Source organism: Mycobacteriales bacterium (assembly GCA_040902655.1).
Classification (GTDB): domain Bacteria; phylum Actinomycetota; class Actinomycetes; order Mycobacteriales; family SCTD01; genus SCTD01.
Genome location: JBBDWV010000014.1, coordinates 79,703 through 135,583, shown reverse-complemented (window position 1 = coordinate 135,583; position 55,881 = coordinate 79,703). Strand labels below are relative to the sequence as shown.

Annotated in this window: 57 protein-coding genes (2 of these 57 only partly in view); 34 read left to right on the top strand and 23 right to left on the bottom strand. The window is 72.3% G+C overall.

The features are described from left to right. Positions 1-694, bottom strand: the 5' portion of a protein-coding gene (locus WD794_03640) for a PIG-L deacetylase family protein (protein ID MEX2289403.1). The gene continues 32 nt to the left of window position 1, outside the view; the window shows 694 of its 726 coding nt (coding positions 1-694); the start codon lies at positions 692-694; its stop codon lies off the left edge, out of view. A gap of 338 nt (positions 695-1,032) precedes the next feature. Between WD794_03640 and pcrA the strand changes: the two genes are divergently transcribed. After that, positions 1,033-3,267, top strand: coding sequence for a DNA helicase PcrA (gene pcrA, locus WD794_03635; protein MEX2289402.1), 2,235 nt, complete (start codon positions 1,033-1,035; stop codon positions 3,265-3,267). Positions 3,268-3,317: 50 nt separating this feature from the next. Here the strand turns inward: pcrA and WD794_03630 are convergent, their stop codons facing one another. Further along, complete coding sequence (locus WD794_03630; GenBank protein MEX2289401.1) at positions 3,318-4,031, bottom strand: M23 family metallopeptidase; 714 nt, start codon at positions 4,029-4,031, stop codon at positions 3,318-3,320. A 289-nt stretch (positions 4,032-4,320) separates the two neighbouring features. Between WD794_03630 and WD794_03625 the strand changes: the two genes are divergently transcribed. Next, the gene (locus tag WD794_03625; GenBank protein ID MEX2289400.1) at positions 4,321-4,734 is read left to right on the top strand and encodes a cobalamin B12-binding domain-containing protein; all 414 of its coding nucleotides are present in this window, start codon (positions 4,321-4,323) and stop codon (positions 4,732-4,734) included. Between the two features lie 16 nt (positions 4,735-4,750). On the opposite strand, the gene WD794_03620 is transcribed toward WD794_03625, so the two are convergent. After that, on the bottom strand, positions 4,751-6,760 hold the full coding sequence (locus WD794_03620; protein MEX2289399.1) for a CocE/NonD family hydrolase: 2,010 nt from the start codon (positions 6,758-6,760) through the stop codon (positions 4,751-4,753). Positions 6,761-6,941: 181 nt separating this feature from the next. On the opposite strand from WD794_03620, the gene sucC reads away from it, so the two are divergent. From sucC to WD794_03605, 3 genes are all read left to right on the top strand, one after another. Further along, positions 6,942-8,114, top strand: a complete 1,173-nt coding sequence (gene sucC, locus WD794_03615; protein ID MEX2289398.1) for an ADP-forming succinate--CoA ligase subunit beta — start codon at positions 6,942-6,944, stop codon at positions 8,112-8,114. Next, the gene (sucD, locus tag WD794_03610) at positions 8,114-9,007 is read left to right on the top strand and encodes a succinate--CoA ligase subunit alpha (protein MEX2289397.1); all 894 of its coding nucleotides are present in this window, start codon (positions 8,114-8,116) and stop codon (positions 9,005-9,007) included. The genes sucC and sucD overlap by 1 nt, the downstream gene beginning before the upstream one ends. 70 nt (positions 9,008-9,077) lie before the next feature. After that, positions 9,078-10,271: a DUF6350 family protein gene (locus tag WD794_03605; GenBank protein ID MEX2289396.1), complete on the top strand. Its 1,194-nt coding sequence runs from the start codon at positions 9,078-9,080 to the stop codon at positions 10,269-10,271. Between the two features lie 26 nt (positions 10,272-10,297). On the opposite strand, the gene WD794_03600 is transcribed toward WD794_03605, so the two are convergent. After that, positions 10,298-10,735, bottom strand: coding sequence for a DUF4190 domain-containing protein (locus WD794_03600; protein MEX2289395.1), 438 nt, complete (start codon positions 10,733-10,735; stop codon positions 10,298-10,300). 151 nt (positions 10,736-10,886) lie between these two features. On the opposite strand from WD794_03600, the gene WD794_03595 reads away from it, so the two are divergent. The 3 genes from WD794_03595 (at position 10,887) to purH (ending at position 13,593) form a co-directional block, all read left to right on the top strand. Continuing rightward, positions 10,887-11,342, top strand: a complete 456-nt coding sequence (locus WD794_03595; GenBank protein MEX2289394.1) for a DUF4282 domain-containing protein — start codon at positions 10,887-10,889, stop codon at positions 11,340-11,342. Positions 11,343-11,455: 113 nt separating this feature from the next. Beyond that, entirely contained in the window at positions 11,456-12,043 is a 588-nt protein-coding gene (gene purN / locus WD794_03590; protein ID MEX2289393.1) for a phosphoribosylglycinamide formyltransferase, read from the top strand. Next, a complete protein-coding gene (gene purH, locus WD794_03585; GenBank protein ID MEX2289392.1) occupies positions 12,040-13,593 on the top strand; it encodes a bifunctional phosphoribosylaminoimidazolecarboxamide formyltransferase/IMP cyclohydrolase in 1,554 nt (517 codons plus the stop codon). Before purN ends, purH begins: the two co-directional genes overlap by 4 nt. On the opposite strand, the gene WD794_03580 is transcribed toward purH, so the two are convergent. After that, positions 13,565-14,002, bottom strand: a complete 438-nt coding sequence (locus WD794_03580; protein MEX2289391.1) for a PIN domain-containing protein — start codon at positions 14,000-14,002, stop codon at positions 13,565-13,567. The genes purH and WD794_03580 overlap by 29 nt on opposite strands. Then, a complete protein-coding gene (locus WD794_03575) occupies positions 13,999-14,205 on the bottom strand; it encodes a hypothetical protein (protein MEX2289390.1) in 207 nt (68 codons plus the stop codon). The genes WD794_03580 and WD794_03575 overlap by 4 nt, the downstream gene beginning before the upstream one ends. A gap of 166 nt (positions 14,206-14,371) precedes the next feature. Between WD794_03575 and WD794_03570 the strand changes: the two genes are divergently transcribed. Genes WD794_03570 through WD794_03560 form a run of 3 tightly spaced genes read left to right on the top strand, consistent with a single transcriptional unit; the run spans position 14,372 to position 16,657 of the window. Further along, complete coding sequence (locus WD794_03570) at positions 14,372-15,025, top strand: FMN-binding negative transcriptional regulator (GenBank protein ID MEX2289389.1); 654 nt, start codon at positions 14,372-14,374, stop codon at positions 15,023-15,025. Continuing rightward, on the top strand, positions 15,022-15,771 hold the full coding sequence (locus WD794_03565) for a GNAT family N-acetyltransferase (GenBank protein MEX2289388.1): 750 nt from the start codon (positions 15,022-15,024) through the stop codon (positions 15,769-15,771). The genes WD794_03570 and WD794_03565 overlap by 4 nt, the downstream gene beginning before the upstream one ends. A 25-nt stretch (positions 15,772-15,796) precedes the next feature. Next, positions 15,797-16,657 (top strand): tetrahydrofolate dehydrogenase/cyclohydrolase catalytic domain-containing protein, encoded by an 861-nt coding sequence (locus WD794_03560; protein ID MEX2289387.1) that lies wholly within the window; start codon positions 15,797-15,799, stop codon positions 16,655-16,657. On the opposite strand, the gene WD794_03555 is transcribed toward WD794_03560, so the two are convergent. Further along, a complete protein-coding gene (locus tag WD794_03555) occupies positions 16,654-17,265 on the bottom strand; it encodes an FHA domain-containing protein (protein ID MEX2289386.1) in 612 nt (203 codons plus the stop codon). The two genes, WD794_03560 and WD794_03555, sit on opposite strands and share 4 nt — an antisense overlap. 202 nt (positions 17,266-17,467) lie before the next feature. Between WD794_03555 and WD794_03550 the strand changes: the two genes are divergently transcribed. From WD794_03550 to WD794_03525, 6 genes are all read left to right on the top strand, one after another. Beyond that, positions 17,468-17,698 carry a DUF3017 domain-containing protein gene (locus WD794_03550; protein MEX2289385.1) on the top strand — a complete coding sequence of 77 codons (231 nt, stop codon included), beginning with the start codon at positions 17,468-17,470 and terminating at the stop codon, positions 17,696-17,698. Positions 17,699-17,855: 157 nt separating this feature from the next. Then, positions 17,856-18,842 carry a malate dehydrogenase gene (locus WD794_03545; protein ID MEX2289384.1) on the top strand — a complete coding sequence of 329 codons (987 nt, stop codon included), beginning with the start codon at positions 17,856-17,858 and terminating at the stop codon, positions 18,840-18,842. 87 nt (positions 18,843-18,929) lie between these two features. Next, a complete protein-coding gene (locus WD794_03540) occupies positions 18,930-21,143 on the top strand; it encodes an NADP-dependent isocitrate dehydrogenase (GenBank protein ID MEX2289383.1) in 2,214 nt (737 codons plus the stop codon). A 31-nt stretch (positions 21,144-21,174) separates the two neighbouring features. After that, positions 21,175-22,350 (top strand): MFS transporter, encoded by a 1,176-nt coding sequence (locus tag WD794_03535; protein ID MEX2289382.1) that lies wholly within the window; start codon positions 21,175-21,177, stop codon positions 22,348-22,350. 92 nt (positions 22,351-22,442) lie between these two features. Next, complete coding sequence (locus WD794_03530) at positions 22,443-23,750, top strand: hemolysin family protein (protein MEX2289381.1); 1,308 nt, start codon at positions 22,443-22,445, stop codon at positions 23,748-23,750. Continuing rightward, positions 23,747-24,241, top strand: coding sequence for a DUF2505 domain-containing protein (locus WD794_03525; GenBank protein MEX2289380.1), 495 nt, complete (start codon positions 23,747-23,749; stop codon positions 24,239-24,241). The genes WD794_03530 and WD794_03525 overlap by 4 nt, the downstream gene beginning before the upstream one ends. On the opposite strand, the gene WD794_03520 is transcribed toward WD794_03525, so the two are convergent. Then, positions 24,189-25,373, bottom strand: coding sequence for an NAD(P)/FAD-dependent oxidoreductase (locus WD794_03520; protein ID MEX2289379.1), 1,185 nt, complete (start codon positions 25,371-25,373; stop codon positions 24,189-24,191). The two genes, WD794_03525 and WD794_03520, sit on opposite strands and share 53 nt — an antisense overlap. A gap of 54 nt (positions 25,374-25,427) precedes the next feature. Here WD794_03520 and trpS point away from each other — a divergent pair, with 54 nt between their 5' ends. Genes trpS through WD794_03505 form a run of 3 tightly spaced genes read left to right on the top strand, consistent with a single transcriptional unit; the run spans position 25,428 to position 28,272 of the window. After that, positions 25,428-26,453, top strand: coding sequence for a tryptophan--tRNA ligase (trpS, locus tag WD794_03515; protein MEX2289378.1), 1,026 nt, complete (start codon positions 25,428-25,430; stop codon positions 26,451-26,453). Then, on the top strand, positions 26,453-27,004 hold the full coding sequence (locus WD794_03510; protein ID MEX2289377.1) for a 2'-5' RNA ligase family protein: 552 nt from the start codon (positions 26,453-26,455) through the stop codon (positions 27,002-27,004). The genes trpS and WD794_03510 overlap by 1 nt, the downstream gene beginning before the upstream one ends. A gap of 29 nt (positions 27,005-27,033) precedes the next feature. Beyond that, positions 27,034-28,272, top strand: coding sequence for a YihY/virulence factor BrkB family protein (locus WD794_03505; GenBank protein MEX2289376.1), 1,239 nt, complete (start codon positions 27,034-27,036; stop codon positions 28,270-28,272). 14 nt (positions 28,273-28,286) lie between these two features. On the opposite strand, the gene WD794_03500 is transcribed toward WD794_03505, so the two are convergent. Next, the gene (locus tag WD794_03500) at positions 28,287-29,378 is read right to left on the bottom strand and encodes a serine hydrolase (GenBank protein ID MEX2289375.1); all 1,092 of its coding nucleotides are present in this window, start codon (positions 29,376-29,378) and stop codon (positions 28,287-28,289) included. A gap of 54 nt (positions 29,379-29,432) precedes the next feature. Here WD794_03500 and WD794_03495 point away from each other — a divergent pair, with 54 nt between their 5' ends. Continuing rightward, positions 29,433-29,654 carry a hypothetical protein gene (locus WD794_03495; protein MEX2289374.1) on the top strand — a complete coding sequence of 74 codons (222 nt, stop codon included), beginning with the start codon at positions 29,433-29,435 and terminating at the stop codon, positions 29,652-29,654. A 143-nt stretch (positions 29,655-29,797) separates the two neighbouring features. Here the strand turns inward: WD794_03495 and WD794_03490 are convergent, their stop codons facing one another. The 5 genes from WD794_03490 to WD794_03470 form a co-directional block, all read right to left on the bottom strand. After that, a complete protein-coding gene (locus tag WD794_03490) occupies positions 29,798-30,556 on the bottom strand; it encodes a succinate dehydrogenase iron-sulfur subunit (protein ID MEX2289373.1) in 759 nt (252 codons plus the stop codon). Further along, on the bottom strand, positions 30,556-32,325 hold the full coding sequence (sdhA, locus tag WD794_03485) for a succinate dehydrogenase flavoprotein subunit (protein MEX2289372.1): 1,770 nt from the start codon (positions 32,323-32,325) through the stop codon (positions 30,556-30,558). Before sdhA ends, WD794_03490 begins: the two co-directional genes overlap by 1 nt. Before the next feature lie 10 nt (positions 32,326-32,335). Beyond that, entirely contained in the window at positions 32,336-32,746 is a 411-nt protein-coding gene (locus WD794_03480; protein ID MEX2289371.1) for a succinate dehydrogenase hydrophobic membrane anchor subunit, read from the bottom strand. A 65-nt stretch (positions 32,747-32,811) separates the two neighbouring features. Then, complete coding sequence (sdhC, locus tag WD794_03475) at positions 32,812-33,204, bottom strand: succinate dehydrogenase, cytochrome b556 subunit (GenBank protein ID MEX2289370.1); 393 nt, start codon at positions 33,202-33,204, stop codon at positions 32,812-32,814. A gap of 124 nt (positions 33,205-33,328) precedes the next feature. Further along, positions 33,329-35,092, bottom strand: a complete 1,764-nt coding sequence (locus WD794_03470; GenBank protein MEX2289369.1) for a serine/threonine-protein kinase — start codon at positions 35,090-35,092, stop codon at positions 33,329-33,331. Between the two features lie 119 nt (positions 35,093-35,211). Here WD794_03470 and WD794_03465 point away from each other — a divergent pair, with 119 nt between their 5' ends. After that, positions 35,212-36,789, top strand: a complete 1,578-nt coding sequence (locus WD794_03465; protein MEX2289368.1) for a methylmalonyl-CoA mutase family protein — start codon at positions 35,212-35,214, stop codon at positions 36,787-36,789. A gap of 471 nt (positions 36,790-37,260) precedes the next feature. Here WD794_03465 and WD794_03460 read toward each other — a convergent pair whose 3' ends face one another. Then, positions 37,261-37,437: a hypothetical protein gene (locus WD794_03460; GenBank protein MEX2289367.1), complete on the bottom strand. Its 177-nt coding sequence runs from the start codon at positions 37,435-37,437 to the stop codon at positions 37,261-37,263. 186 nt (positions 37,438-37,623) lie between these two features. Here WD794_03460 and WD794_03455 point away from each other — a divergent pair, with 186 nt between their 5' ends. Together WD794_03455 and WD794_03450 are read left to right on the top strand one after the other, a co-directional pair. Then, entirely contained in the window at positions 37,624-38,814 is a 1,191-nt protein-coding gene (locus tag WD794_03455; GenBank protein MEX2289366.1) for a glutamate--cysteine ligase, read from the top strand. Next, positions 38,811-39,995: an amidohydrolase gene (locus tag WD794_03450; protein MEX2289365.1), complete on the top strand. Its 1,185-nt coding sequence runs from the start codon at positions 38,811-38,813 to the stop codon at positions 39,993-39,995. The genes WD794_03455 and WD794_03450 overlap by 4 nt, the downstream gene beginning before the upstream one ends. 14 nt (positions 39,996-40,009) lie before the next feature. Here WD794_03450 and WD794_03445 read toward each other — a convergent pair whose 3' ends face one another. Together WD794_03445 and WD794_03440 are read right to left on the bottom strand one after the other, a co-directional pair. Beyond that, positions 40,010-40,462, bottom strand: a complete 453-nt coding sequence (locus tag WD794_03445) for a gamma-glutamylcyclotransferase family protein (protein ID MEX2289364.1) — start codon at positions 40,460-40,462, stop codon at positions 40,010-40,012. Between the two features lie 23 nt (positions 40,463-40,485). Beyond that, positions 40,486-41,085 carry a superoxide dismutase family protein gene (locus WD794_03440; GenBank protein ID MEX2289363.1) on the bottom strand — a complete coding sequence of 200 codons (600 nt, stop codon included), beginning with the start codon at positions 41,083-41,085 and terminating at the stop codon, positions 40,486-40,488. A 90-nt stretch (positions 41,086-41,175) separates the two neighbouring features. On the opposite strand from WD794_03440, the gene WD794_03435 reads away from it, so the two are divergent. Further along, entirely contained in the window at positions 41,176-42,549 is a 1,374-nt protein-coding gene (locus WD794_03435; GenBank protein ID MEX2289362.1) for an NAD(P)H-quinone dehydrogenase, read from the top strand. A 76-nt stretch (positions 42,550-42,625) separates the two neighbouring features. Next, positions 42,626-43,588, top strand: a complete 963-nt coding sequence (locus WD794_03430; protein ID MEX2289361.1) for an NADPH:quinone reductase — start codon at positions 42,626-42,628, stop codon at positions 43,586-43,588. A gap of 14 nt (positions 43,589-43,602) precedes the next feature. On the opposite strand, the gene WD794_03425 is transcribed toward WD794_03430, so the two are convergent. From WD794_03425 to WD794_03415, 3 genes are all read right to left on the bottom strand, one after another. Next, the gene (locus tag WD794_03425) at positions 43,603-45,345 is read right to left on the bottom strand and encodes a biotin carboxylase N-terminal domain-containing protein (protein MEX2289360.1); all 1,743 of its coding nucleotides are present in this window, start codon (positions 45,343-45,345) and stop codon (positions 43,603-43,605) included. A 12-nt stretch (positions 45,346-45,357) separates the two neighbouring features. After that, the gene (locus tag WD794_03420; protein ID MEX2289359.1) at positions 45,358-45,543 is read right to left on the bottom strand and encodes an acyl-CoA carboxylase subunit epsilon; all 186 of its coding nucleotides are present in this window, start codon (positions 45,541-45,543) and stop codon (positions 45,358-45,360) included. Positions 45,544-45,686: 143 nt separating this feature from the next. Continuing rightward, a complete protein-coding gene (locus WD794_03415; GenBank protein ID MEX2289358.1) occupies positions 45,687-47,300 on the bottom strand; it encodes an acyl-CoA carboxylase subunit beta in 1,614 nt (537 codons plus the stop codon). Between the two features lie 42 nt (positions 47,301-47,342). On the opposite strand from WD794_03415, the gene WD794_03410 reads away from it, so the two are divergent. Continuing rightward, the gene (locus tag WD794_03410; protein ID MEX2289357.1) at positions 47,343-48,146 is read left to right on the top strand and encodes a biotin--[acetyl-CoA-carboxylase] ligase; all 804 of its coding nucleotides are present in this window, start codon (positions 47,343-47,345) and stop codon (positions 48,144-48,146) included. Here WD794_03410 and WD794_03405 read toward each other — a convergent pair. Further along, positions 48,139-48,987 carry a Gmad2 immunoglobulin-like domain-containing protein gene (locus WD794_03405; GenBank protein MEX2289356.1) on the bottom strand — a complete coding sequence of 283 codons (849 nt, stop codon included), beginning with the start codon at positions 48,985-48,987 and terminating at the stop codon, positions 48,139-48,141. The genes WD794_03410 and WD794_03405 overlap by 8 nt on opposite strands. A gap of 152 nt (positions 48,988-49,139) precedes the next feature. On the opposite strand from WD794_03405, the gene WD794_03400 reads away from it, so the two are divergent. From WD794_03400 to WD794_03385, 4 genes are all read left to right on the top strand, one after another. Further along, positions 49,140-50,054 carry a hydroxymethylglutaryl-CoA lyase gene (locus WD794_03400; GenBank protein MEX2289355.1) on the top strand — a complete coding sequence of 305 codons (915 nt, stop codon included), beginning with the start codon at positions 49,140-49,142 and terminating at the stop codon, positions 50,052-50,054. Between the two features lie 38 nt (positions 50,055-50,092). Continuing rightward, positions 50,093-50,578, top strand: a complete 486-nt coding sequence (locus WD794_03395; protein MEX2289354.1) for a glutathione peroxidase — start codon at positions 50,093-50,095, stop codon at positions 50,576-50,578. Between the two features lie 199 nt (positions 50,579-50,777). Next, positions 50,778-51,212 (top strand): VOC family protein, encoded by a 435-nt coding sequence (locus WD794_03390; protein ID MEX2289353.1) that lies wholly within the window; start codon positions 50,778-50,780, stop codon positions 51,210-51,212. Positions 51,213-51,246: 34 nt separating this feature from the next. Then, complete coding sequence (locus WD794_03385) at positions 51,247-51,879, top strand: metal-dependent phosphohydrolase (protein MEX2289352.1); 633 nt, start codon at positions 51,247-51,249, stop codon at positions 51,877-51,879. Here WD794_03385 and WD794_03380 read toward each other — a convergent pair. After that, positions 51,785-52,078 (bottom strand): DUF4031 domain-containing protein, encoded by a 294-nt coding sequence (locus tag WD794_03380; protein ID MEX2289351.1) that lies wholly within the window; start codon positions 52,076-52,078, stop codon positions 51,785-51,787. The two genes, WD794_03385 and WD794_03380, sit on opposite strands and share 95 nt — an antisense overlap. Positions 52,079-52,171: 93 nt before the next feature. Further along, positions 52,172-52,690: a GtrA family protein gene (locus WD794_03375; GenBank protein ID MEX2289350.1), complete on the bottom strand. Its 519-nt coding sequence runs from the start codon at positions 52,688-52,690 to the stop codon at positions 52,172-52,174. Positions 52,691-52,787: 97 nt separating this feature from the next. Between WD794_03375 and WD794_03370 the strand changes: the two genes are divergently transcribed. The 3 genes in view from WD794_03370 to WD794_03360 are tightly spaced (at most 10 nt apart) and all read left to right on the top strand, a layout consistent with a single transcriptional unit that may run on beyond the window. Further along, complete coding sequence (locus WD794_03370; protein ID MEX2289349.1) at positions 52,788-53,939, top strand: acyl-CoA dehydrogenase family protein; 1,152 nt, start codon at positions 52,788-52,790, stop codon at positions 53,937-53,939. Continuing rightward, positions 53,939-54,757, top strand: coding sequence for a tyrosine-protein phosphatase (locus tag WD794_03365; GenBank protein MEX2289348.1), 819 nt, complete (start codon positions 53,939-53,941; stop codon positions 54,755-54,757). Before WD794_03370 ends, WD794_03365 begins: the two co-directional genes overlap by 1 nt. Positions 54,758-54,767: 10 nt before the next feature. Next, positions 54,768-55,881, top strand: partial view of a 5-(carboxyamino)imidazole ribonucleotide synthase gene (locus WD794_03360; protein MEX2289347.1) — the 5' portion only. The gene runs 65 nt beyond the window's last position; the window shows 1,114 of its 1,179 coding nt (coding positions 1-1,114); its start codon is at positions 54,768-54,770; its stop codon lies beyond the right edge, outside the window.

Here is a 55,881-nt window from a genome sequence, read left to right as displayed (position 1 = left end):
CCAGCCGGCCCTCCGGGAAGCCGGCCGCGGCCGCGTGCAGCGAGAGCCGCTCGCGGATGCGGCCCTCGAGGTCGTCGAGGTGCGCAGTCTGCGACGCATGGGCCCGCAGCGCGGCCAGCTTGCGCTCGAAGGTGTCCGTCACGTCGACAGAGCGGTTCGGTCCAGCCGCGGTGCCGCCCATCACCCACACCTCGTCCACGGTCCACGCCGGCAGCCCCTCGCCGGCGAGGTCGAGGTGGGCGAAGGGATTGCGCGCGTCGGGGTAGACGGCGCTGATCGCCGCCTCGCCTGCCGCCAGGTGGTCGGGATGGCTGGCCGAGATGCGCTCCCAGTTCCGCTCCGGCGACTGGATCATCATCCGTTGCGGGCGCTTCTGGCGGATGACCCGGGAGAGGTCACGCCGCAGCTCATGGGTGATCGTCAGCCGCCCGTCGGGGTAGCCGAGGAAGGTCACGTCCTCGACGCCGACCTCCTTGGCCGCCGCCTGCTGCTCGGCCCGCCGGATGCCGGCGATGTCGCGGCGCGGCACGTCGGGGTCGAAGCCGCCGGCGTCGCCGTCGGTGCAGATGCAGTACGACACCTCGATGCCCTCGGCTGTCCAGCTCGCCACCGTGCCGCCGGCGCCGAAGTCGACGTCGTCCGGGTGCGCCGTCACCACCAGTGCCCGCTCGACCGTGCTCTCCTGCTCCGTCATGTCTGCTCCCTCGGCGTCCGGTACGGCAGAGCATGCCGGATACCGCCTCCACGGTGATCCCTGCGTACCGGTGATCCCCGCGTACCGGTGATCCCGCGTACCGGTGATCCCCGCGTACCTCGAGGTGCTCCGGTGCCCTGAAACCACGTCAACTTCCGCGTGGATCAAGGGATGGTCGAGGGGACGATCAAGGGACGGTGAGGGTGGCCTGGATGTCGGGAGGTGAACCTAGACTGGTCCGGGTGAGCCCCCGTGGAGATGTCGTCGGCGCGGACGACGACCTCGGCCCGGCGGTCCCCGCGCCGTCGCGGCCGAGCGTCGACCGGCTCCTCGACGGGCTGAACCCCCAGCAGCGCGAGGCCGTCGTGCACGAGGGCAGCCCGCTGCTGATCGTCGCCGGTGCGGGGTCCGGCAAGACCAAGGCGCTCACGACTCGGATCGCCTACCTACTGGCGGCACGGCACGTCCAGCCCGGCGAGGTGCTGGCCATCACCTTCACCAACAAGGCCGCCGGGGAGATGCGTGAGCGGGTCGCCGTGGCTGTCGGGCCGCGTGCTCGCGCCATGTGGGTGCTGACCTTCCACTCCGCCTGCGTCCGGATCCTGCGCGCCGAGGCCAGGAAGCTCGGCTTCACCAGCACCTTCTCGATCTACGACTCGGCCGACGCGCAGCGGCTGATGACCCTGGTCTGCCGCGACCTCGACGTGGACGCCAAGCGCTTCCCGCCCCGCGTGATGAGCAACAAGGTCAGCGACCTGAAGAACGAGCTGGTCGACCACGAGAGCGCGGCGGCCAAGGCGGAGACCGAGCACGACCGCACCGTCGCCGAGGTCTACGCGACCTATCAGGCCCGGCTGCGCGAGGCCAACGCCCTGGACTTCGACGACCTGATTGCGACGACCGTCGACCTGTTCCAGGCCTTCCCGGACGTTGCTGAGCACTACCGGCGGCGCTTCCGGCACGTGCTGGTGGACGAGTACCAGGACACCAACCACGCGCAGTACGTCCTGGTCCGCGAGCTGGTCGGCGCCACCGGGGGCCGCGGGCAGCGCGCGACGGCTCCCGGCGCGATCCCGCCGGCCGAGCTGTGTGTGGTCGGTGACGCCGACCAGTCGATCTACGCCTTCCGGGGCGCCGACATCCGCAACATCGAGGACTTCGAGAACGACTACCCCGACGCGAAGGTCGTGCTGCTCGAGCAGAACTACCGCTCCACGCAGACGATCCTGTCGGCGGCCAACGCCGTCATCGCCAAGAATCCGAGCCGCAAGCCCAAGCGGCTGTGGACCGACTCCGGCGAGGGCGACCCGATCGTCGGCTACGTCGCGGACAACCAGCACGACGAGGCCGCTTTCGTCGCCGGAGAGGTCGACCGGCTCGGCGACGAGCACGGCGTCAAGCCGCACCAGGTGGCCGTCTTCTACCGCACCAACGCGCAGTCCCGCGTCTTCGAGGAGGTGTTCATCCGGGTCGGCCTGCCGTACAAGGTCGTCGGCGGGGTGCGCTTCTACGAGCGCAGGGAGGTCCGGGACGCCCTGGCCTACCTGCGGGTGCTGACCAACCCGGCCGACACGGTCAGCCTGCGCCGGATCCTCAACACCCCGCGGCGCGGGATAGGCGACCGGGCCGAGGCCTGCCTGGAGGCCTTCGCCGGCCGCGAGCGGGTGCCGTTCGCCGAGGCGCTGCGCCGCTGCGACGAGGTCCCCGGCATGGCGACGCGCAGCGCCAACGCCGTGCGCCAGTTCGCCGAGCTGATGGACGAGTTGCGTGCGCTCGCCGAGGGGAACATGCCGCCGGCAGAGGTGCTCGAGGCGGTTCTCGACCGCACCGGCTACCTCACCGAGCTGGCGCAGAGCGTCGACCCGCAGGACGAGAGCCGGGTCGAGAACCTCTCCGAGCTGGTCGGCGTCGCCCGGGAGTTCAGCGAGCGGGTGCCCGACGGCGGCGTCGCCGACTTCATGGAGCAGGTCTCCCTGGTCGCCGATGCCGACTCGATCCCCGACCCGGAAGGTGATGCCGACGGCGTGGTCACGTTGATGACGCTGCACGCCGCCAAGGGCCTGGAGTACCCGGTCGTGTTCCTCACCGGTCTCGAGGACGGGGTGTTCCCACACCTGCGCGCCCTGGGCGACGAACGCGAGCTGCAGGAGGAGCGGCGGCTGGCCTATGTGGGCATCACCCGCGCCCGCGAGCGGCTCTACCTCTCCCGCGCACACATGCGGAGCGCCTGGGGGCAGATCTCCTCCAACCCGGCGTCGCGTTTTCTCGACGAAGTCCCTGACGGGCTGGTCGAGTGGCAGCGGGAGGAGTCCTCCGTGGCGGCACCGGCCCCTGCGTCGAGCCGCATGGCGGACCGGCTGGTCGGCACGGCGCGCAGTCGGTCCGCCGGTCCCGGGCTGCGGCCGATCCCGAACCTCGAGCCGGGCGACCGGGTGACCCACGACGCCTTCGGCCTGGGCACCGTCACCGCGACCCGCGGCGCCGGGGACAAGGCGCAGGCCGAGGTGGACTTCGGCGGGGCGACGGGCGCCAAGTGGCTGCTGCTGCGCTACGCCCCGTTGGACAAGCTCTGACACCCTCGCCGCGACGGGCTCGGAGGGCGCCATGCGCGGCTCGGAGGGCGCTATCGGACGGCGACGCCGCGCTTGCTCAACCAACTGACCGGGTTCACGGGGGTCCCGTTGATGCGCACCTCGAAGTGCAGGTGCGGGCCGGTCGACTGGCCGGTGTTGCCCTCCCGGCCGATCTGCTCCCCGGCGGCGACGCGGTCCCCGGCGCCGACGAGGATCGCGCTCATGTGGCCGTACACCGTGACCGTGCCGTCGGCGTGGATCAGGCGGACACAGCGACCGTAGCCGCCCTCCCAGCCGGCGGAGACCACAGTGGCGTTGGTGACCGCCCGGATCGGGGAGCCGACCCCCGACGCTAGGTCGATGCCGGCGTGCAGGCGCCCCCACCGGCGGCCGTAGGCACTGGTGAGGCGCCCCAGGCCGGGCCGCACGAAGGCCGCCTTGCTCTCGGCGGCCGGCGCGTCGCGGTCCCGCGAGGCGCGCTCCGGCTTAGCCGCCGGCGGCTTGGGCTTGTTCGCGACAACCAGACCCTGCTCGAGCGCGCTGTTGAGCGCCACGTTGGTCTGCTCCGCCGCCGGCAGGGCCACCGGCTGCAGGGCGGAGGCTGCGGTCACCCGCGGTGCGATGTCGACCGCCGAGGCCGGGAAGGCGGCCAGACCGGCGAAGGCGCTGGCGGCCGCTGCGAGCAGGACACCGGGCAGCAGCGCGGTGCGCGTCCGGGGCGGCCTGGGGGCGACATGGCGCGCACGCGACTGCTGCGGGGGCAAGTTCTCGGCTCCGTCGTCGGGGTCAGGACAGTACGAACCAGACCCCCTCCAGGGGGTCTGCTCCGATCCTGACCCGCCCCGCGGAGGGGACCTGGAGGCGGGTCGTTACACCGACGTTATCGCTTTGAGCGGCAACAGAGCAAATCTCGTCACTACCCACTTCTCGTCCGGATAGACCTTCGGGCTCGATTTCCGGCCCGGCGCAACCCGCCGGCAGCGGCCCCCGGAGGATGCGACGCGTGGCGCGCGTACTCTCCCACCGGACCGACTCCCTTCCGTTGGAGGCCCTGTGACCAGCCCCGGCCGCATCCGCGTGGTCGTCGCCAAGCCCGGCCTCGACGGCCACGACCGTGGCGCCAAGGTCGTGGCGCGCGCGCTGCGCGACGCCGGCATGGAGGTCATCTACACCGGCCTGCACCAGACGCCGGAGCAGATCGTGGAGACGACGGTCCAGGAGGACGCCGACTGCGTCGGGCTCTCGGTGCTGTCGGGGGCGCACATGACGCTGTTCCAGCGCGTGACGCAGCTGCTGAAGGAGCGCGGCGCCGAGGACGTCGTGGTCTTCGGCGGCGGGATCATCCCCGAGGACGATCTGCCGTTGCTCGCCGAGTTGGGCGTGGCCAAGGTCTTCACCCCCGGCGCCACGACGCAGTCGATCGTCGAGTGGGTCCAGCACAACGTCGGCGGCTCGACCGCCGCCTGAGACGGGGCAGAGCCGATCAGCGGGCCGTACGACGACGCCGCGCGGCCCAGCACGCCCCCAGCAGCACCGTCGCGGCCAGCGGCAGCAGCGCCGGCACACCGGTCGCCGGCAGCGACGCTCCTCGCGGGCCGGGCGCCGCGGGAGCCGGAGCGACCGCTGGAGCGACCGGCACCGAGACCGGCGCGACCTCGCGCAGACCGGCCAGCACCGGCAGCTCCAGCACGCCGGGCGCGGCGGCCGTCGTGGTGACCGTGACGTCGCCCGGGACCGTGTTGCCGCGGTGGCCGCTGTCGCTGGCCGCCAGCACGACCGCGAGCCGGTGCCCGGCGGGGAAGCGCTGCACGACCCCGGGGAGCTCGATGCGTACCGGTTCGTCCAGGTCGGTGAGGCGCGCGGCCGACACCAGCCTGTGCCGAAGCGTCACGGTGCCGTCGGGTGCCAGGTCGTAGAGCTTGGCGAACAGCACGAGGTCGCCGGCTCCGTCCGGCAGCGGCACCGCCGGCAGTGTCCGCGAGAGCGACACCGTCAGTGCCGGGACACCGGCCAGGTCGAGGTCGCCGGCCAGCGGCTCGGAGGTGAACTGCGCGAAGGTGCCGGGGGTGTCGCGGACCGGCTCGTTCTGCGCGACGACGGGGAACTCGCTGTAGCTGCTCGGCGCTCCGGCCGGCACCACGGCGGCGAAGCGCGCGGTGCCGTCCTGCACGTCGGCCGCGTCCGTGACCAGGGCGCCCGACCCGGACAGCAGCAGGTGCAGGTCCTGTGCCACCGGGTAGCCGGGAGCCCGCGCGTAGGCGGCGGCCACGTCGGCCCGGGTCGTGCCGGTCAGCGCCCAGTCGCGGAAGTACTCGGTGTCCAGCGACGGGGCGGGCCCGACCCCGAGCAGGTAGTGGTCGAACCAGGCCGCGTACATCGCGCCGAGGAAGGTCTGCTCGGCCGGCCGGCGCTGGTCCAGCTCCCCCGGGACGGGGGTGGCCGTGCTGTGCCCCCAGCTCTGCCAGACCATCTTGACCGGCACCTCGCGCTGCCGCAGCGCCGACCAGGTGGCGATCGCCTCCTGCAGGGTGAACAGCGTGTCGGCCTGGCCCTGGCTGAGCAGCACCGGGATGTCGATCTCGTCCAGGTAGCTGGTGACGGAGGCGCTGCGCGCGAAGTCGAGGGTGGCCGGGGACGGGGCGCCGTCCGAAGCCAGGTCGAGGAACGCGGTGCAGGCCCGGGGATCGAAGTTGGGGCAGGTGTTCGCCTGCTCGAGCTGCGCCACCAGGTCCTGCGGACGCTGGTTCTGCACGTCCTGGCCGAGACCGAGTGCGAAGAACAGCGACGTCCAGCCGATCTTCGACACGCCGACCGCGGCCGAGACGGATTCGGGATCGGTCGCCGTCCGGAGCGGGGAGACGTTGCTCGGCGCCAGGGAGTAGCCCAGGTCGTTCCAGGTGATCTGCGGGACGATCGTGTCGACCCGCCCGAAGGACGCGGTGGCGAACTGCACCTCGCCGCCGTAGGAGACACCGATCATGCCGAGCACCGGGTCGAAGTCGAGGTCGCCGCTCTCGGTACGGACGCGTCCGCCGATGTCGTAGGGCCGGCCGTCGCGGGTGGCAAGGTCCTTGCGGCCGCCGAGGAACTGCGCCAGGGCGTCGCCGACCCGGCCGTCCCACTCGCGCTGGTCGAGGGTGATCTCGCAGCCGCTGCCACCGAAGCCGAGCCCGGAGTAGGACAGGGTCACGTAGCCGCGTGCCGCGTAGTGCTGCGCGACGGTCGCGTTCCCACGCTCGCCGGCGTCGGTCTTGCTGCCGCCGAAGCCGTTCGTCGCCCGCACCGCCGCCGCCGGGGCGGCGGCGGTGGCGGTGCCCGGCAGGTAGAGGTCGCCGAGCACCTGGCAGGTCCGCGCCTCGTCCGGCCCGGTCTGCACGCTGAAGACCAGTGGCACCACCTCCACCGTCGTCGGCGCGCCCTGCGCGACGGCGGGAACGGCCAGCAGTGGCAGGGTGACGAGCGGGGCGAGCAGCAGGGCGACGCGGGTGCGCACGGGACGTCTCCGGGGACGAGGAGGGACCGGTCGGGAGCTGGGAAGGTGCAGCGACCGGGTGTGGACGTCCCCAGTGTGCTGCGTCACACCGCCCGGGGTGGGGTGTTCGTGCCTGCCGCACCGTGGCTACCCTCGCGAGCAACGCGCAAGAGTTGCATCCGTCGACGAGATCGGACCCCCCGTGGACCTCATGGAGTACCAGGCGAAGGAGCTCTTCGCCAAGCACGGTGTGCCGGTGCTGCCCGGCGAGACGGTCGACTCGGCGCCGGCCGCCCGCGCCGTCGCCGAGCGGATCGGCAAGCCGGTGGTCGTCAAGGCCCAGGTCAAGACCGGCGGGCGTGGCAAGGCGGGCGGCGTGAAGCTGGCCGAGACGCCGGACGAGGCCGTCGAGAAGGCGCAAGGCATCCTCGGCCTCGACATCAAGGGCCATCTGGTGCGCAAGGTGCTCGTCACCGAGGCCAGCGACATCGAGGTGGAGTACTACGTCTCGTTCCTGCTGGACCGCGCGAACCGCTGCTACCTGGCGATGTGCAGCGCCGAGGGTGGCATGGAGATCGAGCAGCTCGCCGTGGAGCGACCGGAGGCGCTGGCCCGGATCGCCGTCGACCCGGTCGAGGGCGTCGACGAGAAGAAGGCGCGCGAGATCGCCGAGGCCGGTCGGATCCCGGCCGACGTGATCGACGAGGTCACCCGCATCCTCGTCAGCCTGTGGAAGGTGTTCGTCGAGGAGGAGGCCACCCTCGTCGAGGTCAACCCGCTGTGCCGCACCCCTGACGGCCGCATCGTCGCGCTCGACGGCAAGGTCACCCTGGACGGCAACGCCGAATTCCGGCACCAGGACGTCTTCGACGCGTACGCCGACGTCGTGGCCGAGGACGACCTCGAGGGGCGGGCCAAGAAGAAGGGCCTGAACTACGTCAAGCTCGACGGTGCGGTCGGCATCATCGGCAACGGTGCGGGTCTGGTCATGAGCACCCTCGACGTCGTCGCCTACGCCGGCGAGGCACACGGCGGGGTCAAGCCGGCCAACTTCCTCGACATCGGCGGCGGCGCCTCCGCGCAGGTGATGGCCGACGGCCTCGAGATCATCCTGTCCGACCCGGACGTCCGCTCGGTGTTCGTCAACGTCTTCGGCGGAATCACTTCCTGCGACGCGGTCGCCAACGGCATCGTGCAGGCGCTCGGCATGCTCGGCGGGGCGGCCACCAAGCCGCTCGTCGTACGACTGGACGGCAACAACGTCGAGGAGGGGCGTCGCATCCTCGCGGAGGCCGCCCACCCGCTCGTGACGGTCGTCGACACCATGGACGGCGCGGCCGACAAGGCCGCCGAGCTTGCTGGAGCTGCTGCGTAATGGCCATCTTCCTGACCGACTCCTCCAGGGTCATCGTCCAGGGCATCACCGGCTCCGAGGGCACCAAGCACACCCGACGCATGGTGGCCTCCGGCACCAACGTGGTCGGAGGCGTGAACCCGAGGAAGGCCGGCAGCGACGTCGACGGCATCCCGGTCTTCGCGACCGTGGCCGAGGCGATGAAGGAGACGGAAGCCGACGTCAGCGTCATCTTCGTCCCGCCCGCGTTCGCCAAGGCCGCGGTCGTCGAGGCCATCGATGCGCAGATCCCGCTGGCGGTCGTCATCACCGAGGGCATCCCGGTGCAGGACAGCGCCTGGTTCTTCGCCTCTTCGATGTCCAAGGCCGGCAAGGGCAAGAGCACCCGCATCATCGGGCCCAACTGCCCCGGCCTGATCAGCCCCGGGAAGTCCAACGCCGGCATCATCCCGGCGTCGATCGCGCCGAAGGCCGGGCGTATCGGCCTGGTCTCCAAGTCCGGCACGCTGACCTACCAGATGATGTACGAGCTGCGGGAGTTCGGCTTCTCGACCGCCATCGGCATCGGCGGGGACCCGGTCATCGGCACCACGCACATCGACGCGCTCGAGGCGTTCGAGAAGGACCCGGAGACCGACGCCATCGTCATGATCGGCGAGATCGGCGGGGACGCCGAGGAGCGCGCGGCCGACTACATCAAGGCGAGCGTGACCAAACCGGTCGTCGGGTACGTCGCCGGTTTCACCGCTCCCGAGGGCAAGACGATGGGCCATGCCGGTGCGATCGTGTCCGGCTCCTCCGGCACCGCGCAGGCCAAGCAGGAGGCGCTCGAGGCGGCCGGGGTCAAGGTCGGCAAGACGCCGTCGGCCACCGCCGCGCTGATGCGGGAGATCATGCGCTCACGCACCGCCTGACCCTGTCTCCGGTGGATGTCGGCGAGCCGCACCCGTGGTTCGTCCAGTGGCTGGGACAGTCGTCAGCGCCATGACCGAGACGCTGAACCGCCCCGCACCCACGTCCCTGCGCTCGTCCCCGACCCGCAGCGGTGTCGGTGCTGGTGCCGCCGCGGCGCTGTGGACCACTGCGGTGGGGCTGCTCTGCGTGGTCGTGCCGGCGCTGCTCGTCTGGGGCACCGACAGCCGTTCGGGTGCCGGGGCCGGGGAGGCGCTGCGCAACGCCGCGCGGCTGTGGCTGGTCGCGCACGGCGCGTCGCTGGACGTGCCCGGCGGGCGCTACGCGCTGACGCCGATCGGGTTGTTGCTGCTGCCCCTCGCGCTGCTGGCCCGTTTCGCCGCCGTCGCCGCTCGCGACGTCCGCCCGGCGCGGGTACGCGCGGCCATGACGCTGACGCTGTGGATCGCCGGGCCGTACGCCCTGCTCGTGGCCGCCGTGGCGGTGGCCGCCACCGACCCGGACGTGTACGTCTCGCCGGTGCAGTCCCTGCTCGCCGGGCTGGCCGTGGGCCTTGCAGGCGCAGCCTTCGGCGTGCTGTGCCCGGGCCGGCTGTGGCGGGCAGCCTGGCACGCGCTGTCCCGGCGTACCCGGCGGCTGGTGCAGGCCGCGGCGGCCGCGGCCGCCCTGTCGATCGCTGCCGGCGCGGTCCTGGCCGGTGGCTCGCTGGCCTTCCACGGGGCGCGTGCCGCCGAACTGGCCGGCTCCAGTGAGCCCGGCGTGGTCGGCGGGATCGCCCTGCTGCTGGCCTGCCTGGCCCTGCTCCCGAACGCCGTCGTCTGGGCCGTCGCCTGGCTGGCCGGCCCCGGCTTCGCCGTCGGGGTCGGCACCGTCGTGAGTCCGTCCGCCCACGAGGTCGGGCCGGTCCCTGCGTTGCCCCTGCTCGCCGCCCTCCCGGACACGGCAGTGCCCGGGTGGGTGGGGGTAGCCGGCCTTGTCGTCCCGCTCGTCGCCGGTGCCGTCGCCGGCCGGATGGTCATCGCTGAACTCGCCGCCGACGAGCCGGGACGGGTGCGCACGGTGACCGAGGCGGCGCTCGTCGGGCCGGTCTGCGGTGCCGCGGTCTGGCTGCTGGCCTGGCTGTCCGGCGGCGCGGTCGGGGGGGCCCGGCTCGTGCAGGTGGGCCCGTCGCCGTGGCGGGTGGCGCTGGCCGTGGCGACGGTGGTCGCGGTCGGTTCCGTCGCCGGTGCCCTGCTCCGCCGCGGCCGCCTGCTCGGGCGCTCCTGAGATCGGGCGGCCTGCGCCCCGCCCGTTCAGCCCCCGCGGACGACCTCCTCGAACTCCGCGGCGCACCTGTCGATCGCGGCCTGGTCGCTGCCGGCCTGCTGGAGGCACTCGGTGAGATTGGTCAGCTTGCCGCCGCCCAGCAGCGACACGACGCCGGCGATGACCAGGATCGTCAGCAACACTCCCACCATGCCGGTGATGACGCCGGCCAGGGCCATCCCGCCGTTGGTCGCCTCGCCCCGCTTGGCCCGCCCTCGCCCCACCAGACCCAGGACGACGGCGACCACGCCGAAGATCCCGCCGACGAACAGGAACCAGCTGACCAGGCTGAGGATGCCGAGCACCAGCGCGGCGACGCCCAGCCCGTTGCGGGCGGCGCGGGGAACGGGCTCGCCGAAGGCGCCCGGACCGGCGTGGCCCGGCGGGGTGGTCGGCGGACGGTACGGGTCCTGTGGGCTGCTCATGGGTCCTCCCGGCTCGGGCTGGTCATCGTCACGGTCCTGCCCCTGTCGGTCCGTCGGAACCGACGGCGGTGCCCGGCGCGTCGTGCCTCCTGTCGCTCGTCGCCTCGCTACCGTCCGGTGGAGGAGCATCGGCCCCAGACGAGGAGCGACGATGAGTGCCCAGCAGACGGACGCGAAGAGTTTCATCGGCGGCCTGTTCGACTTCAGCTTCACGACGTTCGTCACGCTGAAGTTCCTGCGCGTCATCTACGGGATCCTCGTGGTCCTCATCCTGCTCGGCGGGCTGGTCTTCCTGCTGCGGGTCCTGTCGCTCGGCGGCGTCGGGATCGTCCTCGGGCTGATCTTCGTCCCGCTCGGCACCTTGCTCTACCTGGTGTTCGCACGGATGTGGATGGAGCTCATCGCGGTGCTCTTCCGGATCGGCGAGAACACCTCGACGCTGGTCGCCCTGATGAGCTCCGGTGCCGGCGGCCCCGGCAGTCCCGGCAGTCCCGGCAGTCCCGGCGGACCCCCTCCGGGAGCAGGCCCGTGGGGCGGAGGGCCGGGCGGGACGGGCCCGCAGACGCCGTACACCGGCGGGACCGGGCAGCCCGGCCCCTTCTCCTAGACTGCTCGCTGCCCGCGCCGAACGGTCGCGGGCGGTGATCCTTCAGCGGCGGTCCCTGACGGCACCGCCTCCCGCAGTCACTCGAGGAGCACGTCCTGTCCGCACGCCTGGTCGTGCTGGCCTCCGGCACCGGCAACACCTTGCAGGCCCTGCTGGACGCCTGCGCCGACCCCGCCTTCGGCGCACGCGTGGTCGCGGTCGGCAGCGACCGCCGCGGGATCCGGGCGCTCGACCGGGCCGCCGCAGCCGGTGTCCCGACCTTCACCGCGGCGCCGGCCGACTCTCCCGACCGGGCGCGCTGGAACACGACGCTTGCCGACGCGGTCGCGTCGTACGCCCCCGACCTCGTCGTCTGCGCCGGTTTCATGCGCATTCTCGGCGCCGACTTCCTGACCCGGTTCCCGCACCGCGTGGTGAACACCCATCCTGCGCTGCTGCCGGCGTTCCCGGGCGCGCACGCGGTGGCCGAGGCACTCGCGTACGGCGTGCGGTTGACGGGCGTGACCGTGCATCTGGTGGACGAGGGAGTCGATACCGGACCGGTCGTGGCGCAGGCTGCGGTACCGGTGCGGGAGGACGACGACGAGGCCTCGCTGCACGCGAGGATCCAGGACGTGGAGCAACCGCTCTACGTCGAGGCAGTGCGGCGGCTGGCGCGCGAGGGCTGGACCGTCGAGGGAAGGACCGTGAGATTCCGATGACCCGCACCCGAGTGCGCCGCGCGCTGCTCAGCACCTACGACAAGGCAGGGCTGGTCGAGCTGGGCCGGGGGCTGGCCGACGCCGGCGTCGAGCTCGTCTCCACCGGCTCGACCGCCGCCCGGCTGCGCGAGGCCGGTGTCGCCGTCACGCCGGTGGACCAGCTGACCGGCTTCCCGGAGTGTCTGGACGGACGGGTCAAGACGCTGCACCCGAAGGTGCACGCCGGCATCCTGGCCGACCTGAGGCTCACCGACCACATCGCGCAGCTCGAGCAGCTCGACATCGAGCCGTTCGAGCTGGTCGTGGTCAACCTCTACCCCTTCACCGAGACGGTCGCGTCGGGCGCCGCACCGGAGGAGTGTGTCGAGCAGATCGACATCGGCGGGCCGACGATGGTGCGCGCCGCGGCCAAGAACCACCCCTCGGTGGCGGTGGTCGTGGACCCCGCGTCGTACGGCGAGGTGCTCGGGGCCGTCCGGCAGGGCGGCACGACACTGGAGCAGCGAAAGCGCCTGGCGGCGCAGGCCTTCGCGCACACCGCGGCGTACGACACGGCGGTCGCCTCGTGGTTCTCCTCCGGCTACGCGCCGGCGGACGAGGAGCGCTTCCCGGCCTTCCTCGGCGCGACCTGGGAGCGCTCCGCGGTGCTGCGCTACGGCGAGAACCCGCACCAGGGTGCGGCGTTGTACCTGGCGCCGGGCGGGGCGGACACGCTCGCCTCGGCGCAGCAGCTGCACGGCAAGGCCATGTCGTACAACAACTACGTCGACACCGACGCCGCGCTGCGCGCCGCGAACGACTTCGCCGAGCCGTGCGTGGCCATCATCAAGCACGCCAACCCGTGCGGGATCGCGGTGGCCGGCGACATCGCCGACGCGCACGCCAAGGCGCACGCCTGCGACCCGGTGTCGGCCTTCGGTGGCGTGATCGCGGCCAACCGGCCGGTCTCCCTCGCGATGGCCGAGCAGATCGCGGACGTGTTCACCGAGGTGGTCGTCGCCCCGGCGTACGACGACGGCGTGGTCGAGCTGTTGTCGAGGAAGCCCTCGATCCGCCTGTTGCGCACCGGTGGTTTCGGTGGCCGGGGCGTGGAGCTGCGCCCGGTGAACGGCGGGGTGCTGTTGCAGGACGCGGACGCGCTCGACGCGCCCGGGGACGACCCGGCGAGCTGGACGCTCGCCGCGGGGGAGCCGGCAGACGCCGCGCTGCTGGCCGAGCTGGCCTTCGCCTGGCGGGCCGTACGCGCGGTCAAGAGCAACGCGATCCTGCTCGCGGCAGATGGCGCCACGGTCGGCGTGGGCATGGGCCAGGTGAACCGGGTGGACGCCGCGCGGCTCGCCGTGGAGCGGGCGGGGGAGCGGGCGGTCGGGTCGGTGGCGGCGTCGGATGCGTTCTTCCCTTTCGCCGACGGGCTTCTCGTGCTCCTGGACGCCGGCGTCCGCGCCGTGGTCCAGCCCGGCGGGTCGGTGCGCGACGAGGAGGTCGTCGCGGCGGCGAAGAACGCCGGCATCACGATCTACCTCACCGGGACCCGGCACTTCGCACACTGATGCGCCGCGGAACCACCCACTGGCTCAGCAGTGCCGGTTCGACCTCCTGGCAGAGGTCGAAGTCTTGGTCGTAGTGCAGAAGGACGGCTCGGTACTCCAGCGCGGTCGCCGCAAGCAGAAGATCGACGGCACCCGCCGCCCGTCCCGCTCCGGCCGCGAACAGCCGGCGCTGCAACTCTTCCGCGCGCCGAGTGACATCCGGAGTCGTGTCCAGCGGGATGAACGCCTCGAGGATCCCCGCCAGGCGCGCATGCTCGGACTCGCTTCGCGCGGAGTAGCAGATTTCCAGTCGCATCGGCGAGCACGCCGCCGGAACCGCCCTGGCGTTCCACTCCTCGACCGCCGCGGCGACCTGCGCGCTGCGTCCAAGCCGATGGAACGCGGAGGCGTCGAGGAGGTAGAGGTTCACCGAGTCGCGTCGCGAACGGCATCCGGGTCGCCCAGGTCGGGCAGGTCACCCGACCGCGCCCAGGCGAGCAACTCACCCATCGCGCCCTGCGCGGCGACGATGTCGAGCGCCCGCGTGATCGTGTCCTTCTTCGTTCGGGTTCCGAGAACCTCCGCGGCCCGGGCCAACTTCTCCGCAGGCACGTCAACGAGCGTCTTCGCCACAGCCAACACCTCCCAGTTTGATATCCAAATCGTACCATCCAGATATCCACGGCTGGGCGTCGGCACCGCACAGACCCGGCCGGCGACGACCCGCCGTTCTGATCTGACGCTCCGGAGCAGCACATATGCATGGAGCTGCACTCGAACGCATGACTATGCTGCCGAGATGTTGATCCATCCCTGTGACGCGGCGCTGGACGAGCGCGAGTGGCGGGCATGGCTGGGTGAAGGACGTGACTTCGGCCAGCTGGTCACCAGCGACACGGACGGCTGGCCGCTGGTGGTGCCGACCCACTTCGTCCTCCAGGGCGAGCAGCAGGTGCTGGTGCATCTGGCTCGCTCGAACCCGATGTGGGCGGCGCTGCAAGCGGATTCCCGTGTCCTGCTGGCCGTGCTGGATGACTACGCCTATGTCCCGACCGGCTGGCGTGCTGCGCCTGACGTCCCGCCCGAGCACGGCGTCCCGACGAGCTACTACGCCGCCGTGCAGCTGAGGTGCCGGGCCGAGATCGTGGATGACCCCGTGGGCAAGGCCGACCTGCTGAGGCGGCAGCTGGAGCACTTCCAGCCCGACCGGGACTTCGCCGACATCTCCGTCGACAGCGAGCCGTACGGCCGCATGCTCGCGGGCATCCGGGCTCTGCGCTTGCACGTGGTCGACGTACGGGCGAAGTACAAGTTCGACGACCACAAGCCCGCCCGACACCGGCGCGACGTCGCCCGGCGCCTGCAGCAGCGCGCGCTGGGCCGTGACCGGGGGGCCGCCGACCAGCAGCTGCGCCGGCTGCAGCAGTCCCTGCAGGCACGCGGACCGGCGTGACTGCCCCGTACCGTCTGGACGAACTCACGCACCGTGGCTGGCCTGCTCTGGAGAGCGTCGAGGTGGACGGCTGGCTGGTCCGTCTGGCGCAGGGTGTCACGCAACGCGCCAATTCGGTTCTCCCGCTCCGGGCGCCACGCGACCTGAGCGCCGCTGTCGAGGAAGTGGAGCGGATCTACCGACAACGCGGCCTGACGCCGACCTTCCAGATCAGCCCTGCCGCGCAGCCGGCCGGCCTTGACGATCTTCTTGCCGACCGCGGTTACGCGGTGCGTACGCCCACCGTGATCCAGGTCGCCGACGTCAGCACCGCTCTGCGCCGGCTCCTCACGTCGGCGGTGGCCGCCTCGGTCGAGACGGCGCCCGACGAGGACTGGATGCGGCTCTGGTGGTCGATCGACGGCCGCGGTGGTGCCCAGGCACGCGCCGTTGCGTCCAGGCTGCTCACCGGCGGACCTGCCCTCTACGGATCGATCCGGGACAGCACCGGCGTGACGGCGGTTGCCCGACTGGCCCTGGTCGAGGAGTGGGCGGGTGTCTTCTGCATGGCCGTGCGCCCGGACGCCCGCCGCCGCGGCTACGGGCGCGCCGTGCTGCGCACCCTGCTCGAGCAGGCAGCGAGCCACGGAGCCACCCGCGCCTGGCTGCAGGTACTCGACGGCAACCACGGGGCCCGAGCGCTCTACGGCGACGCCGGCTTCGCCGCCGCGTCCAGCTACCACTACCGCAGCGCGTCGTCGCCCTGACCGACCGCCGCTAGGGTTCTCGTTCGTGACTGCCCGCCTGCTGCCCGGAGCCCCTGTCGCGGAGGCCGTGCTGGCCGACCTGCGGCCCCGCATCGCCCGCCTCGTTGCGGCCGGTCACCAGCCGGGGCTCGGCACGATCCTGGTCGGCGGGGACAGTGCCAGCGGCGGCTACGTGAACATGAAGATGGCCAAGGCCGCCGAGCTCGGCATGACCAGCCCCCACGTCCAGCTGCCCGATGACGCCACGCAGGCAGACGTGGTCGCCGCGATTCGCTCGATGAACGACGATCCGGCGGTCGACGCGATGCTGGTGCAGCACCCGACGCCGAAGCAGATCGACTTCGAGGCAGCCCTTCTCGAGATGGACCCCGACAAGGACGTCGACGGGCTGCACCCGGTCAACATCGGTCGGCTGGCCCTCGGGATGGCCGGCCCCGTCCCGTGCACGCCTGCGGGGATCGAGGCGCTGCTCGCCCACCATGGCATCCCGGTGGCCGGACAGGAGGTCTGCGTCCTGGGCCGCGGCACCACCCTCGGGCGCCCGCTCGCGCTGCTGCTCACGCAGAAGCGGCCGACGGCGAACGCCGCCGTGACCGTGGTGCACACCGGGGTGCCGGACTGGGAGCGCTACACCCGCCGCGCGGCGATCGTCGTGGCCGCCGTGGGCGTGCCCGGGATTCTGCGGCCCGAGCACATCACCCCCGGTGCGACCGTTGTCGGCGGCGGGGTCCGCTACGAGGGCAGGCGGCTGCTCCCCGACGTCGATGAGGCCTGCAACGAGGTGGCCGGCGCGATCACGCCGCGGGTCGGCGGTGTCGGCCCGACGACGGTGGCGATGTTGTTCAAGAACTGCGTCGAGGCTGCGGAGCGTCGGGCGGAGAGCTAGCCGGCCCGCCGGACCGACTCCTCGACATCGACCGGCAGCGGCCGCACGATCCCGGAGCTGATGACCTCGTTGGCCAGCCGGGCTCGCCGATTCACGCCCTCCGGGATCCGGAACTTTACGTACAGCCGCAGCAGGTGCTGCTTGACAGCCGCCTCCGTCACGACCAGCTCTCCGGCGATGTCGCGGGCAGTGGCCGGAGCCACGAAGGCCTCCTGCTGCAGTGCCGGTCGGCACAGCGAGGTCAGCACCTCGCACTCGCGGCGGGTGAGCTCCGGCGCCGACATGCGGCGCATCTCCACCGTGTCGTCGGCGCCCCCCGCGGTGAGTCCGGCCACCCGGGTGCGGCAGGCACCGAAGGCCAGCACGTCCCCGTCCAGCAGCACCCGGCGTCCCACCGGCCGGCCGTTGATCCGGGTGCCGTTGACCGAAAGCCCGAGGTCGCTGACGTAGAAGTGCCCGCCCCGCCGGACGATCTCGGCGTGCAGCCGCGAGACGCTCAGGTCGTCGAGGGCGATGTCCACACCTGGTCCACGCCCGACCGTCGTGACCTCGGCAGCCAGCGCGAACGTCTCACCGCTGTCCTCGAGCCGGAGGTGGGGCGTCTGCACGGGCGGGTCCTCCCAGCGGCGTGTGACGAGCGCGGACGGCGAGAGGTCCGCCGCGCACAGGGTTACCCGCAGCCGCGGCCGGTACACCCGCCCGCCGCCCGGCCGTGGCCGGACGCAGAGCCGGCACGCGGCGGGGGACAGCTCGCTACGCTGCGGCGATGTTCGAGCCGAGGAGCGCCCGCTGAGTCAGCTGCCCGCTGCCGTGGTGCTCGCGCTGGCCGGGCTCGGGCTGCTGCTGGCCGCGGTTCAGGACTGGCAGGTGGGCGCGTTCACGCTCTCGCTGGCACTCCTGCTCGCCGCCGGCCTGCGATTGACCCTGCCGGTCCGCTCGGCAGGGTGGCTCGCGGTGCGCGGTCGCGGCGTCGACAGCGCAGTGCTGCTCGGCCTCGGCTTCGCCCTGGCGGTGCTGGCCAACACCATTCCGAGGCCCTGACACCCTTCCGAGGCCCTGACCGCGAGGCGCCCCGGTGCCTCCGTGGGCTTCCGGCGGAGCTGCACCGCAGGACGGCCCCCGACGTCCCGGGCCCCGCACCCACCTCGTAGCCTGACGCCGCAGACGAATGTCCCCCGAGAAGCGGAGTCCTGTCCCTATGCCCAGCCCCGTTCACGTCACCGTCACCGGTGCGGCCGGCCAGATCGGCTACGCGCTGCTGTTCCGGATCGCTGCGGGTGGGCTGCTCGGCCCGCAGACCCCGGTCCACCTGCGCCTGCTCGAGATCGAGCCGGCGCTGAAAGCGGCCGAGGGCACCGCGATGGAGCTGGACGACTGCGCGTTCCCGCTGCTGTCCGGCATCGACATCACCGCCGATGCGCGGCAGGCCTTCGACGGCACCAACGTCGCACTGCTCGTCGGTGCCCGGCCGCGCACCGCCGGCATGGAGCGCGGTGACCTGCTGTCGGCCAACGGCGGGATCTTCCGGCCTCAGGGAGAGGCCCTCAACGCCGGCGCGGCCGACGACATCCGGGTCCTGGTCGTCGGTAATCCGGCCAACACCAACGCGCTCATCGCTGCATCGCACGCGCCCGACGTCCCGGGCGACCGCTTCACCGCGATGACCCGGCTGGACCACAACAGGGCGCTCTCGCAGCTGGCCAAGAAGACCGGCACGAGCGTCAACGACATCGCGAAGCTGACGATCTGGGGCAACCACTCCGCGACGCAGTACCCCGACTGGAGCAAGGCCACGATCGGCGGCCGTCCCGCCGAGGAGGTCGTCGGCGACCGCGGGTGGCTGGAGAACACCTTCATCCCGACCGTGGCCAAGCGTGGCGCCGCCATCATCGAGGCGCGCGGGTCGAGCTCGGCAGCGTCGGCCGCCAACGCCGCGGTCGATCACGTCCACAGCTGGGTCAACGGCACGCCTGCGGGCGACTGGACCTCTGCGGCGATCATGTCCGACGGCAGCTACGGCGTGCCCGAGGGCATCGTCTCGAGCTTTCCCTGCACCAGCGAGGGCGGCGAGTGGAAGATTGTGCAGGGCCTGGAGATCGACGAGTTCTCCCGTACGAAGATCGATGCCTCCGTCGCCGAGCTCGTCGAGGAGCGCGACGCGGTGCGCGGGCTGGGCCTCGTCTAGCGGGAGAGCCGTCCCCGGCCCATGAGCCGACGCCCGCGGCGTCGCCCTGACTCACCAGCCCATCCCTCGTCCCGAATCAGGCAGGCCATGAAGATCATCTACACCTACACCGACGAGGCGCCCGCGCTCGCCACGCACTCGTTGTTGCCCGTCCTGCAGGCGTACGCCGGCAAGGCCGGCGTCGACATCGAGACCCGCGACATCTCGCTGGCGGCGCGCATCCTGGCGCAGTTCCCCGACCGGCTGACCGAGGGGCAGCGGGTGCCGGATGCGCTGACGGAGCTCGGTGAACTGGCGAAGACGCCTGCGGCCAACATCATCAAGCTGCCCAACATCAGCGCCTCGGTTCCGCAGCTCAAGGCCGCCATCGCGGAGTTGCAGGGCGCGGGCTTCGCCGTCCCGGACTACCCCGAGAACCCGCAGACGGCGCAGGAGAAGGCTGCCCGCGCCCGCTACGACACCGTGAAGGGCAGCGCCGTCAATCCCGTGCTGCGTGAGGGCAATTCCGACCGTCGGGCACCCGCATCGGTCAAGGGCTTCGCCCGCACGCACCCGCACTCCATGGGGGCCTGGTCCTCCGACACGCGCTCGCACGTCACGACGATGCAGGACGGTGACTTCCGGCACTCGGAGGCCTCCGTGACGGTCGGCCAGGCGTCGACGCTGAGGATCGAGCATGTCGGGTCCGACGGCACGGTGACGGTGCTGAAGGAGTCCCTCCCGGTCCTGGCGGGGGAGATCGTGGACGCCGCGGTGATGCGCAAGGTGGCGCTGGAGGACTTCCTGGCCGGCGAGATCGCCGACGCGAAGGCCAAGGGCGTCCTGTTCTCGGTGCACCTGAAGGCGACAATGATGAAGGTCTCCGACCCGATCATCTTCGGCCACGTGGTGAAGCAGTTCTTCCGGGAGGTGTTCGGCCGGTACGGCCCGGAGCTGGCCTCCGTCGGCGCCGACCCGAACGACGGCCTGGCCAGCGTCCTGAACGCACTGGACAAGCTGCCCGCGGACACGCGGGAGGCGGTGGACAAGGCGATTTCGTCCACGTACGAGAACGGCCCGGCGCTGGCCATGGTCGACTCGAGCAGGGGCATCACCAACCTGCACGTGCCCAGCGACGTGATCATCGACGCGTCGATGCCCGCGGCGATCCGCAGCTCCGGGCAGATGTGGAACGCCGACGACCAGCTGCAGGACACCAAGTACGTCATCCCGGACTCCTCCTACGCCGCCCTCTACGCCGAGACCGTCGACTTCTGCCGTGAGCACGGCGCGTTCGACCCGGCCACGATGGGAACCACCCCCAACGTCGGCCTGATGGCGCAGAAGGCCGAGGAGTACGGCAGCCACGACAAGACGTTCGAGATCGCGGCGGCGGGCACCGTCCGGGTCGTGGACCCGGTGGGCACCGTGCTGCTGACGCACGACGTGGAGCCCGGCGACGTCTGGCGCGCCTGCCAGACCAAGGACGCGCCGATCTGCGACTGGGTGCAGCTGGCCGTCTCCCGCGCGCGGGCGACCGGTGCGCCGGCGGTCTTCTGGCTGGACGAGACCCGCGCCCACGACGCGCAGGTGTTGAAGAAGGTGCGCAGCCACCTGGCCGAGGTCGATCTGGACGGCCTGACGATCGAGGTCATGGACGTCGCCGCCGCCACCCGCTACACCCTCGACCGCGCCCGCCGGGGTGAGGACACCATCTCGGTCACCGGCAACGTGCTGCGCGACTACCTCACCGACCTGTTCCCGATCCTCGAGCTGGGCACGAGCGCCAAGATGCTGTCGATCGTGCCGCTCATGCAGGGCGGCGGCCTGTTCGAGACCGGTGCCGGAGGTTCGGCCCCCAAGCACGTGCAGCAGCTGGTCAAGGAGAACCACCTGCGCTGGGACTCGCTCGGAGAGTTCCTGGCGTTGTCGGTGTCGTTCGAATTCCTCGGCGAGAAGACCGACAACGCGCGCGCGGCCCTGCTCGGCAGGACGCTGGACTCGGCCACCGCGATGCTGCTGGAGGAGGGCAGGTCGCCCTCCCGCAAGGTGAACGAGCTCGACAACCGTGGCAGCCACTTCTACCTCGCTCTCTACTGGGCACAGGCGCTGGCCGGGCAGTCCGACGACGCCGACGCGGCGGCGCTGTTCGCGCCGCTGGCGCAGCGGCTTGCCGCGGACGAGGCCGCCATCGTCGAGGAGCTCGGCGCGGTGCAGGGCTCGCCGGTCGACCTCGGCGGTTACTACTACGTGGACAAGGCCAGAACGGACGCGGTGATGCGCCCGAGCCCGACCTTCAACGCCGCCCTCGCCGGCTTCTGACCGGGGCCGACGCCGCGTCGCGTAGAGCCCGGTGACCGCGTCCAGGCCGCGCTCCGCCTCCTGGCGGCGCGCGGCCTTCGCGCTGTTCGCGGTGGCTGCCGGCACCAACGTCTCGACGCCGTTGCTCCTGCTCTACCGCGACCGCCTGGACCTGTCCGGCCCGCAGACGACCCTCGTCTTCTCCGTCTACGCCGCCGGCCTCGCGCCCTCCGTGCTCGCTGCCGGTCCGCTGTCCGACCGGTACGGCCGCCGGCCGCTGGTGCTGCCGTTCACGCTGCTCGCCGGTGTGGCGTCGCTGCTGTTCGCCGGCGCGAGCGACTCCTTCGCGCTGCTGCTGCTCGCCCGGTTCGTACAGGGGCTGGTCAGCGGCGCCGTGTTCACCGCCGCCAGCGCCTGGCTCGCCGAACTGTCCGAGCAACAGGGGGAGGGGCAGGCGGCGGGAAGGCGGGCCGCCGTCGTCCTGGCCGCCGGCTTCTCGCTCGGCCCGCTGATGTCCGCCCTGCTGGCGGTGACCCTGCCGATCCCGCTGGTGCTGCCGTACGCCGCGCATGCCGCGCTGACGGTTGCCGGGCTGCTCGCCGTCCGGACGCTGCCGGAGACCGCGCCGCGGTACCGGCGCCAGGTCGGTGATCCGGCCCGCTCGCCGCTGGTGCGCCGGGGCGACCGGCTGCTGGCGCTGACCGCCCTCGCCCCCGTCGCGGTGTGCGTGTACGCCTTCCCGGCCACCGCCATGGCCGCCCTGCCGCTGCTGGTCGGCCTGCCCGGCGACGGCGTCCTCACCGCCGGCGTGCTCGCCGGCCTCACCCTCGGTGCCGGAGCGGCCGCCGCGCCGCTGCAGCGCCGGCTCGGGACGTGGACAGGCGCGTGCGCCGCCCTCAGCGGGGCGCTGGGCTTCGGCTTGTCCCTCCTGGCCGCCAGCACGGACGCCTGGCCGGTGCTGGTGCCGGCGGGGCTGCTGCTGGGGGCAGGCAGTGGCTGGGCGCTGGCGTCCGGGCTGGCGCTGACCGTGCGGCTGGCTCCCGTGGAGCGCCGGGGCGCGCTGACCGGCATCTTCTACGCCGTCGCCTACACCGGCATGGCCGCGCCGTTCTCCGTCACGACGCTCGCCCGGGCGGTCGGGCCGGTCCTGCCGCTGGCGGTGGCCACCGGGCTGAGCGGTGCGCTGGCCCTGCGCCTGGTACCGCTCGCGCGGTCCAGGCGCCTCTAGTTCCGGGCGACGAGCGGTCCCGTCTACCCTGCTGGTGTGGAGCCTCCCTCTGGTCCGGCGCCCCCCGACGGCAGCACGACCGGGGGTGCGCCGTGAGTTTCGCTCTGGACAGCGCGCTCGTGCTGTTCTTCATCTTCCTCGGCGCCGTCTTCGCCGGTACCGAGATCGCGCTGGTCTCGCTGCGCGACGGCCAGGTCAAGAACCTCGCGGCCCGCGGCAAGCGCGGGCAACGGGTCGCCCAGCTCGCGAGCGACCCGAACCGCTTCCTGGCGGCCGTGCAGGTAGGGGTGACCCTGGCCGGCTTCGCGGCGTCGGCGTTCGGGGCGTCCAGGCTGGCGGGGCAGCTGTCACCCGCGCTCGTCGACCTGGGCCTGTCGCGGCGCCTGGCCGAGCCGCTGTCCTTCGTCCTCCTGCTGGCCGTGATCACCTACCTGTCGCTGGTCTTCAGTGAGCTGGTGCCCAAGCGCATCGCCCTGCAGCGGGCAGAGGGCTGGGCACTGATCTGGGCGGGCCCGCTGGACCGGTTGGCCACCGTCTTCCGACCGGTGATCTGGCTGCTCTCGCGCAGCACGAACCTCATCGTGCGGCTGTTCGGCATCGATCCCACCGAGCAGCGCGACGCCATCACCGAGGACGAGCTGCGCGGCCTGGTCGCCGCGCACGAGTCGCTCACCAAGGACGAGCGCAAGCTCATCGACGACGTCTTCGCCGCCGGTGAGCGTCAACTGCGCGAGGTGATGCTGCCGCGCACGGAGGTGGCCTTCCTCGACGCGAACATGACCCTCAGCCGGGCCGTCAAGGAGACCTCGGCGGCGCCGCACTCGCGGTACCCCGTGTCCGGCGCCTCCCAGGACGACGTCATCGGCTTCCTGCACGTGCGCGACCTGATGGTGCCGACCAGCCGGGCCCGCGGGATGCGGGTCGCCGACGTCGTGCGGGAGGTCAAGCTGCTGCCCGGTACCAAGCGGGTGCTCCCGGCCATGTCGGAGATGCGCCGCGAGGGCCACCACATGGCGATCGTCGTGGACGAATACGGCGGCACCGCCGGGATCGTCACGCTGGAGGACCTCATCGAGGAGGTCATCGGCGACATCCGCGACGAGTACGACGTCGGTGAGGACGACCCGCTGCGCTTCCGTGGCGGAGACGTCGAGGCAGACGGCCTGCTCAACCTCGACGAGGTCCGCACCGTCACCGGCGTCACGCTGCCCGAGGGCCCGTACGAAACGCTCGCCGGCTACGTCATGGCCACGCTGGGGCATGTGCCCCGTCCGGGCGAGGCGGTCGAGGTGGACGGCCACCGGCTCGAGGTCACCGAGCTGGACGCCCGTCGGATCGCTCGGGTCCGGGTCACGCCGCTGGCCTCCGCCGATGACGCCGAGCTGGTGGACTCCGCGTGAGCACACCGGTGACCATGAGGTCGGACTGCCCGGGCGACGTCGAGGCCGTTCTCGCCCTGCTGACGTCCGACAGCTGGGTGCAGCACAAGGGCGAGCAGCTGGGCGACGCCAGCCGGATCGTGCGCCGGGAGGAGCAGCCCGGCGGCGGCATCGTCCTGGCCGTCTCGCGTGAGCTGCCGGGAGGTGGTCCCGGCTTCCTCGACCGCTTCCTGCCCAAGGACGGCCGGGTCCTGCAGACGGATGCCTGGGGGCCGCCCGGGGAGGGCGTCCGGCACGGCAGCTGGACGGTCGAGATCCCCGGCGCGCCGGCCGGCGTCGGCGGCACGATGCGGCTGGAGCCGCGGCCCGCGGGCAGCTGCTACACCGTCGAGGGCGAGGTGACGGTCAGGGTGCCGCTGATCGGTGGCAAGGCCGAGCGTGTCGTCGCCGACCTGCTCGTCAAGCTGGCCGCGAAGGAGGCCGAGCTGCTCGCGGACGCGCTGCGTTCCTGATCAGGCCCCGCCCGCGTCGGCGCCCCAGCTCCGCGACCAGGCCTCCCGCCAGCGGCGCCTGCACCAGACCGCGGCCCAGGCCGAGCTCCACCAGCGCGTCGAACGCCGCGTCCGAACGGCCCGCCGCGGCGATGGCTGCGTCGACCACTCCCCGGCGCGTGGTCAGCCACGCGAGCGCCGAGGTGTGGCGCAGGTGCCGGCCGAGCTCGCGCCGCAGCGCCCCGGCGTACACCCCGGCCGGATCGGCTCCGCACGCCGCCGCGCCGGCCAGCCGGCCGGACAGCAGCGCATAGAAGATCCCCTCGCCGGTCAGCGGGTTGACGAGCGACAGGGCGTCGCCGGCGAGCAGCACCCGGCCGACGGCAGGGACCGGCCGGACGGTGGACATCGGCAGGTGGTGGCTGACCAGCCGCTGGGCCTGCAGCCCCGGCAGCAGCTCCTCCAGGCCGTCATGCAGCGCCCGTCGGCCGCCGCCTTCCTTGGCCCGCAGGGCAGGGAGCAGCAGGCCGAAGCCGACGTTCGCGGTGCCGTCACCGGCCGGGAACGACCAGGCGTACGACGGCCAGTCGTGGGGCGAGAGCAGGATGACCTGCTCGGGCTCACCCGGGGGTGCGGCGGCGTAGCCGCGGACGGCGACGGCGGTGGCCGCAGCGGGTTGCCGGCCGAGCCCCAGCCGGCGGCGGACGACGCCGTTGGCCCCGTCGGCACCGACGACCACCCGCGCGGCGATCTCGCGGTCGAGCACGACGTGGTCGGGGTGCACGTCCACGCACCGGACGGTGTGCCGCTCGAGCACCGCGCCGTGCCGCACGGCCGCCCGGACCAGCCGGTCGTCGAACAGGGTGCGGGGCACCACGTGGTCGGGACGCTTCATCCGGGCGGTCACGACGGTCCCGTCCGGGGCCTGCAGGCGGAGCCGGTGCACCGGCACCCGGTCGGCGAGCACGTCGGTGGCCCCGAGCCGGGCGAGCTCGTCGAGGGCGTGCGGGGCGATCCCGTCGCCGCAGGACTTGTCGCGCGGGAAGTCGCTGCGGTCCAGCAGCAGCACCCGGGCGCCCGGGCGGGTACGCAGGGCCGACAGTGCGGCCGCGGCGCCCGCCGGGCCGGCGCCGACCACCGCCAGGTCCCACATCCGCGTCTCCGCCCTGCTCCCGCTCGGCTCCCCTGCGATGAAAGGATGCCTGTCATGCCCGATGCCCGCCCGACCCGCCCCCGTGTGCTGTCCGGGATCCGTCCCACCGGAGAGAGCTTCCAGCTCGGCAACTACGTCGGCGCGGTCCGGCACTGGGCGGCCATGCAGGCCGAGAACGAGTGCTACTTCTTCCTTGCCGACCTGCACGCGTTGACGGAGCTGCCGGACCCCGCCCGGCTGCGTGCGCGCACCCGCCAGTCGGTCGCCGAGTTGCTCGCGATGGGGGTCGATCCCGCTCGCAGCGCGGTCTTCGCGCAGAGCCATCTGCCCGAGCACGCCGAGTTGGGCTGGATCCTCGGCTGCCTCACCGGCTTCGGCGAGGCCAGCCGGATGACGCAGTTCAAGGAGAAGAGTGGCAGCGTGGCGGGGTCTGCCAGCGTCGGCCTGTTCACCTATCCCGTCCTGCAGGCCGCCGACATCCTGATGTACCAGGCGGACTCCGTCCCGATCGGGGAGGACCAGCGCCAGCACCTCGAGCTGACCCGGGACCTCGCCCAGCGCTTCAACACCCGGTACGGCGACACGTTCGTTCGCCCGGCCGCCTACGCGGGGCAGCCAGGCGAGCGGATCAAGGACCTGCAGGACCCGGACCGCAAGATGAGCAAGAGCCTCGGCGGTTCCGGCACCATCTGGGTCCTCGATGATCCCCGGACGGTCACCAAGAAGATCAAGAGCGCTGTCACCGATCCCGGCCGTGAGGTGCGCGCCGGTGGAGCCAAGCCGGGCATCACCAACCTGCTCACCATCTTGTCCGTGTGCACCGGCACCCCCGTCCCCGAGCTCGAGACGGCCTACGACGGCAAGGGCTACGGTGACTTCAAGGCAGATGTCGCCGAGGCCGTCGTCGCCTTGTTCGCGCCGGTCCGGGAGCGGTACGCCGAGCTGATCGCCGACCCGGACGAGCTCGACCGGGTGCTGGCCGGCGGGGCCATCCGGGCCCGCGAGGTCGCGACCCGGACGATGGACGCGGTCCGGGAGCGGGTCGGCCTGCTGGCGTCCTTCCCGGGCGCACCGGCCTGATGGCCCGGCGCGACTTCGGCGTCGCATTCGGCATCCCCGAGCCCTACACCAGCGAGCTGCAGGCCTGGCGGGAACGCCTCGGTGACCCCAATGCCGGCGGCATCCCCCCGCACGTCACGCTCCTGCCGCCGACCGCGCTGCCGGACGAGTCGCTGGCGGAGGTCGAGGAGCACCTGCGTGAAGTGGCCGCTTCCGAGCGGCCGTTCCGCATGCACCTGCGTGGCGCGGCCAGCTTCCGGCCAGTCTCGCCCGTGGTGTTCGTCCCGCTGGTCCAGGGGATCGCCGACTGCGAGCGGGTCGAGGGCAAGGTCCGGTCCGGCCCGCTGCTCCGTCCGCTCGCCTTCCCGTACCACCCGCACGTCACCGTCGCGCACGACCTGGGGGAACCGGCCCTCGACCGGGCATTCGAGGCGCTGAAGAACTACGAGGCGCACTTCGACGTCTGGGGCTTCACCCTGTTCGAACAGGACCGGGCCGGGGTCTGGCGGCCGCAGCGCGACTTCCCGTTCGGCGCCAGCGGCCGGCCCGGCCCGGCCGAGCCGCCGCGTTGACCGCAGGCGCAGCCGGGTAGGGGCGCCCCATGCCCAGTCCCAAGGCGGCCCTCGTTGCTGCGCGCGAGAAGCGTCCGGCCCTCGACCACCTGATCCGCGCCTTCGGCCGCTACCAGGCCGACGCAGGTGACCGGCTGGCCGCCTCGGTCACCTTCTTCGGCTTCCTGAGCTTCTTCCCGATCCTGGCGCTCGCGACGTCGATCCTGTCCTACGCGCTGGGGGACGACGCGGTCGGCACCGTGGTGAACCAGGTGAACTCCTACGCGCCCGGGCTGGCCGAGCAGTTGGAGTTGAGGGAGATCCTCAGCGACAACCGCAAGGCCGGCGCTGCCGGTGCGCTGGGGCTGGCGGGGCTGCTCTACTCCGGCCTCGGCTGGGTCGACGCGCTGCGCGAGGCGGTCCGGGCGATCTGGCACCACAATGTCAAGGCCGGCAACTTCCTGGTGAAGAAGGTCAAGGACGTCATCGTCCTGCTGGGGCTGGGGCTGACCGTGCTGGTGTCGATCGCCGTGTCGGCGGCCACCGGCGCCTTCACCGACTTCGCCCTCGGCCTGGTCGCTCTCGACGACAGCGGCCCGGCGCGGGTGCTGGCCAAGATCGTCGGCTTCACGCTGGGCATCGCCACCAGCACGGCGCTGTTCACCTACCTGTTCTGGCGGCTGCCGAGGGTGCAGTCGCCGTTCCGCCGGATCATCAGGGGTGCGTTGCTGGCCGCTGTGCTGTTCGAGGTGCTCAAGCGGGTGGGCGCGATCTACATCGAGCGCACCACGGAGAACCCGCTCTACGGCAGCTTCGCCGTGGTCGTCGGGCTGCTGGTCTGGATCAACATCGTCAGCCGGATGCTGCTCGTCTGCGCGGCCTGGACGGTGACGGCGCCGTACGACTCCGACATCGAGCCGTCGGGCACGGCGAGCGTCGACGCGGCGCGCGCCGCCGGCATCCCGGAGGAGTTCGCCGACCAGGACCCCGACGACCCGCCCACGCTGCAGGAGGACGGTGCGCCCAGCCCGCTGGGCACGGCGGTGCAGGGCGCGGCGGTGCAGGGTGCGGCGGTGCAGGGTGCGGCGGTGCAGGGCGCGGCGGTGCAGGACGTGCCGGCGGGACGCGGTGGGGCGGGCGTCCTGGTGCGGCCGGCGCCGCAGCAGCCGTCGGGGGCGGAGCGGGCGGTGCGCTCGGCTGCGCAGTTCACCGCCGGCGCCCTCGGGATGGCGGTGATGGCGATCCTGCTGCACGTCGGCAGGACGGTCCGCGACCTCGTGCGGCGCTAGCAACGACGGGCGCGCTAGCAACGGGCGGGCGGACGCGCCGGGGGGCGGTGCCGCACCGCCGCCACAGCGGCCGCGGCCAGGCCCATACCGGCGAGGGTGGCCGGAACTCCCGTCCCGCTGCCGGGTCCGCGCGGTGACGGGGCGGCCCGGGTCAGGGCGCCGGCCGGCTCCGCCGCCGCTGCCTGCTCCGGGGACGGCTCGGGGTCGACCAGCCGGCCGACCGGATCGACGCTGCCGGCGGCCGAGAAGCCCCAGTCCAGCAGCTTGGCCGCCTCGTCCGCGACCTTCGGGTCGGCCCGCATGAGGGTGACGACCAGCCGCCGGCCGTCCCGCTCGGCTGCGCCGACGAAGCTGGCACGGGCGCGTGAGGTGTAGCCGTTCTTGATGCCGAGGGCACCGTCGTAGCTCTTGAGCAGCTTGTTCTTCGTGGCCATCTGGATCCGGGCGGTGCCGGGGGCGCTGACGCTGCCGCGTGCGGCCGCCGCGTAGCCGGCGAATGCCGGATCGGCCAGCCCGGCGCGGGCGATCAGCGCCAGGTCGTACGCCGAGCTCAGCTGGCCCTCGGCGTCCAGTCCGTGGGGGTTCACCGCGCGGGTGTCCAGGGCGTGCAGGCTCTTGGCCTTCTCGTTCATGAGGGCGGCGGTGGCGGCCTGGCCACCGGCGGCCGAGGCCAGCACATTGGCCGCGTCGTTGCCGGACACCATCATCAGGGCCGAGAACAGCTCGTGCACCGGGTAGCCGACGCGCTCGACCAGACCGACCTTGCTGCCCTCGACGGCGATGTCGTCGAACACCGGGACGACCTTGCGATCGGCGTCGAGCACGGGGATGAGCGTGACCGCCGTGAGCATCTTCAGGGTGCTGGCCGGCGCGTAGCGGCCGTGCGGGTTCCTGGTCGCCAGCACCTGGCCGCTGTCCAGGTCGGCAACCAGCCAGCTGGCGGCGGACAGGCCGGTCGGCACCTCGGGCGCGTCGGCGTCGACGAGCAGCCCGGTCGCGGCGAGCCGCTCCCCGCCGACCACCTCACCGGACCCGGCTGCCGCCGGGGTGGCGGTGGCGAGTACTCCCGCCAGGGCGGCGACGAGCACTGGGAGGGGGATCCGCACAGATCCGGACGCTACCGCCGGGACAGGCGCCGAACGGTGACCGACACTGCCCTGATGACCCTCACCCGACGCATTGCCGCGCTGCTGGTCCTGGCCGGCCTGTGGCCCATGCTGATCTGGCCCAACTTCGTGCGCGTCGTCGCCACCGATGAGCGCGCCTTCGACGGTGGTCCTACCGCGTACCTGGTGGTGCACGTCGCCCTGGCCGCTGTGTCGATGCTGATCGGCCTGGCCCTGGTCGTTCTCGGCGTCACGGCCTGGCGCCGGGCAGGCTGACCCCGGAACAGCTACGCGCGCCCTGTTTCCCGGCACCATACCAAGATCTTCGGAACATCCACAGGGCCAGGGTCCTGTGGATGTTCCGAAGATCTTGCTCCGGGCTCCAGTGGCTCGGCTGGCTCGTGCGGGGGTGCTCCAGCTCAGCTGCGGCGGAAGATCAGCGCGCGCTTGACCTCCTGGATCGCCTTCGTCACCTGGATGCCGCGCGGGCAGGCGTCGGTGCAGTTGAAGGTCGTGCGGCAGCGCCACACGCCCTCCTTGTCGTTGAGGATCTCCAGTCGCTCCTCGGCGCCGTCGTCGCGGCTGTCGAAGATGAAGCGGTGTGCGGCCACGATCGCCTGCGGGCCGAAGTAGGCCTCGTCGTTCCAGAACACCGGGCACGACGTGGTGCAGGCCGCGCACATGATGCACTTGGTGGTGTCGTCGAAGCGCTCCCGGTCAGCGGCCGACTGCAGCCGCTCCCGGGTGGGTTCGCGGCCGTCGGTGATCAGGAACGGCTTGACCGCGCGAAACGCCTCGAAGAACGGCTCCATGTCGACGATCAGGTCCTTGAGCACCGGCAGGCCCTTGATGGGCTCGACCAGGATCTCGTCGCCCAGGTCCTTGACGAGCACCTTGCAGGCCAGCCGGTTCACGCCGTTGACGCGCATCGCGTCCGACCCGCAGACGCCGTGCGCGCACGAGCGGCGGAAGGACAGCGAGCCGTCCTGGTACCACTTGATCTGGTGCAGCGCGTCCAGCAGACGGTCGCCCTGCTCCACCGGCACGGAGAAGGTCTGCCAGTTGGCCTCGGGATCCACCTCGGGGTCGAAGCGGCGGACCTTGACGGTGACGAGCTGCTGGTGGCCGGCGACCGGCGAGCTCTCAGGGCGCGCAGCCACATCATCGACGATCGTCATCAGTACTTGCGCTCCATCGGCTGGTAACGGGTCTGCACGACCGGCTTGTAGTCCAGGCGCACGTCGGACCGGAAGCCCTGGTCGACCTTGTAGGCCATCGTGTGGCGCAGGAAGTTGACGTCGTCGCGGGTCGGGTAGTCCTCGCGGAAGTGGCCGCCGCGGGACTCGTTGCGCGCCTTCGCCGACACGACCAGCGCCTCCGCGAGGTCGAGCAGGAAGCCGAGTTCGACGGCCTCGAGCAGCTCGGTGTTGTAGCGCTTGCCGCGGTCGGCGACGCCCACCCGCAGGTAGCGCTCCTTGAGTGCGGCGATGTCGATCTCGGCCTGCTTGAGTGTCGCCTCGGTCCGGTAGACCGACGCGTTGGTGTCCATCGTCTCCTGGAGCTCGCCGCGGATCCGGGCCACCAGCTCGGTGCCGCCGCCGTCACGCAGCCGCTCCAGCAGGGTGTGGGTGTCCTTCTCCGGCTCCGGCGGCAGCTCCACGAAGTCGACCGAGTTGGCGTACGCCGCAGCGGACAGCCCGCCGCGCCGGCCGAAGACGTTGATGTCGAGCAGGGAGTTGGTGCCCAGCCGGTTGGCGCCGTGCACCGACACGCAGGCGACCTCGCCGGCGGCGAACAGTCCCGGCACGACGTTGTCGTTGTCGCGCAGCACCTGCGCGTCGATGTTCGTCGGCACGCCGCCCATCGCGTAGTGCGCGGTCGGCTGGATCGGGACCGGGTCGGTGTAGGGCTCGACGCCGAGGTAGGTACGCGCGAACTCCGTGATGTCCGGCAGCTTCGCGTCGATCGTCTCGGGCGGCAGGTGGGTCAGGTCGAGCAGCACGTGGTCACCGGCCGGCCCGCAGCCACGCCCCTGCCGGATCTCGGTGTAGATCGCGCGGGCAACCATGTCCCGCGGCGCGAGGTCCTTGATGGTGGGGGCATAGCGCTCCATGAAGCGCTCACCGTCCTTGTTGCGCAGGATGCCGCCCTCGCCGCGGGCGGCCTCGGACAGCAGGATGCCCATCTTCCAGATGCCGGTCGGGTGGAACTGGAAGAACTCCATGTCCTCCAGCGGCAGGCCCTTGCGGTAGACGATGCCCATGCCGTCGCCGGTGAGCGTGTGGGCGTTCGAGCTCACCTTGAAGACCTTGCCGAAGCCACCGGTGGCGAACAGCACCGCCTTGGCGTGGAAGACGTGCAGCTCACCGGTGGCCAGCTCGTAGGCCACGACGCCGCTGGTGACCCGCTCGCTGCCCCCGCCTTCGGTGGCGACGTCGGTCAGCACCAGGTCCAGGACGTAGAACTCGTTGAAGAAGTCGATGTTCTCCTTCACGCACTGCTGGTAGAGCGTCTGCAGGATCATGTGGCCGGTGCGGTCCGCCGCGAAGCACGAGCGGCGCACGGCGGCCTCACCGTGGTTGCGGGTGTGCCCGCCGAAGCGGCGCTGGTCGATCCGCCCCTCGGGTGTGCGGTTGAACGGCAGGCCCATCTTCTCGAGGTCGAGGACGGCGTCGATGGCCTCCTTGCACATCACCTCCGCGGCGTCCTGGTCGACGAGGTAGTCGCCGCCCTTGACGGTGTCGAAGGTGTGCCACTCCCAGTTGTCCTCCTCGACGTTGGCCAGGGCGGCGCACATGCCGCCCTGCGCGGCGCCGGTGTGGGAGCGGGTCGGGTAGAGCTTGGTCAGGACGGCTGTACGGGAGCGCTTACCGGCCTCGAGGGCGGCCCGCATGCCGGCGCCGCCGGCGCCCACGATGATCGTGTCGTAACGGTGGTGCTGGACCATGGAGAGCTCCTTAGCCCGCGAGATCGGGGTCGAAGGTGAAGATCACGAGCGTGCCCAGCACCAGGACGAGGAACGAGGAGGTGTAGAGCAGCATCTTCAGCCAGAACCGGGTGCCGTCCCGCTCGGCGTAGTCGTTGATGATCACGCGCAGCCCGTTGGTGCCGTGCAGCTGGGCGAGCCAGAGCTGCATCAGGTCCCAGGTGCGCCAGAACGGGGAGGCCCACCGGCCCGCGACGAAGCCGAAGTTGATGCGCTGCACCCCGTCATCGAGCAGCAACATGATGAACAGGTGCCCGAGAACGAGGAACACCAGCAGCAGCCCGGACATCCGCATGAAGATCCACGCGTACATCTCGAAGTTGGTGTTGCTGCGCCCCTGCGCCGGATGCTTGCGCCGGGTGCGCGGCGACTCGATGACCAGCCGGTCGGCGTTGTCGGGCTGCGCGATCGAGCCGGGCCGCAGGCCCCCGGTGGCATCGACCGCCGTCACGAGGTTGTCCCGAACAGCTCGGCGAACGTGTGCACCGTCATGCGGTAGCTGGCGGGGACCATGACGAGCAGGAAGATGGCCACCACGATGTACATCATCTGCTTCTGGTAGCGGGTGCCCTTGGCCCAGAAGTCGATGAGCACGACCCGGATGCCGTTGAGCGCGTGGAACAGCACCGCACCGACCAGACCGACCTCCATGAGGTTGACCACCGGCGTCTTGTAGGTGTCCATGATCCGGTCGTAGGAGTCCGGCGACACCCGGACGAGCGCTGTGTCCAGGACGTGCGCGAACAGGAAGAAGAAGATCAGGACGCCGGTGACGCGGTGCGCCACCCAGCTCCACATGCCTTCGCGCCCCCGGTAGAGGGTGCCTGCCGGTGCTTGCATGTCGGGCGCCTTTCAAGGCTCGGCGACCAGGCGCTCACCTGGACGGCTCATGCTATCGGCGGCTGCACGGGCGGCGGTCGCCGGGAGCAGCCCCGGCACTGTGACCTGGACGACATCCGCGGGCTCAGCCGGGTTGGAACGCCGCCGCAATCTTGTCGAAGTCGGCCCGGGCGGCACCCCAGTCGTCGGTGGAGCGGGTCTGGAAGAACAGCGAGTAGCCGCGGCCGTCGACGACGAACACCCGGCTGAGCGCGTGCAGCGAGGCGCCCTTGTCGCTGTAGGTGAACTCCCAGTCGGCGGCCTCGTAGCCACGGTAGTCGACCGGCGCGATCGAGATCTCCTGGTAGTCCTCATGGCTCTTGGCGAAGAACTCCGCCTGCTGTCTGCGGTCCCCGACGACGTCATTCCTGCCGCCGCCGGGTGCCGTGGCCGACACCCGCAGCGTCCGGCCGACGGATTGGTCCTTGTACTGCGGCGCGCCGTCGAAGCTTCCGGGCTGGTAGCTCGGCGGCACGGCGACCGTCCACCCGCCCTCGTCGGTGACGACCTCCCAGTCCTCCGGCGCAGCCGCGGCCGCGGCCGCGGCCGCACTCGACTCCGGCTCGGCGGTCGGCGACGGATCCGGACTGTCCGCAGGCTCGCTCGGCGACGGTGCGGGGCCGGCGTCGGGGCCGCCTCGCCCCGGGTCGGTGGCCAGCACCAGGCCGACAACGCCGGCGGCCAGCGTGAGGGCCAGGGCCATGAGCACGATCGGTACGCGGGAGCGGCGCCGCCCCCGTGGCTCGATCCGTGGCGGCCGGGTCCAGCCGCGATCGGTTGCCGGGGTGGGTCCGGCAGCCGGGGCGACCCGGGCCGGCGGGGTAGCCGGGGTCGCCGGCGCGGGCCGGGTCGCCGGCGCGGGCGCCTCGTCGGCGGCCTCGCGCACGTCGGCGGCCTCGCGCACGTCGGAGAACTCGAGCGCGGCGGTCCGCTCGGCCGCTGGCTTGGCGGGCAGCGGCTGGTCCGGCGCAGCCTCGTCCGGCAGCGGCACCGCCGGTGCCCGGGCCGCGCCCGCCGGCGCCGTCGACAGGACCCGCTCGAGCTGGCGGCGCGCCGCCGCCACGGTCAGCCGCCGGGCGGGGTCGCGCTCGAGCAGGCCCTCGAGCACCTCCTCCAGCGGCCCGGCGCGCTCGAACGGCGCGTGCTCGCCGGTCACGACCGCCGTGACCGTGAGCAGCGGCTCGCCCGCGTCGAACGGCGGCTTGCCCTCCACCGCCGTGAACAGCGTGGCGCCGAGCGACCACAGGTCCGATGCCGGGCCGGGGGGCTCGCCCCGGGCCCGTTCGGGGGCGATATAGGACGGCGAGCCCAGCAGCAGGCCGGTGTGGGTGATGCTCGAATCCCCCGCCGAGGAGGCGATCCCGAAGTCCGTGAGCACCACCCGCTCGGACAGGCCGTCACGGTCGCCGAGCAGGACGTTGCCCGGCTTGACGTCGCGGTGCACGATCCCCTGCCGGTGCGCCGCGGCGAGGGCGCCGAGCAGGGCCAGGCCGATCCGCGCTGTGTACTGCGGGCTCAGCGGGCCGTCCGCCCGCACGACCTGCGACAGCGTGCGGGCCTCCACGAGCTCCATCACGAGGTAGGGCGCGTCGTCCTCCTCGACCACGTCGTAGACCGTGACGGCGCTCGGGTGGTCGAGCTTGGCGGCGGCGCGGGCCTCGCGGCGGGTGCGCTCCCGCAGCACGTCGCGGTCCTCGTCACTCAGCCCGTGCGGGAAGGTCACCTCCTTGATCGCGACGGAGCGGCCGAGCACCAGGTCCTCGGCCCGCCAGACGGTGCCCATGCCGCCCGCCCCGAGGGGTGCGAGCAGGCGATATCGCCCGGCGACCACGCGCTGCCCGGTGTCCACGTTGCTGCCCTACCCCCCCGTGTGCGGTGCGTACTCCCGCCCCGAGGGTGGCACGGCCCGCTCGAGGGCCCGCGAATAGGCTCCGTCTGCAGACATCCACCGCCAGGAAGGCCCGCCCCATGACGCGCGCGTCCGAGTCAGGGTTCCCCATCTCGCCCGTCTACGGACCGGAGGACCTCGCGCCCGGTCTGGACGAGCGGCTCGGCCAGCCGGGCAGCTACCCGTACACCCGTGGTGTCTACGCCTCGATGTACACCGGCCGGCCCTGGACGATGCGGCAGTACGCCGGCTTCGGCACGGCGAAGGAGTCCAACGAGCGCTACCGGCACCTGGTCGCGCAGGGGACCGGCGGGCTGTCGGTGGCCTTCGACCTGCCGACCCAGATGGGCTACGACTCCGACGACCCGGTGGCCTCCGGTGAGGTGGGCAAGGTCGGCGTGGCGATCGACTCGCTCGAGGACATGCGGATCCTGTTCGACGAGATCCCGCTGGACAGCGTGTCCACGTCGATGACCATCAACGCGCCCGCCGCTGTGCTGCTGCTGCTCTACGCGCTGGTCGCGGAGGAGAAGGGAATCTCCGGCGACAAGCTCACCGGCACGATCCAGAACGACGTGCTCAAGGAGTACATCGCCCGCGGCACCTACATCTACCCGCCGGCCCACTCGCTGCGGCTGATCACCAACATCTTCGAGTACTGCAGGACCGAGCTGCCGCGCTGGAACACCATCTCGATCTCCGGCTACCACATGGCCGAGGCCGGTGCGACGCCCGTGCAGGAGATCGCCTTCACCCTCGCCGACGGGATCGAGTACGTCCGGGCTGCGGTCGCGGCGGGCCTGGCGGTCGACGACTTCGCGCCGCGGCTGGCCTTCTTCTTCGTCAGCCGTACGACGATCCTCGAAGAGGTGGCGAAATTCCGTGCGGCGCGGCGGATCTGGGCCAAGGTGATGAGGGAGGAGTTCGGCGCTCAGGATCCCAAATCGCTGATGCTGCGCTTCCACACCCAGACCGCAGGCGTGCAGCTGACCGCCCAGCAGCCCGAGGTCAACCTCGTGCGCGTCGCCGTGCAGGGCCTCGCGGCCGTCCTCGGCGGCACCCAGTCGCTGCACACCAACTCCTACGACGAGGCGATCGCGCTGCCCACCGTCAAGGCCGCGACGCTGGCCCTGCGTACGCAGCAGGTCCTGGCGTACGAGACCGATGTGACGGCCACGGTCGACCCCTTCGCCGGCTCGTACGTCGTCGAGGCGATGACCGACGAGGTGGAGGCGGGCGCCCTCGAGCTCATGGCTCGCGTGGAGGAGATGGGCGGGGCCGTGGCCGCCATCGAGAAAGGCTTCCAGAAGAACGAGATCGAGCGGTCGGCCTACACCGTCGCGCTGGGCATCGACGCGGGCGAGCGTGTGGTCGTCGGCCTGAACCGCTACCGCAGCGAGAGCGAGGAGCGCTACGACCCGCTCCGGGTGGACCCGTCGATCGAGCAGGACCAGCGTGAGCGGCTGCGGGTGCTGCGCGCGACGCGTGACAACGCCGCCGTCGAGAAGGCGCTGACCGACCTGAAGGCGGCGGCCGCCGGTGCGGCGAACGTGCTGCACCCGATGCGCACGGCGCTGAAGGAGCTCGCCACCGTCGGCGAGGTCTGCAATGCGCTGCGCGAGGTGTGGGGCATCTACACCCCGCAGGAGTTCTTCTAGGCCTGGTAGTGGGTCTGGCCCAGCAACAGCTAGCCGCCAGTACCGTGCGGCCCGACCAAGCCACCGGTCATGATCAACGCCGGGCTTGCTCACTTCTGGTACGCCGGAAAAGTGCCCTGCAGAGCGCCACTCACGAGCGGTTGCTGAGGTCAGCGGCGACGGCGCCGCTGCCTCTCGCCGGAGGCCGGGTTCGTCGGTGGTGGATGTCAGGGTGCCGCCGAACCTGAGCAAGATCTTCGGGACATCCACAGGACCCTGGCCCTGTGAATGTTCCGAAGATCTTGGTCTCGTGTCGGCCGTGGCCGGACCACATAGGTGCTAGCGAACAGACACCAGCGCCGGTCTCGTCGACGCGACAAAGGGAGCCATCACCTGTCGGTCCGGCACGACGTCCGCCCGCCTGCGTGGCGGCGTCGTCCGGGTGAGCGGACGTTACGACGGGGCAACGCCGGAGGGAAAAATTCGCTCGACTCAGGGCCCTACCTGCAGCAGCACGAGGTCATGGCCCGTGCCGTCCGCAGGCCCACCGACCTCGCGCGCTCTCACGCCCACGCCGGTGCCCACGTCGAGACGGACCCGATGCGCTTCCGCATACATCGGCAGCGGGTCGAGCCCTTCGGCGAGGTCGGTCTCGCGCGTGCGCGTCAACGGGCAGCAGGCGCACCGCGGCTCGTAGTCAGGTTTCCCGAGCCGGCAGGCGGCGGCCCGGCGATGGGCATCGCGTCAGGCCCGCTGATCGGCTCGGTCATGGGCGCAACGTAGGCCCACCTGCGACGAGGCGTCTGCTCCTGCGCTGGGTAGGGTCCGCAGCAGGACGTCCGAAGGGAAGCGCGGGTGAGAATCGACTTCAACTCCTCGCCGCGGTCCAGCCTGGGGGTGGAGTGGGAGCTCATGCTGGTCGACCGCGAGACCCGGGACCTCACCAGCGGGGCGACCGAGATCCTGCACGAGCTGCAGCCTGACGGGGAGCACCCCACGGCGAAGAAGGAGCTGCTCCAGTCGACCATCGAGGTCATCACCGGCGTCTGTGCGAGCGTCGGCGAGGCCACAGCCGATCTGGCGCGGACGCTGGAACAGGTGGTTCCCCTGGCCGACGCACGCGGACTGGGGCTGATGTGCTCCGGGACGCACCCGATCACGAACTGGCGCACCCAGCAGATCAGCAGCCACCCGCGCTACGAGAAACTCGTGAACGACATGCAGTGGCTCGCCCGCCGGATGCAGATCTTCGGGGTCCACGTGCACGTCGGTGTCCGCTCGCCGGACAAGGTCATCGCGATGGTGAACGCGCTGCAGGTCTACATCCCGCACTTCCTCGCGCTGTCCGCGTCCTCCCCGTACTGGTCTGGCACGGAGACGGGACTGGCGTCGGCGCGATCGAAGGTCTTCGAGGGGCTGCCGACTGCCGGTCTCCCGCAGCAGGTGGAGGACTGGTCCGGCTTCGAGCGCTACATGGAGACGCTCATCAAGACCGGGACCATCGACTCCATCAAGGAGGTGTGGTGGGACATCCGGCCGCACCCGGACTACGGCACGGTCGAACTGCGGATCTGCGACGGCCTGCCGACGCTGACGGAGGTCGGGATGGTCGCCGCACTGTCGCAGTGCCTGGTGGAGAGAATGGACCGCGAGATCGACAGGGGCTACACGCTGCCCACGCCGCGGCGATGGGTCGTCCAGGAGAACAAGTGGCGGGCCGCCCGCTACGGCCTCGACGCCCACATCATCGTCGGTGAGGGCGGCACCGAACCGCTCCGCGACGCGCTCGCCGAGCTGGTGCAGGACCTGCGGCCGACGGCCGAACGGCTGGGGTGTGCGCAGGAGCTGGCCCGGGTGCAGGCGGTGCTCGACGGGGGCGCGTCCTACCAGCGGCAGCGCACGGTCGCGGCGGCCAGCGGCGGTGACCTCAGTGCCGTCGTCGACCACCTGCTCGAGGAGTTCGAGCTCGGCCGGCCGATCGTGCTGCCGCCGCGCCGGCCCGTGGCGGTCACCGGCCAGCCGGGAGCTGCCGGGGCCGCGTCGTGAACCTTTCCCCCTCCGTCGCGGACAGCTGGCTGGTGGCGTACGCCGGGGAACTGGTCGCGGTGCGTCGCGACCTGCACGCCCACCCGGAGCTCAGCAACGCCGAGCATCGCACCACCGCGCTGCTCGTCGACCGGTTGCGCGCGGTGGGGCTGACGCCGAAGGTGCTGGGTCGCGGCACCGGGGTGGTCTGCGACATCGGTACGGGCAGTGGCCCCGTCGTGGTGTTGCGCGCCGACATCGACGCCCTGCCGCTGCAGGACGAGAAGCTGGTGCCGTACCGCTCGACCGTGCCCGGGCTGTGCCACGCCTGCGGCCACGACGTGCACACCGCAGCGCTGCTCGGTGCCGGTCTCGCGCTGGCGTCCCTGTCCGACGCGCTGACCGGTACGGTGCGGCTGGTCTTCCAACCGGCCGAGGAGCAGATGCCGGGTGGGGCGCTCGACGTCCTCGCCGAGGGCTGGCTGGACGGCGTCGACTCGGTGTTCGGGCTGCACTGCGACCCGGCGCTGGAGGTCGGCCGGGTCGGGCTGAAGTCCGGCGCCATCACCGCCGCGGCCGACGCGCTCGACATCGTCCTGACGGGCCCGGGCGGCCACACCTCCCGGCCGCACAACACGGTCGACCTCGTGCATGTCCTGGCCACCGTTGCGACCGGGCTGCCGGACGCGCTGTCCCGACTTGTCGATCCACGCGCCGGGCTGTGCCTGGTCTGGGGACACGTGTCCGCCGGTGTCGCCGCCAACGCCATCCCGCGCAGCGGAGTCCTGAAGGGCACGCTCCGGGTGTTGGAGAAGGACGCCTGGCACGACGCGCCGCAGATGGTGCAGCGCATCGTCGACGGGCTCGTGGCGCCCTACGGCGCGCACGCCGAGGTGCACTACCGGCGTGGCGTGCCGCCGGTGGTCAACGACCAGTCGGCGACCACCCTGTTCGCCGCCGCGGTGCGCCGGGCCCTCGGCCCACACGCGGCCGTTCCCACCCTGCAGTCGCTCGGCGGCGAGGACTTCGCGTGGTATCTGGACCACATCCCCGGCGCGATGGCCCGCCTCGGTGTGAAGGCACCGGGCCAGGAGCACCCGCACGACCTGCACCAGGGCACCTTCGACGTCGACGAGGCCGCGCTGCCGGTCGCCGTACGCGTGCTCGTGGCGGTGGCCCTCGCGGCGCTGTCCGCAGCCTGACCGCGGCGGGCGCGTCAGGGGCCGGAGGACCGGCAGGGGCGGGTGCGCAGCTCTCGGACGTAGTCGTCCGGGGCGCCCGCGGCCTCCGCCGCGTCCGCCAGCACACCGAGGTAGCGGGCCGACGGCAGGCCGCCTTCGTACCCGTCCAGCACGTAGACCCAGGCCAGTCGTTCGCCCTCCAGCGTCTGCGCCCGGATGCGGATCTTGCGGTAGAGCCCGGTGTCGGCGCCCTCCCAGGCGTCGAGCTGCTCGGCGTCCCCGTCGGTCATGTCGTAGAGGCCGACGAAGACGTGCTCACCGAAGGCCTCGACGAGGGTGGCGAGGGATCCCTCCCAGCCGAGGTCCTCGCCGCCGAAGGTGAGCCGCCAGCCCTCCAGCCAGCCGGTGCCGGCGACCGGGGAGTGGGGGCAGCGACGGAGCATCTGCTCGGGATCGAGGTTGCTGCCGTACGCCGCGTAGAGCGCCATGCGGCAGAGACTAGCCAGCCGGCTCAGCCGGTCAGTGCCGCGCAGGCCAGCCGGGCGCCGGCGTCGCCGGTCTTGGTCGTCGTCTCGTCGGGCTGCGCGACATAGCGGTCCGGCACGTTGCCGAAGTTGTCGGCCTCCGCGTGCACCATCACTGCGCTCCCGTCGGCGTCCAGCACGTTCTCCCGCGTCAACCGGTCGCTGGCCACGACGAGCCGGGCGCTCCCGTCCGCCCGCACGAGCAGGCTCGGCAGGTCGCCGTCGTGGTCGCCGTGCGTCTGGCCGTCGGCGGCCAGGTGGCCACCGGCCGACAGGAATGCGCCGCGCTTGTCCGGTGCCGCCGGGTCCGTACTGTCCGGCTCGCAGGTCCCGGTCTTGTGCACGTGCAGGCCGTGCAGGCCCGGGGGGAGTCCGGTGGCCTGCACCGTGAGGACGGCGCCGTCGGCGGTGAACTCCATCTCCACCGTCCCCTGCTCACTGCCGTCGGCGCCGACCAGCGCCGCGGAGACGGTGTCGCCGGCGGCTCCGGGCGGAGGCGGCTGAATGGTGGGGTCGTCACCGCTGCCGCAGCCGGCGAGGGCGGTGACCGCAGCGGCGGCCAGGACGGTGCAGCGGAGGCGAATCATGGCATCTCCCGCAGTCGGTGGCCGGTGCACGCCCGCTCCCGAGGTCCCTGCGCATCCCCCCGCTGCAGCGGCGTGCGGGACAATGGTCTCATGACACGCATCGCCATCATCGGTGGAGGACCGGCCGGCTACGAGGCGGCGCTGGTAGCCGTGCAGCTCGGCGCCGCCGTGACGCTGGTCGACCGGGACGGCGTCGGCGGCCAGTGCGTCCTGTCCGACTGCGTCCCCTCCAAGACCTTCATCGCCACCAGCGAGGCGATGACCGCCTTCTCGCAGGCGGACCGGGTGGGCGTCAAGGCCGTGGGTGACGTGCTGACCGCCGTCGACGAGGTCAACGCGCGGGTCAAGGCCCTCGCGCTGGCCCAGTCGGCCGACATCACCCGCCGGCTGACCCGCGAGGGGGTGGCCGTCGTGCACGGTGCGGCCCGCCTCCACGGCGCCTCGCTGGTCGAGGTCACCGCCTCCGACGGGCACCGCTCCGAGCTCGCCGCCGACGTCGTGCTCATGGCCACCGGCGCCCACCCACGGGTCGTCCCGGGCGCGGAGCCCGACGGTGAGCGGGTCCTCGACTGGCGTCAGCTGTACGACCTCCCGGAGCTGCCCGAACACCTGGTGGTCATCGGCTCCGGTGTCACCGGCGCGGAGTTCGCCAACGCCTATCTCGCCGTGGGCTCACGGGTGACGCTCGTCTCCAGCCGGGACAGGGTGCTGCCGGGCGAGGACGTCGATGCCGCCGAGCTGTTGCAGACGGTCTTCGAGCGCCGCGGCATGAACGTCCACCGCGGCCGCGCGGCCCGGGTCGAGCGCACCGGCGACGGCGTCGTCGTACATCTCACCGACGGGACCACGGTCGAGGGGTCGCACGCGTTGATGACGGTGGGCTCGGTGCCCAACACCGCCGACATGGGGCTGGAGGAGGCGGGCGTCGCGCTCACCGACAGCGGCTTCGTGCAGGTCGACCGGGTCTCGCGCACCACCGTCCCCGGTGTCTACGCCGCCGGTGACTGCACAGGGGTCCTGATGCTCGCGTCCGTCGCGGCGATGCAGGGCCGCATCGCGATGTGGCACGCGCTCGGCGAGGCGGTCGCTCCGCTGCGCCTCGGCACGGTCTCGGCCAACGTCTTCACCGACCCGCAGGTCGCCTCCGTCGGGGTGACGCAGACGCAGGTCGAATCCGGCGCCGTGATGGCGCAGAGCGTGATGCTGCCGCTGGCCACCAACGCGCGGGCCAAGATGCAGGGCATCACCGACGGCTTCGTGAAGTTCTTCTGCCGCCCGGGCTCCGGGACCGTGCTCGGTGGCGTCGTCGTCGGGCCGAACGCCAGCGAGCTGATCATGCCGATCTCGCTGGCCGTGCAGCACGGGCTGACCGCGGACCAGATCGCGCACACCTTCGCGATCTACCCGTCGTTGTCCGGCTCGGTCACCGAGGCGGCCCGGCAGCTGATGCTGCACGAGGAGTAGACCCGTCTGCTGCCGGCCGCAGCCCCCTGACCGGGGGCCCGAGACAGGTGAGCCCGGGACATGTGAGGCTGTGCTCATGCTCGCCGCCACCTACCGCAGCACCGGAGCCTCCGACGTCCTCACGGTCGAGGAGGTCGCCACCCCCGAGCCGGGTCCGGGGGAGGTCCGGGTCCGCCTGCGCGTCGCCGGCGTCAATCCGACCGACTGGAAGATCCGCTCCGGTACCGCGCCCACCGCCGACTTCCAGATCCCGGGTCAGGACGGCGCCGGTGAGGTCGACGCGGTGGGCCCGGGTGTCGACACGGGACGGCTCGGAGAACGGGTCTGGGTGTGGTTCGCGGCCGCCCGCGGCCGGCAGTGGGGCAGCGCCGCCCAGTGGACGGTCGTCCCGGAGCGGCAGGCCGTCCGGCTGCCCGACGAGGTCTCCTTCGACGCCGGAGCCGGTCTGGGCGTGCCCGCGGTGACGGCCTGGCACTGCCTGTTCGCCGACGGTCCGCTCTCCGGTCGTTCCGTACTCGTCGCCGGCGGGGCCGGGGCGGTCGGCAACGCCGCCGTCGCGCTGGCCCGGCGGGCCGGTGCGCAGGTGGTCGCGACGACCAGCACGCCGGCCAAGGCCGAGCTGGCCCGGGCCGCGGGCGCACACGCGGTCGTGGACTACCGCGCGGCGGACGCCGCGGGGCAGGTACGGGCTGCCGCGCCCGAGGGGATCGACCGGATCGTCGAGGTGGCCCTCGGCGCGAACCTCGCGCTCGACCTGGCCGTCGTCGCCCCGCGGGCGGTCGTGTCGACCTACGCCGACGACGAGCTGCACACCTCCGTCCGGCCGCTGATGGTCGCCAACCTGACCCTGCAGTTCGTGCTCCTCTACGGCCTGGCCGACGCTGCGCTCGACGCCGCGGTGGCCGGCGTCTCGTCGGCTGTTGCCGCCGGTGACCTGCCCGGCCTGCCCACGACCCGCTTCCCGCTCGCCGAGATCGCCGCGGCGCACGACGCCGTGCAGGCCAACACGCCGGGCAAGGTGCTGGTCGACCTGCCGTAGGCGGGCGGCGTCGCTCAGTCCTTGATCTCGCAGAGCGCGGCGCCGCTGGTGACGACCTCGCCGACCGCGGCACGCAGCCCGCTGACCGTGCCCGCCTTGTGCGCGTTGATGGGCTGCTCCATCTTCATCGCCTCCAGCACGACGACCAGGTCACCGGCCTCGACCAGGGCCCCGTCCTCCACGGCCACCTTGACGATGGTGCCCTGCATCGGCGACGTCAGTGAGTCCCCGGACGCCGCAGCGGCACCGGCCCTGCTCGCCGACCGCCGCGGGGCGGCTTTCTTCGCGCGGCCCCCGGCCGAGGCGCCGAGCCCCGCCGGCAGGCAGACCTCCAGGCGTCGGCCGCCGACCTCGACGACCACCTTCTCCCGCGGCTCCTGCTCCGGTGCCTCGGCGCCACCCGTGAACGGCGGCAGGTCGTTGTCGAACTCGGTCTCGATCCAGCGGTTGTGCACGGTGAACGGCTCGCTCGTGAACGCCGGGTCCCGGACCACCTTGCGGTGGAACGGGATCAGCGTCGCCATGCCCTCGACCTGCAGCTCGTCGAGGGCGCGGCGGCTGCGCTCCAGCGCCTCCTGTCGGGTCGCGCCGGTCACGATCAGCTTCGCCAGCAGCGAGTCGAAGGCCCCGCCGACGACCGAGCCGGACGCGACGCCGGAGTCCACCCGTACGCCCGGGCCGCTCGGGGCGACGAACACGGTGACCGCGCCCGGTGCCGGGAGGAAGCCCCGGCCGGGGTCCTCACCGTTGATGCGGAACTCGAAGGAGTGGCCGCGCGGTTCGGGGTCGGAGAAGGTGAGCTCGAGACCGTCGGCGATCCGGAACTGCTCACGCACCAGGTCGATGCCGGCGACCTCTTCGGTCACCGGGTGCTCGACCTGCAGGCGGGTGTTGACCTCCAGAAAGCTGATCAGGCCGTCCTGCGCGACGAGGAATTCGCAGGTGCCCGCACCGACGTACTTCGCCTCCCGGATGATGTCCTTGGACGCCTGGTAGAGCTGCGCCTGCTGCTCCGTGGACAGGAACGGCGCGGGCGCCTCCTCCACGACCTTCTGGTAGCGCCGCTGCAGCGAGCAGTCGCGCGTGCTGACCACCACGACGTTGCCGTGCATGTCCGCGAGCACCTGCGTCTCGACGTGCCGCGGCTTGTCCAGGTAGCGCTCGACGAAGCACTCGCCGCGCCCGAAGGCAGCCACCGCCTCGCGGACGGCTGATTCGTACAGCTCGGGGATCTCCTCGTGGGTGCGGGCGATCTTCAGCCCGCGGCCGCCGCCACCGAACGCAGCCTTGATCGCCACCGGCAGCCCGTGCTCCTCGACGAAGGCGAGCACCTCGTCGACGCCCTTGACCGGGTCGGCGGTCCCGGGCGCGAGCGGAGCGCCGATCTTCAGCGCGATGTGCCGCGCCGTCGTCTTGTCGCCGAGCGCGGCAATCGCCTCGGGGGACGGGCCGATCCAGGTGACGCCCGCATCGATGACCGCCTGCGCGAACTCGGCATTCTCCGACAGGAAGCCGTAGCCGGGATGGACCGCGTCGGCACCGGAGTCGTGCAGCGCCTGGATCACCTTGTCGATCCGCAGGTACGAGTCGCCCGGCGTGCTGCCGCCCAGCGCGAAGGCCTCGTCGGCCACGCGTACGTGCAGCGCGTCGAGGTCGGGCTCGGCGTACACCGCGACCGACTGCAGCCCGGCGTCGCGGCAGGCGCGGGCGACCCGGACGGCGATCTCACCGCGGTTGGCGATCAGGACCTTGCGCACGAGTCGTTGCTCCTAGCGGGGAAGGGCGGAGGCGCGCCAGGCGCCGGGGGCGGGGTGCAGCGGGCTGCGCAGGAGCGGGCGGCCCCACAGCGGGCGGGCCGGCGGCGCATCGCCGGCCGCGGTGACGGCGGTGGCGCGGGCCCCGACGACGACGAGAAGGGCGGCCAGCTGCTCGGGTGTCGGCTCCCCGCGGACCACGGTCAGCAGCGGCCGCCCCCCCGCCGTTGCGTCCTGCTGAGAGGAGAGGTCCCCTGTGGGGGGAGCAGGACGCAAGGAGTGGGCCGTCGCCGTTGCGTCCTGCTCAGAGGAGAGCTCTGCGGAAGGGTCAGCATGACGTCCGGTCACAGCGGGATGTTCCCGTGCTTCTTCGGCGGCAGCGTCTGGCGCTTGGTCTGCAGCAGCCGCAGCGCCTTCGCCACCTCGCGGCGGGTCGCGGACGGCTCGATCACGGCGTCGACGAAGCCGCGCTCGGCCGCGATGTAGGGCGTCGCGAAGGTGTCCTCGTACTCGGTGATGAACCGGGCCCGGGCCTCGTCCGGGTCGGCCGCGGCCGCGATCTCCTTGCGCTTGATGATGTTCACCGCACCCTGCGCGCCGACGACCGCGACCTGCGCGGTCGGCCAGGCCAGGTTGATGTCGGCGCCCAGGTGCTTGGAGCCCATCACGACGTACGCGCCGCCGTACGCCTTCCGGGTGATGACCGTGACCAGCGGGACCGTGGCCTCGGAGTAGGCGTAGAGCAGCTTGGCGCCGCGCCGGATGATGCCGGCGTGTTCCTGGCCGACGCCCGGCAGGAAGCCGGGCACGTCGCAGAAGGTCAGCACCGGCACGTTGAACGCGTCGCAGGTGCGCACGAACCGGGCCGCCTTCTCGGAGGCGTCGATGTCGAGGGTGCCGGCGAAGTGCATCGGGTTGTTGGCGACGACACCGACGCTGCGGCCCTCGATCCGGCCGAAGCCGCAGACCATCGACTGCGCCCAGAGCGCCTGCACCTCGAGGAAGTCGCCGTCGTCGAGCACCGCCTCGATCACGTGCTTCATGTCGTACGGCGCGTTGTTGCTGTCCGGGATGACCGTGTCCAGCTCGAGCAGCGGCTCCTCGTCCAGCGCATCGGGCGCGTCGAACAGCGGGGCGGTCTCGAGGTTGTTCGACGGCAGGTAACCGAGCAGCAGCTTGGCCAGCCCGAGCGCCTCGTCCTCGTCCGCGCTCATGAAGTGTGCGACGCCGGACCTGCTGTTGTGCGCCCGCGCGCCGCCGAGGTCCTCGATCGAGATGTCCTCGCCGGTCACGGTCTTGATGACGTCCGGGCCGGTGATCATCATCGCGCTGTTCTGGTCGACCATGAGGTTGAAGTCGGTGAGCGCGGGGCTGTAGACGTGACCGCCGGCGCAGTTGCCGAGGATCAGGCTGATCTGCGGCACGACGCCGGAGGCCATCACGTTGCGGTAGAAGATGTCGCCGTAGAGCGCCAGCCCCATGATCCCCTCCTGGATCCGGGCGCCGGAGCCCTCGTTGAGCCCGACGAGGGGACAGCCGTTCCGGAGTGCGAGATCCATCACCTTGACGATCTTCTCGCCGTAGACCTCGCCGAGCGCCCCGCCGAAGACGGTCGCGTCCTGGCTGAACACGCACACCGGCCGGCCGTCCACCGTGCCGTAGCCGGTGATGACCCCGTCACCCATCGGCCGGTTGTTCTCCAGGCCGAAGTCGCGGGCGCGGTGCCGGGTCAGCGCGTCGGTCTCGACGAAGGAGCTCTCGTCCAGGAACAGCTCGATCCGCTCGCGCGCAGTGCGCTTGCCGAGGCTGCGCCGCTTCTCCAGCGCCTTCTCGCTCCCGGCGTGCAGCGCCGCGGTGTTCCGGCGGCGCAGCTCGGCCAGCTTGCCGGCCGTGGTGTGCAGGTCGGCGTCGGGCGGCAGGTCGTCCTCGGTCGGTACGGGGGAAGGTTCGGCGCTCACCCCACGAGGCTATCGAGGGGCCTGGCGGGGCAGGCTGCACGGGTGCCTGCCCCCTCTCCGTACGGCGACCTGGATCGCCCGCCGCTGCACCCCCGGGCGCTGTCCCGGGCGCTGGAGCCGGACGGCTGGCGGCTGCTCCTGCTGCAGGAGGCGGCCTCCACCAACGCGGTCGCCGCCGAGCGGGTCCGGGCGGGTGAGCCGGGCGGGCTGGTCGTCGTGGCCGAGGCGCAGACGGCCGGCCGGGGCCGGCTCGACCGCAGCTGGCTCTCGCCGCCGCGGGCCGGGTTGACCTTCAGCGTGCTGGTGCGTCCGGACCTGCCGGCGGCTCAGTGGTCGTGGCTGCCGCTGTGGACCGGCCTGGCCGTCGCCACCGCGCTGCGCGAGCGGGCCGGGATCGACGCTGTCCTGAAGTGGCCGAACGACGTGGTGCTGGGGCCGGGGGCGGGTGCCCCGCTGGCCGGGCGCAAGGTCTGCGGGGTGTTGGTGGAGGTGCCCGAGCCGGGCGCCGCCGTTCTCGGCATCGGGCTGAACGTCACGACGGCGCAGGAGGAGTTGCCGCACGACGGGGCGACGTCGCTGCGGCTGGCCGGCGCGCGCAGCACCGACCGGGACACCGTCCTGCGCGCAGTCCTGCGCGCGCTGACCGGCGTGCTGGCCGACCCGGGAGCGGCGCGGGCCGGCTACCGCGAGCGGTGCAGCACGATCGGCCGGCGGGTGCGGATCGAGCTGCCGGGCGACCGTGCGGTCGAGGGAACCGCCGAGGCGGTCGACGAGGCCGGGCGGCTGGTCGTCGACGGAACGACCTATGCGGTGGGCGACGTCGTGCACCTGCGACCGGTCAGCTGACGGTCACCCGCTTGGTGTCCAGCCAGGTGACCGACCCGTCCCTGGCCGAGCTCTCGTACGCCCACAGCTCGTAGTCGCCCGGCGGCACGTCGGCGGTGCCGGTCCAGTCACCGCGGCCCGGTGCGCCCTCCGAGGCGGTGCTGAAACCCTCCTGCACGACGCGGTCGCCCTGCCGGAACTCCCAGGAGACAGTTGCCTCGAAGACAGTTGCGGTGCCGCCGAAGTCGCCGCGGATCGTGCCGCCCTCCTCGACGTCGAGCCACACCGGACCGAGCACCTCGGCCGCCGGCGCCCGCGAGACCGGTTTCGTCAGATCGGCGTGGCCCCAAAGGGTCTCGACGCGCTCGCCGTCCACCAGCAACTGCACCGCCCGGACGTCGGGGTCCGCCGCGGTCACCGTGTGCACGAGCTGCTGGATGCTCGCCCCCTCGAAGCCCGACCCTCCGCCGCTCTGCAGCGCCTCGCGGGACAGGTCGACGACCGCCGTCGTGCCGTCCCGGCGCACGTCCCGCACGGTCGTCCCCTCGGCCCACAACGAGGTGTAGTCCGGGTCCTTCGGCTCGGAGCCGAACATCGTCTCCAGCGCATCGCGTACGGGATCCGGGCCGGCCGGGCGACGGACGAACTCCCGGTAGAGCCGGGGCCCGCGCGGCTCCTTGGAGGCGCCGAGCCAGTAGACGGCGCGGGCCTGTGCCGCGGCAGGAGCCGAGGGCGAGGCAGCGGCCGGCGTGCCGGCGGGGGATGGGGGCGTGGCGGACGGTTCCGGTGGCGCTGTCGGCGTCTGGTCGCTGCAGCCGGCCAGCAGGACACCTGCCAGCCCGAGGGGGACGAGGAGCCTCATCGGGACCTGCCGGATCCTTGGGGGGCCGGTCCGCCCTGCGGGGCGAGAGAGATGGCGTGCCGCCGGATCATGCGCCGGACGCTACGCCGCAGCCGGTGATCCGGCACCTGCCCGACCGCTCTGCACCGGGTGCGCCGTACTAGCGTCGAGGTATGAGCGACCTCCCGGAGCGCATCAGCCTGCGTGAGGTCGGCCCGCGCGACGGGCTGCAGAACGAGGCGCCCGTGCCGACCGCGAGCAAGGTCGCGCTCATCGATGCGCTGTCGGGCACCGGCGTCGGCCGCATCGAGGCGGTTTCCTTCGTGCACCCGAAGGCGATCCCGTCGATGGCCGACGCGGCGCAGGTGTGGGCTGCCGTCGAGAAGGCGGCCTCCGTGCGCTACTCGGCGCTGGTGCCGAACCTGCGCGGTGCGCAGCGGGCGCTCGAGGCGGGCTTCCAGGAGATCGAGGTCGTCGTGTCGGCCTCGGACACCCACAACGGCAAGAACCTCAACCGGACGACGGAGCAGTCGCTCGACGACATCGCCGAGTCGGTAGCGGCCGCGCACGCCGTGGGGGCAAGCTGCCAGATCGTCGTCGCGACCGCCTTCGGCTGTCCGTACGAGGGCGAGGTCCCGGTCGAGCGGGTGCTCGCTGTCGCCGGTCGCGCGCTCGCCGACGGCGCGGACGGGCTGTCGTACGGCGACACGACCGGCATGGCGACCCCGGGTCGGGTCACCGCGCTCGTGGGGGAGACCCGGATGCGCTTCCCGGACGTCGAGTTGAACCTGCACTTCCACAACACCCGCGGCACCGGGCTGGCCAACGTGCTCGCCGCCCTGCAGCTCGGCGTCGTCGACTTCGACGCCTCCGTGGGCGGTCTCGGTGGCTGCCCCTACGCGCCGGGCGCGACCGGCAACGTCTGCACCGAGGACCTCGTCCACATGGTCGAGGACATGGGCGTCGACACCGGCGTCGACCTCGACGCGCTGCTCGGTGCCGCCCGCGAGGCCGAGCGCCTGGTCGGCCGCGCCCTGCCGTCCCAGGTCCTGCGCGCCGGTCCCCGTACCCGTCTCACCCCGCTCTAGCCAGCGAAGACCCCGCTCCAGCCAGAAGGAGAACCACCTTGTCCCTGCACGATCTCCAGGTCGAGACCCTGTCCGGCGAACGCACCAGCCTCGGCGCCCTCACCGGTGGCAAGGCGGCGCTGATCGTCAACGTCGCGTCGAAGTGCGGCCTCACCCCGCAGTACACCGGACTTCAGGCGCTGCACGCGCAGCGCGAGGACCTCGTCGTGATCGGCGTGCCGTGCAACCAGTTCAAGGGTCAGGAGCCGGGGAGCGCCGAGGAGATCGAGCAGTTCTGCTCGGCGACGTACGGCGTGAGCTTCCCGCTGCTGGCCAAGACGGACGTGAACGGCCCCGACCGGGCGCCGCTGTTCGACACGCTCATCGCGGTGCCGGACGCCGACGGCGTCGCGGGCGACGTGCAGTGGAACTTCGAGAAGTGGCTGCTGTCGCCGTCGGGGGAGGCCGTCGCGCGGTTCCGCCCGAAGGTCGAGCCGGACGACCCCGCGATCTCCCGCGCCCTGGACGGGCTCGGCGCCGGCTGAGCCGGCAGCAGGACCGCTACCGCCGCCGCAGGTGACGGCACCTGGTCGTGGGTGTCCAGCGGTGCCGCCCCGCCCGAGCAAGATCTTCGGAACATCCACAGGAGCCTGGCCCTGTGGATGTTCCGAAGATCTTGGTGTCGGCCTCCGCTGGGTTCCGCAGCGCGCCCGGCAGCAGGACCGCTGGCACTACCGTCCCCCCATGGAGCAGCGCGTCAGCATGGTCACGCTCGGCACCACCGACCTCGCCCGCGCCCGGTCCTTCTACGAGCGGCTGGGCTGGCGCGGCCAGGAGGTCCAGCAGACCGTGTTCTTCCAGGTCGGCGGTCTCGCGCTGGTCCTCTGGGCGCGGGACAGCCTCGCGCGCGACGCGGGGGTCGAGGACGAGCAGGGCTCGCGCTTCGGCGGCGTCGCCCTTGCGCACAACGTGCGCTCCAGACAGCAGGTCGACGAGGTGCTGTCCGAGGCGGCCGCCGCAGGCGCCACCGTCACCAGACCGGCCGCCGAGACCTTCTACGGCGGCTACGCAGGCTGTTTCCGCGACCCGGACGGCCACGTCTGGGAGATCGCGCACAATCCGGGCTTCCCGCTGGCCGAGGACGGCACCCTCACGGTGCCGGATCTGGGGGGCGCGTAGGCCGACCGGCTGCCCCAGGCGCCACGATGAGCCGGTGGACGACCTGCTGCTGCAACCGTGGACCGACCTGCTCGGCGACAGTCCCGAGGTGCGCCAGCAGGGCCGGGCCCTGCTGGCGCGCTACGCCGAACCACACCGCCGCTACCACGACCGGCGGCACCTGTCGGAGGTGCTGGAGGCGCTGCAGTCCTCGACCGCCGGCGTGGCGGCGCCCGCACCGGTGCTGTGTGCCGCGTACTGGCACGACGCGGTCTACGACCCGACCCGGACCGACAACGAGGAGCGCAGTGCCGGGCTGGCAGCGACGGTGCTGGGACGGCTCGGGCTGGCGGCCGAGGACGTCGCGGAGGTCGTCCGGCTGGTGCTGCTGACGGCCACCCACGACCCGGCTGCGGGCGACGACTCCGGTGCGCTGCTGTGCGACGCCGACCTGGCCGTCCTGGCCTCGCCCCCCGCCCGCTACCGGGCCTATGCGGAGGCGGTCCGGCGGGAGTACGTCCACCTCGACGACGGGGCCTTCCGGAGCGGCCGGGTGGCGGTGCTGGGCCGGCTGGCGGCGCGGCCGCGTCTGTTCACGGGGGAGCGGGCGCATCGGCGGTGGGACGCAGTGGCGCGGCGGAACCTGCACGACGAGCTGGCCCGCCTCGGCGCAGCCCCGCCGCCTTGAGCCGCGTCAGCAGCTCGCGAGCCCTCACGGGCTCGGCGCCGAGGGCGAGCGCGTGTCCACGCAGCGACGCGGGGATGTCGTAGTGGTCACCCTGGAAGGCGCGCCGTGGAACGCCCAGGTCAGCGGCGAAGGCATGCAGTTCGTCGTAGGAGACGTCGCTGACCAGGTGCGACCAGAGCTGCCCCCGCCACGGCCACACCGCCGGGTCGACGAGGATCGCCACGGCGGAACCGTACGACGCGGGACGGCGGTACAGCACGCGGCGGCACACCGGCGTCGGTGCGCACCTGAGCTACCGGTGCAGCCGCCCCTCGTGCAACTCCTCGAGCACCGCCGCCGCGGCCGGGTCGCCGTCGGCGGCGGCCTCCTCGACCTCTGTCGGCGCTGCCCAGACGAACCTGCGATAGCTCCAGAAGCGAAACGTCGTCCCGAGCACCAGGCCGACCCCGTTGGCGGCGATGTTGTCGGCCAGCCGGGACTCGAAGCCGAGCGCGTAGTGCGAGATGGCCAGGCACAGCAGCGCGATGCCGAGGCCGATCCCGTTCAGCACGACGAACAGGCTGTACTCCCGGCGCAGGGTGGTGCGCTCGCGGTGCCTGAACGACCAGATGCGGTTGAGCACGAAGGCATTGGTCGCCGAGACGACCGTCGAGCAGACCTTCGCGGTCAACGGCTTGTCCGGCGCCAGGTGCAGGATCAGGTTGAAGATCGCCAGGTCGACCAGCAGGCTGACGAAGCCGACCGTGCCGAACTTCGCCAACTCGCTGAACAGCACGCGGAAGCGGTCGACGAGCGACGAGACGAGGCTCATCCGGCGGCAGGTCCGGTCATCCGGTCAGCCTAGCCCGGTGTGTGGCGACGGCTCCGCATGGGACGATGGTCCCCCACCTGTCGAGCGGAGGAGCGCCGTGCTGGACACCCGACTGACCGAGGAGCAGCAGTCGCTCCGCAAGACGGTCGAGGCGTTCGCCCGCGAGGTCGTCGCGCCGGTGGCCGCGCACCACGACGCGAGCAGGACCTTCCCGTACGCCGTGGTGCGTGCGATGGGCGAGATGGGCCTGTTCGGACTGCCCTTTCCCGAGGAGTACGGCGGGATGGGCGGCGACTACTTCGCGTTGTGTCTGGTGATCGAGGAACTGGCGCGGGTCGACCAGAGCGTCGCGATCACGCTGGAGGCCGGCTGCTCGCTCGGTGCGATGCCGATCTACCGCTTCGGCACCGAGGAGCAGAAGCAGCAGTGGCTGCCGTCGCTCTGCTCGGGGCAGGCGCTGGGCGCGTTCGGCCTCACCGAGCCGGGAGCGGGCAGCGACGCGGGCGGCACCCGCACCACCGCCCGGCTCGAGGAGGGGCAGTGGGTGATCAACGGCAGCAAGGCGTTCATCACCAACTCCGGCACGGAGGTCACGACGCTGGTCACCGTCACCGCCGTGACCGGCCGGACGTCCACCGGCAGGAAGGAGATCAGCACCATCCTGGTGCCGGTGCCGGTCCAGGGCTTCACGGCCGAGCCGGCCTACGACAAGGTCGGCTGGAACGCCTCCGACACCCACCCGCTGACCTTCGTGGACGTGCGGGTCCCAGAGGAGAACCTGCTCGGCGAGCGCGGCCGCGGCTATGCCAACTTCCTGCACATCCTGGACGAGGGGCGCATCGCCATCAGCGCGCTGGCGGTCGGTGCGGCGCAGGGCTGTGTCGACGAGAGCGTGCGGTACGCCCAGCAGCGCGAGGCCTTCGGCCGGCCGATCGGGCAGCACCAGGCGATCGCCTTCAAGATCGCCCGGATGGAGGCGCGGGTACACGTCGCCCGCACCGCCTACTACGACGCGGCAGCGAGGATGCAGGCCGGTCTGCCGTTCAAGAAGGAGGCTGCCATCGCGAAGCTGATCAGCAGCGAGGCGGCGATGGACAACGCCCGCGACGCCACGCAGATCCATGGGGGCTACGGATTCATGAACGACTACCCGGTCGCGCGGCACTACCGGGACAGCAAGATCCTCGAGATCGGTGAGGGGACCAGCGAGGTCCAGCTCATGCTGATCGCCCGCGAGCTGGGGCTCTGATGGGCTGGATCGACCTCGACGGGGCCGTCAACGTGCGCGACCTCGGCGGACTGCCGACCATCGACGGACGTACCACCCGCGACGGCGTCCTGCTGCGCGCGGACAACCTGCAGGACCTCAGCGAAGCCGACGTCGCGCGCCTGGTGCACGGGCTGCACCTGCGTACCGTCGTGGACCTGCGCAGCACCGGCGAGCTGCACCTGACCGGACCTGGTCCGCTCGCGGGGGCCGGCCTGGTGCACCACCATCTCTCGCTGATTCCCGAGTGGGACGGCGAGCCGGACGAGGCCGAGGTGGAGCGCGCCCTCGAGGACGCGGTCGCGGCGAGGGCGCTGCCGGTGCTCCCCCCGCGCCGTCGGCAGAAGACACCGAACGACCTCGCCGGGCACTACGTCGGCTACGTCACCGAGGCCGGCGCCAACGTCGCCCGGGCGCTGCGCGTGCTCGCCGAGCCCTCCATCGGCACCGCCGTCGTGCACTGTGCGGCCGGCAAGGACCGCACCGGCGTGGTGGTCGCGTTGGCCCTGTCCCTGGTCGGTGTGACCCGTGACGCGGTGGTCGCCGATTACGTCCGCAGTGCGGAGCGGGCCGAGCAGATCCTCGGCAGACTCGCCGCGACCGACGCCTACGGTCCCGGCCTGGCCGGCGTCTCGGTCGCCGACATCACCCCGGTCGCCTCGTCGATGGAGAGCTTCCTCGACGCCGTCGACAGGGACTACGGCGGGCCGCACGGGCTGGCCATGTCGCTCGGGGTCGACGAGGAGACCGTGGCCCGGCTCGGCGTCCGGCTCGTCGGCACCTCGGCGCGCGCCCGCTAACCTCGCGAGCATGGCGATCCGCGGCCCGATGGGGCTCCCCGTCGTCGGCATGGTCGGCGGTGGCCAGCTGTCCCGGATGACCCACCAGGCCTCCATCGCCCTCGGCCTGTCCTTGCGGGTGCTCGCCGACGCCTCCCACGACAGCGCCGCGCTGGTCGCCCGGGGCGTCACCGTCGGCGACCACACGTCGCTGGACGACCTCCGTGCGTTCGCGCAGGGCTGCGAGGTCGTGACCTTCGACCATGAGCACGTGCCGGGCGGGCTGCTCGAGGCGCTGGAGGACGAGGGGCTGCGCATCTGTCCCGGGTCCGCCGCACTGCGGCACGCGCAGGACAAGCTGGTCATGCGTGAGCGGCTGGCCGCGCTCGGTGTGGCCGTACCGCCGTTCACGCCGGTCGCGACGGTGCGGGACATCGAGGGGTTCGCACACCACGTCGGTTGGCCACTGGTGCTCAAGGCGGCCACCGGCGGCTATGACGGCAAGGGCGTGTGGGTGGTCAGCGACGCCGCCGGGGCGGCGGAGATCGTCGCGAGCGGGGTCCGGCTGGTGGCCGAGCAGCTGGTGCCGCTGCGGCGTGAGCTCGCCGCGGTCGTCGCGCGTTCGCCGTACGGGCAGGGTGCGGCCTGGCCGGTCGTCGAGACGGTGCAGTCCGACGGCATCTGTATCGAGGTGATCGCTCCGGCGCCGGACCTGTCGGAGGAGCAGGCGCTCGAGGCGCAGGGCATCGCGCTGCGGCTGGCCGACGAGCTCGACGTCGTGGGCGTGCTGGCCGTCGAGCTGTTCGACACCAGTGCGGGGCTGCTGGTGAACGAGCTGGCCATGCGGCCGCACAACAGCGCCCACTGGACCATCGAAGGAGCACGCACCTCCCAGTTCGAGCAGCACCTGCGGGCGGTGCTCGACTACCCGCTCGGGGCGACGACACTGACGGCGCCGTGGGTGGTCATGGCCAACCTGCTCGGCGGCGACGACAGCGCCGGGGACGCAGGGGAGGGCGACCTCGACCGCCGGCTGCACCTGCTCTTCGGCCGCGATCCGGCGCTGAAGGTGCACCTCTACGGCAAGACGGTGCGGGCCGGCCGCAAGATCGGACACGTGACCGCTCTCGGCGACGATCTCGAGG

Coding starts and splice junctions, on each gene's coding strand:
- WD794_03430 (MEX2289361.1), top strand. CDS start 42,626: ATGCTCGCCGCCACCTACCGCAGCACCGGAGCCTCCGACGTCCTCACG.
- WD794_03490 (MEX2289373.1), bottom strand. CDS start 30,556: ATGACGATCGTCGATGATGTGGCTGCGCGCCCTGAGAGCTCGCCGGTC.
- sdhA (MEX2289372.1), bottom strand. CDS start 32,325: ATGGTCCAGCACCACCGTTACGACACGATCATCGTGGGCGCCGGCGGC.
- trpS (MEX2289378.1), top strand. CDS start 25,428: ATGCCCGATGCCCGCCCGACCCGCCCCCGTGTGCTGTCCGGGATCCGT.
- WD794_03390 (MEX2289353.1), top strand. CDS start 50,778: ATGGAGCAGCGCGTCAGCATGGTCACGCTCGGCACCACCGACCTCGCC.
- WD794_03595 (MEX2289394.1), top strand. CDS start 10,887: ATGAGTGCCCAGCAGACGGACGCGAAGAGTTTCATCGGCGGCCTGTTC.
- WD794_03520 (MEX2289379.1), bottom strand. CDS start 25,373: ATGTGGGACCTGGCGGTGGTCGGCGCCGGCCCGGCGGGCGCCGCGGCC.
- WD794_03445 (MEX2289364.1), bottom strand. CDS start 40,462: ATGGCGCTCTACGCGGCGTACGGCAGCAACCTCGATCCCGAGCAGATG.
- sdhC (MEX2289370.1), bottom strand. CDS start 33,204: ATGCAAGCACCGGCAGGCACCCTCTACCGGGGGCGCGAAGGCATGTGG.
- WD794_03405 (MEX2289356.1), bottom strand. CDS start 48,987: ATGAGGCTCCTCGTCCCCCTCGGGCTGGCAGGTGTCCTGCTGGCCGGC.
- WD794_03605 (MEX2289396.1), top strand. CDS start 9,078: ATGACCGAGACGCTGAACCGCCCCGCACCCACGTCCCTGCGCTCGTCC.
- WD794_03440 (MEX2289363.1), bottom strand. CDS start 41,085: ATGATTCGCCTCCGCTGCACCGTCCTGGCCGCCGCTGCGGTCACCGCC.
- WD794_03540 (MEX2289383.1), top strand. CDS start 18,930: ATGAAGATCATCTACACCTACACCGACGAGGCGCCCGCGCTCGCCACG.
- WD794_03365 (MEX2289348.1), top strand. CDS start 53,939: ATGGGCTGGATCGACCTCGACGGGGCCGTCAACGTGCGCGACCTCGGC.
- WD794_03375 (MEX2289350.1), bottom strand. CDS start 52,690: ATGAGCCTCGTCTCGTCGCTCGTCGACCGCTTCCGCGTGCTGTTCAGC.
- purH (MEX2289392.1), top strand. CDS start 12,040: ATGACCCGCACCCGAGTGCGCCGCGCGCTGCTCAGCACCTACGACAAG.
- WD794_03505 (MEX2289376.1), top strand. CDS start 27,034: ATGCCCAGTCCCAAGGCGGCCCTCGTTGCTGCGCGCGAGAAGCGTCCG.
- WD794_03435 (MEX2289362.1), top strand. CDS start 41,176: ATGACACGCATCGCCATCATCGGTGGAGGACCGGCCGGCTACGAGGCG.
- WD794_03570 (MEX2289389.1), top strand. CDS start 14,372: ATGTTGATCCATCCCTGTGACGCGGCGCTGGACGAGCGCGAGTGGCGG.
- WD794_03545 (MEX2289384.1), top strand. CDS start 17,856: ATGCCCAGCCCCGTTCACGTCACCGTCACCGGTGCGGCCGGCCAGATC.
- WD794_03600 (MEX2289395.1), bottom strand. CDS start 10,735: ATGAGCAGCCCACAGGACCCGTACCGTCCGCCGACCACCCCGCCGGGC.
- WD794_03495 (MEX2289374.1), top strand. CDS start 29,433: ATGACCCTCACCCGACGCATTGCCGCGCTGCTGGTCCTGGCCGGCCTG.
- sucD (MEX2289397.1), top strand. CDS start 8,114: ATGGCCATCTTCCTGACCGACTCCTCCAGGGTCATCGTCCAGGGCATC.
- WD794_03465 (MEX2289368.1), top strand. CDS start 35,212: ATGACGCGCGCGTCCGAGTCAGGGTTCCCCATCTCGCCCGTCTACGGA.
- WD794_03400 (MEX2289355.1), top strand. CDS start 49,140: ATGAGCGACCTCCCGGAGCGCATCAGCCTGCGTGAGGTCGGCCCGCGC.
- WD794_03510 (MEX2289377.1), top strand. CDS start 26,453: ATGGCCCGGCGCGACTTCGGCGTCGCATTCGGCATCCCCGAGCCCTAC.